The 53195-nt window shown below is 67.0% G+C and carries 66 protein-coding genes (1 of these 66 running past the window's edge); 50 read left to right on the forward strand and 16 right to left on the reverse strand.

The annotated features are described in order from the left end of the window. From TSH20_RS19715 to TSH20_RS19830, 24 genes are all read left to right on the forward strand, one after another. Nucleotides 1–86: hypothetical protein (locus TSH20_RS19715; protein WP_198677727.1), on the forward strand; the 86-nt coding region annotated here is incomplete at its 5' end. Nucleotides 87–623: 537 nt separating this feature from the next. After that, on the forward strand, nt 624–932 hold the full coding sequence (gene rpsJ / locus TSH20_RS19720) for a 30S ribosomal protein S10 (protein ID WP_012973204.1): 309 nt from the start codon (nt 624–626) through the stop codon (nt 930–932). Between the two features lie 60 nt (nt 933–992). Next, the gene (gene rplC / locus TSH20_RS19725) at nt 993–1703 is read left to right on the forward strand and encodes a 50S ribosomal protein L3 (protein ID WP_044549480.1); all 711 of its coding nucleotides are present in this window, start codon (nt 993–995) and stop codon (nt 1701–1703) included. 5 nt (nt 1704–1708) lie between these two features. Beyond that, nucleotides 1709–2329 (forward strand): 50S ribosomal protein L4, encoded by a 621-nt coding sequence (rplD, locus tag TSH20_RS19730; protein ID WP_109076312.1) that lies wholly within the window; start codon nt 1709–1711, stop codon nt 2327–2329. Further along, nucleotides 2326–2643 carry a 50S ribosomal protein L23 gene (locus TSH20_RS19735; RefSeq protein ID WP_012973207.1) on the forward strand — a complete coding sequence of 106 codons (318 nt, stop codon included), beginning with the start codon at nt 2326–2328 and terminating at the stop codon, nt 2641–2643. The genes rplD and TSH20_RS19735 overlap by 4 nt, the downstream gene beginning before the upstream one ends. Before the next feature lie 16 nt (nt 2644–2659). After that, complete coding sequence (gene rplB, locus TSH20_RS19740; protein WP_012973208.1) at nt 2660–3487, forward strand: 50S ribosomal protein L2; 828 nt, start codon at nt 2660–2662, stop codon at nt 3485–3487. A 12-nt stretch (nt 3488–3499) separates the two neighbouring features. After that, entirely contained in the window at nt 3500–3778 is a 279-nt protein-coding gene (rpsS, locus tag TSH20_RS19745; RefSeq protein ID WP_012973209.1) for a 30S ribosomal protein S19, read from the forward strand. A 3-nt stretch (nt 3779–3781) separates the two neighbouring features. Then, nucleotides 3782–4177 carry a 50S ribosomal protein L22 gene (gene rplV, locus TSH20_RS19750; RefSeq protein ID WP_012973210.1) on the forward strand — a complete coding sequence of 132 codons (396 nt, stop codon included), beginning with the start codon at nt 3782–3784 and terminating at the stop codon, nt 4175–4177. After that, entirely contained in the window at nt 4177–4926 is a 750-nt protein-coding gene (gene rpsC / locus TSH20_RS19755; protein WP_085088119.1) for a 30S ribosomal protein S3, read from the forward strand. Before rplV ends, rpsC begins: the two co-directional genes overlap by 1 nt. 12 nt (nt 4927–4938) lie before the next feature. Then, nucleotides 4939–5370, forward strand: a complete 432-nt coding sequence (rplP, locus tag TSH20_RS19760; RefSeq protein ID WP_014246894.1) for a 50S ribosomal protein L16 — start codon at nt 4939–4941, stop codon at nt 5368–5370. Next, nucleotides 5367–5573 (forward strand): 50S ribosomal protein L29, encoded by a 207-nt coding sequence (gene rpmC, locus TSH20_RS19765; protein ID WP_012973213.1) that lies wholly within the window; start codon nt 5367–5369, stop codon nt 5571–5573. Before rplP ends, rpmC begins: the two co-directional genes overlap by 4 nt. Before the next feature lie 12 nt (nt 5574–5585). Continuing rightward, entirely contained in the window at nt 5586–5840 is a 255-nt protein-coding gene (gene rpsQ, locus TSH20_RS19770) for a 30S ribosomal protein S17 (protein ID WP_042694099.1), read from the forward strand. Nucleotides 5841–5859: 19 nt separating this feature from the next. Next, nucleotides 5860–6228 carry a 50S ribosomal protein L14 gene (gene rplN / locus TSH20_RS19775; RefSeq protein WP_012973215.1) on the forward strand — a complete coding sequence of 123 codons (369 nt, stop codon included), beginning with the start codon at nt 5860–5862 and terminating at the stop codon, nt 6226–6228. After that, entirely contained in the window at nt 6228–6545 is a 318-nt protein-coding gene (gene rplX / locus TSH20_RS19780; RefSeq protein ID WP_014246896.1) for a 50S ribosomal protein L24, read from the forward strand. Before rplN ends, rplX begins: the two co-directional genes overlap by 1 nt. A 10-nt stretch (nt 6546–6555) precedes the next feature. Beyond that, nucleotides 6556–7098: a 50S ribosomal protein L5 gene (rplE, locus tag TSH20_RS19785; RefSeq protein WP_012973217.1), complete on the forward strand. Its 543-nt coding sequence runs from the start codon at nt 6556–6558 to the stop codon at nt 7096–7098. 15 nt (nt 7099–7113) lie between these two features. Next, nucleotides 7114–7419, forward strand: coding sequence for a 30S ribosomal protein S14 (gene rpsN, locus TSH20_RS19790; protein ID WP_012973218.1), 306 nt, complete (start codon nt 7114–7116; stop codon nt 7417–7419). A 13-nt stretch (nt 7420–7432) separates the two neighbouring features. Continuing rightward, nucleotides 7433–7831, forward strand: coding sequence for a 30S ribosomal protein S8 (rpsH, locus tag TSH20_RS19795; protein WP_085088120.1), 399 nt, complete (start codon nt 7433–7435; stop codon nt 7829–7831). 13 nt (nt 7832–7844) lie between these two features. Next, the gene (rplF, locus tag TSH20_RS19800; RefSeq protein ID WP_109076313.1) at nt 7845–8378 is read left to right on the forward strand and encodes a 50S ribosomal protein L6; all 534 of its coding nucleotides are present in this window, start codon (nt 7845–7847) and stop codon (nt 8376–8378) included. Between the two features lie 5 nt (nt 8379–8383). Beyond that, a complete protein-coding gene (rplR, locus tag TSH20_RS19805) occupies nt 8384–8746 on the forward strand; it encodes a 50S ribosomal protein L18 (protein WP_014246901.1) in 363 nt (120 codons plus the stop codon). Nucleotides 8747–8758: 12 nt separating this feature from the next. Further along, a complete protein-coding gene (gene rpsE / locus TSH20_RS19810; RefSeq protein WP_014246902.1) occupies nt 8759–9328 on the forward strand; it encodes a 30S ribosomal protein S5 in 570 nt (189 codons plus the stop codon). Between the two features lie 2 nt (nt 9329–9330). After that, a complete protein-coding gene (rpmD, locus tag TSH20_RS19815) occupies nt 9331–9522 on the forward strand; it encodes a 50S ribosomal protein L30 (protein ID WP_014246903.1) in 192 nt (63 codons plus the stop codon). A 4-nt stretch (nt 9523–9526) separates the two neighbouring features. Continuing rightward, nucleotides 9527–10012 carry a 50S ribosomal protein L15 gene (rplO, locus tag TSH20_RS19820; RefSeq protein ID WP_109051337.1) on the forward strand — a complete coding sequence of 162 codons (486 nt, stop codon included), beginning with the start codon at nt 9527–9529 and terminating at the stop codon, nt 10010–10012. Between the two features lie 123 nt (nt 10013–10135). Continuing rightward, entirely contained in the window at nt 10136–11476 is a 1341-nt protein-coding gene (gene secY / locus TSH20_RS19825; protein ID WP_109076314.1) for a preprotein translocase subunit SecY, read from the forward strand. Then, nucleotides 11476–12123 (forward strand): adenylate kinase, encoded by a 648-nt coding sequence (locus TSH20_RS19830; RefSeq protein ID WP_109076315.1) that lies wholly within the window; start codon nt 11476–11478, stop codon nt 12121–12123. The genes secY and TSH20_RS19830 overlap by 1 nt, the downstream gene beginning before the upstream one ends. Nucleotides 12124–12208: 85 nt before the next feature. Here the strand turns inward: TSH20_RS19830 and TSH20_RS19835 are convergent, their stop codons facing one another. From TSH20_RS19835 to TSH20_RS19845, 3 genes are all read right to left on the reverse strand, one after another. Continuing rightward, complete coding sequence (locus TSH20_RS19835; protein WP_109076369.1) at nt 12209–12976, reverse strand: FadR/GntR family transcriptional regulator; 768 nt, start codon at nt 12974–12976, stop codon at nt 12209–12211. A gap of 151 nt (nt 12977–13127) precedes the next feature. Continuing rightward, nucleotides 13128–14045 carry a DMT family transporter gene (locus TSH20_RS19840; RefSeq protein ID WP_109076316.1) on the reverse strand — a complete coding sequence of 306 codons (918 nt, stop codon included), beginning with the start codon at nt 14043–14045 and terminating at the stop codon, nt 13128–13130. A gap of 103 nt (nt 14046–14148) precedes the next feature. Continuing rightward, entirely contained in the window at nt 14149–14838 is a 690-nt protein-coding gene (locus TSH20_RS19845; protein ID WP_109076317.1) for a hypothetical protein, read from the reverse strand. A gap of 119 nt (nt 14839–14957) precedes the next feature. On the opposite strand from TSH20_RS19845, the gene TSH20_RS19850 reads away from it, so the two are divergent. The 7 genes from TSH20_RS19850 (at nt 14958) to TSH20_RS19880 (ending at nt 22561) form a co-directional block, all read left to right on the forward strand. Continuing rightward, entirely contained in the window at nt 14958–15815 is an 858-nt protein-coding gene (locus TSH20_RS19850) for an N-formylglutamate amidohydrolase (RefSeq protein ID WP_247871409.1), read from the forward strand. Between the two features lie 37 nt (nt 15816–15852). Further along, the gene (locus tag TSH20_RS19855) at nt 15853–16989 is read left to right on the forward strand and encodes a carboxylate-amine ligase (RefSeq protein WP_199232023.1); all 1137 of its coding nucleotides are present in this window, start codon (nt 15853–15855) and stop codon (nt 16987–16989) included. 185 nt (nt 16990–17174) lie between these two features. Further along, complete coding sequence (locus TSH20_RS19860) at nt 17175–18497, forward strand: O-acetylhomoserine aminocarboxypropyltransferase (protein WP_109076320.1); 1323 nt, start codon at nt 17175–17177, stop codon at nt 18495–18497. A 10-nt stretch (nt 18498–18507) separates the two neighbouring features. Beyond that, nucleotides 18508–19335, forward strand: coding sequence for an alpha/beta hydrolase (locus tag TSH20_RS19865; RefSeq protein ID WP_109076321.1), 828 nt, complete (start codon nt 18508–18510; stop codon nt 19333–19335). A gap of 145 nt (nt 19336–19480) precedes the next feature. Beyond that, nucleotides 19481–21403 (forward strand): PAS domain S-box protein, encoded by a 1923-nt coding sequence (locus TSH20_RS19870; protein WP_247871408.1) that lies wholly within the window; start codon nt 19481–19483, stop codon nt 21401–21403. Nucleotides 21404–21488: 85 nt separating this feature from the next. After that, nucleotides 21489–22217: a 7-cyano-7-deazaguanine synthase QueC gene (gene queC, locus TSH20_RS19875; protein WP_109076322.1), complete on the forward strand. Its 729-nt coding sequence runs from the start codon at nt 21489–21491 to the stop codon at nt 22215–22217. 110 nt (nt 22218–22327) lie between these two features. After that, nucleotides 22328–22561 (forward strand): hypothetical protein, encoded by a 234-nt coding sequence (locus TSH20_RS19880; RefSeq protein WP_109076323.1) that lies wholly within the window; start codon nt 22328–22330, stop codon nt 22559–22561. A 9-nt stretch (nt 22562–22570) separates the two neighbouring features. On the opposite strand, the gene TSH20_RS19885 is transcribed toward TSH20_RS19880, so the two are convergent. Beyond that, nucleotides 22571–22921, reverse strand: coding sequence for a cupin domain-containing protein (locus TSH20_RS19885; protein WP_109076324.1), 351 nt, complete (start codon nt 22919–22921; stop codon nt 22571–22573). 12 nt (nt 22922–22933) lie between these two features. Further along, nucleotides 22934–23647, reverse strand: a complete 714-nt coding sequence (locus TSH20_RS19890; RefSeq protein ID WP_109076325.1) for an HAD family hydrolase — start codon at nt 23645–23647, stop codon at nt 22934–22936. A 313-nt stretch (nt 23648–23960) separates the two neighbouring features. On the opposite strand from TSH20_RS19890, the gene TSH20_RS19895 reads away from it, so the two are divergent. Beyond that, complete coding sequence (locus TSH20_RS19895; RefSeq protein ID WP_109076326.1) at nt 23961–24173, forward strand: DUF1127 domain-containing protein; 213 nt, start codon at nt 23961–23963, stop codon at nt 24171–24173. 213 nt (nt 24174–24386) lie between these two features. Here TSH20_RS19895 and TSH20_RS19900 read toward each other — a convergent pair whose 3' ends face one another. Then, the gene (locus TSH20_RS19900) at nt 24387–25523 is read right to left on the reverse strand and encodes a type III PLP-dependent enzyme (protein WP_109076327.1); all 1137 of its coding nucleotides are present in this window, start codon (nt 25521–25523) and stop codon (nt 24387–24389) included. Between the two features lie 438 nt (nt 25524–25961). Here TSH20_RS19900 and TSH20_RS19905 point away from each other — a divergent pair, with 438 nt between their 5' ends. Further along, complete coding sequence (locus TSH20_RS19905; RefSeq protein ID WP_109076328.1) at nt 25962–26534, forward strand: MgtC/SapB family protein; 573 nt, start codon at nt 25962–25964, stop codon at nt 26532–26534. Here the strand turns inward: TSH20_RS19905 and TSH20_RS19910 are convergent. The 5 genes from TSH20_RS19910 to TSH20_RS19925 all read right to left on the reverse strand — a co-directional run bounded on the left by TSH20_RS19910 (nt 26500) and on the right by TSH20_RS19925 (nt 30580). Further along, the gene (locus TSH20_RS19910) at nt 26500–27702 is read right to left on the reverse strand and encodes a multidrug effflux MFS transporter (protein ID WP_109076329.1); all 1203 of its coding nucleotides are present in this window, start codon (nt 27700–27702) and stop codon (nt 26500–26502) included. The two genes, TSH20_RS19905 and TSH20_RS19910, sit on opposite strands and share 35 nt — an antisense overlap. A 112-nt stretch (nt 27703–27814) precedes the next feature. Then, entirely contained in the window at nt 27815–27991 is a 177-nt protein-coding gene (locus tag TSH20_RS35325) for a hypothetical protein (RefSeq protein ID WP_167393315.1), read from the reverse strand. 16 nt (nt 27992–28007) lie between these two features. Beyond that, complete coding sequence (locus TSH20_RS19915; protein WP_109076330.1) at nt 28008–28949, reverse strand: bifunctional riboflavin kinase/FAD synthetase; 942 nt, start codon at nt 28947–28949, stop codon at nt 28008–28010. A gap of 142 nt (nt 28950–29091) precedes the next feature. Next, nucleotides 29092–29541 carry a MaoC family dehydratase gene (locus TSH20_RS19920; protein ID WP_109076331.1) on the reverse strand — a complete coding sequence of 150 codons (450 nt, stop codon included), beginning with the start codon at nt 29539–29541 and terminating at the stop codon, nt 29092–29094. A 463-nt stretch (nt 29542–30004) separates the two neighbouring features. Next, nucleotides 30005–30580, reverse strand: coding sequence for a septal ring lytic transglycosylase RlpA family protein (locus tag TSH20_RS19925; protein ID WP_109076332.1), 576 nt, complete (start codon nt 30578–30580; stop codon nt 30005–30007). Between the two features lie 169 nt (nt 30581–30749). On the opposite strand from TSH20_RS19925, the gene TSH20_RS19930 reads away from it, so the two are divergent. Together TSH20_RS19930 and TSH20_RS19935 are read left to right on the forward strand one after the other, a co-directional pair. Then, nucleotides 30750–31757, forward strand: coding sequence for an alpha/beta hydrolase (locus tag TSH20_RS19930; RefSeq protein ID WP_247871407.1), 1008 nt, complete (start codon nt 30750–30752; stop codon nt 31755–31757). A 72-nt stretch (nt 31758–31829) separates the two neighbouring features. After that, nucleotides 31830–32843 (forward strand): DUF6352 family protein, encoded by a 1014-nt coding sequence (locus TSH20_RS19935; RefSeq protein WP_109076333.1) that lies wholly within the window; start codon nt 31830–31832, stop codon nt 32841–32843. A gap of 16 nt (nt 32844–32859) precedes the next feature. Here TSH20_RS19935 and TSH20_RS19940 read toward each other — a convergent pair whose 3' ends face one another. Then, the gene (locus tag TSH20_RS19940; RefSeq protein ID WP_109076334.1) at nt 32860–34005 is read right to left on the reverse strand and encodes an AI-2E family transporter; all 1146 of its coding nucleotides are present in this window, start codon (nt 34003–34005) and stop codon (nt 32860–32862) included. Between the two features lie 125 nt (nt 34006–34130). Between TSH20_RS19940 and TSH20_RS19945 the strand changes: the two genes are divergently transcribed. Further along, entirely contained in the window at nt 34131–34652 is a 522-nt protein-coding gene (locus tag TSH20_RS19945; protein ID WP_109076335.1) for a CreA family protein, read from the forward strand. Between the two features lie 222 nt (nt 34653–34874). Here TSH20_RS19945 and TSH20_RS19950 read toward each other — a convergent pair whose 3' ends face one another. Then, nucleotides 34875–35828, reverse strand: coding sequence for a succinylglutamate desuccinylase/aspartoacylase family protein (locus TSH20_RS19950; protein ID WP_109076336.1), 954 nt, complete (start codon nt 35826–35828; stop codon nt 34875–34877). 267 nt (nt 35829–36095) lie between these two features. Between TSH20_RS19950 and TSH20_RS19955 the strand changes: the two genes are divergently transcribed. Beyond that, nucleotides 36096–36962, forward strand: coding sequence for an N-formylglutamate amidohydrolase (locus TSH20_RS19955; protein WP_109076337.1), 867 nt, complete (start codon nt 36096–36098; stop codon nt 36960–36962). A 62-nt stretch (nt 36963–37024) separates the two neighbouring features. Here the strand turns inward: TSH20_RS19955 and TSH20_RS19960 are convergent, their stop codons facing one another. Further along, nucleotides 37025–37345 carry a DUF1476 domain-containing protein gene (locus TSH20_RS19960; RefSeq protein ID WP_109076338.1) on the reverse strand — a complete coding sequence of 107 codons (321 nt, stop codon included), beginning with the start codon at nt 37343–37345 and terminating at the stop codon, nt 37025–37027. A 161-nt stretch (nt 37346–37506) separates the two neighbouring features. Here TSH20_RS19960 and TSH20_RS19965 point away from each other — a divergent pair, with 161 nt between their 5' ends. The 4 genes from TSH20_RS19965 (at nt 37507) to TSH20_RS19980 (ending at nt 40350) form a co-directional block, all read left to right on the forward strand. Further along, nucleotides 37507–38280, forward strand: coding sequence for an NRDE family protein (locus tag TSH20_RS19965; RefSeq protein WP_109076339.1), 774 nt, complete (start codon nt 37507–37509; stop codon nt 38278–38280). 344 nt (nt 38281–38624) lie between these two features. Continuing rightward, nucleotides 38625–39389, forward strand: coding sequence for a phosphoribosylaminoimidazolesuccinocarboxamide synthase (purC, locus tag TSH20_RS19970; RefSeq protein ID WP_042697247.1), 765 nt, complete (start codon nt 38625–38627; stop codon nt 39387–39389). 54 nt (nt 39390–39443) lie between these two features. Next, a complete protein-coding gene (purS, locus tag TSH20_RS19975) occupies nt 39444–39686 on the forward strand; it encodes a phosphoribosylformylglycinamidine synthase subunit PurS (protein ID WP_014246942.1) in 243 nt (80 codons plus the stop codon). A gap of 31 nt (nt 39687–39717) precedes the next feature. Continuing rightward, nucleotides 39718–40350: a DNA-3-methyladenine glycosylase gene (locus TSH20_RS19980; RefSeq protein ID WP_109076340.1), complete on the forward strand. Its 633-nt coding sequence runs from the start codon at nt 39718–39720 to the stop codon at nt 40348–40350. A 7-nt stretch (nt 40351–40357) separates the two neighbouring features. Here TSH20_RS19980 and TSH20_RS19985 read toward each other — a convergent pair whose 3' ends face one another. Next, nucleotides 40358–41323, reverse strand: a complete 966-nt coding sequence (locus TSH20_RS19985) for a YegS/Rv2252/BmrU family lipid kinase (RefSeq protein WP_109076341.1) — start codon at nt 41321–41323, stop codon at nt 40358–40360. Nucleotides 41324–41543: 220 nt separating this feature from the next. Here TSH20_RS19985 and TSH20_RS19990 point away from each other — a divergent pair, with 220 nt between their 5' ends. The 7 genes from TSH20_RS19990 to TSH20_RS20020 all read left to right on the forward strand — a co-directional run bounded on the left by TSH20_RS19990 (nt 41544) and on the right by TSH20_RS20020 (nt 48070). Then, a complete protein-coding gene (locus TSH20_RS19990; protein ID WP_109076371.1) occupies nt 41544–42365 on the forward strand; it encodes a UDP-2,3-diacylglucosamine diphosphatase in 822 nt (273 codons plus the stop codon). Continuing rightward, entirely contained in the window at nt 42362–43360 is a 999-nt protein-coding gene (locus TSH20_RS19995) for a glycosyltransferase family 1 protein (protein WP_109076342.1), read from the forward strand. Before TSH20_RS19990 ends, TSH20_RS19995 begins: the two co-directional genes overlap by 4 nt. Before the next feature lie 85 nt (nt 43361–43445). Beyond that, nucleotides 43446–44057 carry a LysE family translocator gene (locus tag TSH20_RS20000; RefSeq protein ID WP_109076343.1) on the forward strand — a complete coding sequence of 204 codons (612 nt, stop codon included), beginning with the start codon at nt 43446–43448 and terminating at the stop codon, nt 44055–44057. Between the two features lie 135 nt (nt 44058–44192). Then, nucleotides 44193–45479 carry a 3-deoxy-D-manno-octulosonic acid transferase gene (locus TSH20_RS20005; protein WP_109076372.1) on the forward strand — a complete coding sequence of 429 codons (1287 nt, stop codon included), beginning with the start codon at nt 44193–44195 and terminating at the stop codon, nt 45477–45479. Between the two features lie 14 nt (nt 45480–45493). After that, nucleotides 45494–46492 carry a tetraacyldisaccharide 4'-kinase gene (gene lpxK, locus TSH20_RS20010; protein WP_109076344.1) on the forward strand — a complete coding sequence of 333 codons (999 nt, stop codon included), beginning with the start codon at nt 45494–45496 and terminating at the stop codon, nt 46490–46492. Further along, nucleotides 46476–47372 (forward strand): lauroyl acyltransferase, encoded by an 897-nt coding sequence (locus tag TSH20_RS20015; protein WP_109076345.1) that lies wholly within the window; start codon nt 46476–46478, stop codon nt 47370–47372. The genes lpxK and TSH20_RS20015 overlap by 17 nt, the downstream gene beginning before the upstream one ends. Beyond that, entirely contained in the window at nt 47339–48070 is a 732-nt protein-coding gene (locus TSH20_RS20020; RefSeq protein ID WP_247871406.1) for a LysE family translocator, read from the forward strand. The genes TSH20_RS20015 and TSH20_RS20020 overlap by 34 nt, the downstream gene beginning before the upstream one ends. Before the next feature lie 31 nt (nt 48071–48101). Here TSH20_RS20020 and TSH20_RS20025 read toward each other — a convergent pair whose 3' ends face one another. Beyond that, entirely contained in the window at nt 48102–48947 is an 846-nt protein-coding gene (locus tag TSH20_RS20025) for a BglII/BstYI family type II restriction endonuclease (protein WP_109076373.1), read from the reverse strand. 189 nt (nt 48948–49136) lie between these two features. Between TSH20_RS20025 and TSH20_RS20030 the strand changes: the two genes are divergently transcribed. After that, nucleotides 49137–52220, forward strand: a complete 3084-nt coding sequence (locus TSH20_RS20030; RefSeq protein WP_109076347.1) for a DUF3369 domain-containing protein — start codon at nt 49137–49139, stop codon at nt 52218–52220. Between the two features lie 238 nt (nt 52221–52458). Next, nucleotides 52459–53195: the 5' portion of an electron transfer flavoprotein subunit beta/FixA family protein gene (locus TSH20_RS20035; RefSeq protein WP_109076348.1), read on the forward strand. The gene runs 115 nt beyond the window's last position; the window shows 737 of its 852 coding nt (coding positions 1–737); it begins with the start codon at nt 52459–52461; its stop codon lies off the right edge, out of view.

Genomic DNA, 53195 nt, shown 5'->3' on the forward strand with positions numbered 1-53195 from the left:
TCGCCATGGACGAGGGCCTGCGCTTCGCCATCCGCGAAGGCGGCCGTACCGTCGGCGCCGGCGTCGTTGCCAAGATCGTCGAGTGATGACCATCCGACGGTCGCCGCAGGGTGACCGTCGGAGGGAAGGGTAGGGCGGCGGGAAACTATCCCGCCGCCGGTTGTCAGAGACGGGCCGTCTTCTCCGCGCAAGCAGGGTGGGCGGTCCGCCCGGTTCTAGCCATCGGGCGTCGGCATTCGGGTCCGTCAGCCTGTCGATCCAGCTTCCTCCGACCGGGGGGAGATTCAGGATTGACACGCGAGCGCTGAACGCCTAGAGATTACGCCCTCTGGATTTTGGGTTGGTGGTAGGCAGCTTCGGCCTAGACGCAGCCCGAGACGAACGGCACGGCGCGCCTCCCAGTGAGGCGCGCCGTCTGCTGAACGGAACATCCCCTTCGGGCATCCGCCGCGGGGGATGTTCTTTTTCGTATCGGCCCGTCGCATCGGTCACAGTGTCGCCCGTCGGCCCCGCTTCGGTGGTTCGGCGCGCGGCCTTGCGCTGTCGGCGAAGCCCCAAAGCAGCTCGTGGAGTTCCGGTGACGCGTCCGCGTCATCGCTAGAAGGTGCAAGGGACGTTTGGACATGGACAGCCAGAACATCCGCATCCGTCTGAAGGCGTTCGATCATCGCGTGCTCGACCAGTCGACCAGCGAGATCGTCAACACCGCCAAGCGGACCGGCGCGCGCGTGCGGGGCCCGATTCCCCTGCCGACGCACATCGAAAAGTTCACCGTGAACCGTTCGCCGCACATCGACAAGAAGTCGCGCGAGCAGTTCGAGATCCGCACCCACAAGCGCCTGCTCGACATCGTCGATCCGACGCCGCAGACCGTGGATGCTCTGATGAAGCTCGACCTCGCCGCCGGCGTCGACGTCGAGATCAAGCTCTGATTTTGGTTGGTAAGGGACCTCTCCGGTAAGCGGATGTCCCTGGTCAGGAGATAAAGAACAATGCGATCCGGTTTGATCGCGCAGAAGGTCGGCATGACCCGCGTCTTCACGGACGACGGCCAGCATGTTCCGGTCACTGTGCTGAAAGTCGACAGCTGCCAGGTCGTCGCCGTTCGCACCGAGGAAAAGGATGGCTACACCGCCGTCCAGCTCGGCGCGGGCGCCATCAAGGTCAAGAACGTCAACAAGCCTGAGCGTGGGCATTTCGCCAAGGCGCGCGTGGAACCGAAGCGCAAGCTGGTCGAGTTCCGCGTCGATGCCGATGCCCTGATCGAGGTCGGTGCCGAGCTGTCGGCCGCCCACTTCGTCGCCGGCCAGTACGTCGACGTTACCGGCACCTCCATCGGCAAGGGCTTTGCCGGTGCGATGAAGCGCTGGAACTTCGGTGGTCTGCGCGCCACGCACGGCGTGTCGGTGTCGCACCGTTCGCACGGTTCGACGGGTAACCGTCAGGACCCCGGCAAGGTCTTCAAGAACAAGAAGATGGCCGGTCATCTCGGTGACGAGCGGGTCACGGTCCTGAACCTGCAGGTCGTCGCCGTCGACGAAGCCCGTGGTCTGATCATGCTCAAGGGTGCCGTCCCCGGCGCCGAGGGCGGTTGGCTGCGCATCCGTGACGCCGTCAAGAAGAAGGCTCCGGAAGGCCTGCCCTTCCCGGCCGGCATCAAGTCTGCTCCGGCGGCGGAAGCCCCGGCCGAGACGCAGGAGTGAGCGCCATGAAGGCCACGATCAAGAACCTGAACAACGAAGCCGTCGGCGAGATCGAGCTGTCGGACGCCGTGTTCGGCCTGCCGACCCGCACCGACCTGCTGGCCCGCATGGTGAACTGGCAGTTGGCCAAGCGCCGCTCCGGTAACCACAAGACCAAGGGCATCAGCGAGATCAGCGGCACGACCAAGAAGCCCTATGGGCAGAAGGGCACCGGCCGCGCTCGTCAGGGCTCCATCCGTTCGCCGCAGTTCCGCGGCGGTGCGACCATCTTCGGGCCGGTGGTGCGTTCGCACGCCCATGACCTGACCAAGAAGGTCCGCAAGCTGGCGCTCAAGACCGCCCTGTCGGCCAAGGCCGCCGAGGGCAAGCTGATCGTCCTGGAGGCTGCGGCCGCCGAGACGCACAAGACCAAGGAACTGGCGGCCCGTCTCGCCACCCTCGGCCTGACTTCGGCGCTGATCATCGATGGCTCGAACCTGGACGAGAACTTCGCCAAGGCTTCGCGCAACATCCCGCTGATCGACGTGCTGCCGGAGCAGGGTGCGAACGTCTACGACATTCTCCGCCGCGATACGCTGGTCCTGACCCGCAACGCGGTCGAGCAACTGGAGGCTCGCCTGAAATGAGCAAGCAGTCGAAACCTGCGGTGAGCCAGGAGCGGATGTACGACCTGATCCTCGCTCCCGTCATCACCGAGAAGTCGACGTTGGTGTCGGAGCACAACCAGGTCACGTTCCGCGTGCCGCTCACGGCCTCCAAGCCGGAGATCAAGGCCGCCGTTGAAGGTCTCTTCAACGTCAAGGTGACTGCGGTCAACACCCTGGTTTCCAAGGGCAAGACCAAGCGGTTCCGCGGCACCATCGGCCGTCGCTCGGACTTCAAGAAGGCCGTCGTCACCCTCGCCGAGGGTAACAAGATCGACGTGACCACGGGCATCTGAGCGGGAGTGTGATCCGATGGCTCTGAAGCAATACCGCCCGATTACTCCCTCGCTCCGCCAGCTGGTCATCGTCGACCGCTCGGAGCTGTGGAAGGGCAAGCCGGTCAAGACCCTCACCGAGGGCCTGACCAAGTCTGGTGGACGCAACAACACCGGCCGCATCACTGCGCGCCGGATGGGTGGCGGTCACAAGCGTACCTACCGTCTGGTGGACTTCAAGCGTCGCAAGTTCGACGTTCCGGCCACCGTCGAGCGGCTGGAATATGATCCGAACCGCACGGCTTTCATCGCGCTGATCAAGTACCAGGATGGGACCCTGTCCTACATCCTGGCGCCGCAGCGCCTGAAGGTCGGCGACACCGTGATCTCCGGCGAGCGCGTCGACGTGAAGCCCGGCAACGCGATGCCGCTGAAGAACATCCCGGTCGGTTCGATCGTGCACAACGTCGAGCTGAAGGCCGGCAAGGGTGGTCAGGTGGCTCGTTCCGCCGGCACCTACCTGCAGCTGGTCGGCCGCGACGGCGGCTACGCCCAGCTGAAGCTGCCCTCGGGTGAGCTGCGCATGGTTCGTGGCGAGTGCATGGCCACCCTGGGTGCCGTGTCCAACCCGGACCAGATGAACACCAACCTTGGCAAGGCCGGTCGCAACCGCTGGCTGGGCAAGCGTCCGTCGGTCCGTGGCGTCGCCATGAACCCGATCGACCACCCGCACGGTGGTGGTGAGGGTCGTACCTCGGGCGGCCGTCATCCGGTCACGCCGTGGGGCAAGCCGACCAAGGGCAAGAAGACTCGTCACAACAAGAAGACGGATGGCCTGATCCTGCGCCGCCGTCATTCGAAGTAAGGAGGTCGAACGATGGCACGCTCCGTTTGGAAGGGCCCGTTCGTCGACGGCTATCTGCTGAAGAAGGCGGACAAGAGCCGGGCTTCGGGCCGCAACGAGATCATCAAGATCTGGTCGCGTCGTTCGACCATCCTGCCGCAGTTCGTCGGTCTGACGTTCGGCGTCTACAACGGCCACAAGTTCCTGCCGGTTCTGGTTACCGAGCACATGATCGGTCACAAGTTCGGCGAGTTCGCTCCGACGCGGACCTTCTATGGCCACGCGGCGGACAAGAAGGCGAAGAGGAAGTAAGCCATGGGCAAGTCTGCCAACCCCAGCCGGGTCGCGGAGAACGAGGCTCTGGCCCGCAATCCGATGATCCGCACCAGCCCGCGGAAGCTCAACCTCGTCGCCCAGCTCATCCGGAACATGGATGCCAGCCGTGCCGTGGCCGAGCTGACCTTCTCCAAGCGCCGCATCGCCGGCGAGGTGAAGAAGGTCCTGCAGGCCGCAATCGCGAACGCCGAGAACAACCACCAGCTCGACGTCGACCGTCTGTACGTGTCGTCGGCGACGGTCGGTCGCGCTCTGGTGATGAAGCGCTTCCACGCCCGTGCCCGCGGTCGCGGCGCCCGGGTCGAGAAGCTGTTCAGCAACCTGACGATCATCGTCCGCGAGCGTGACGCCGCCGTTGCCGAGGGGGCCGAGTAATGGGTCAGAAAATCAATCCGATCGGGCTGCGCCTCGGCATCAACCGGACCTGGGACAGCCGTTGGTTCGCCAAGCGCGACTACGCCAATCTGCTGCACCAGGACCTGAAGCTGCGTGGCTATCTGCAGGGTCGCCTGCAGCAGGCCGGTTGCTCGCGCGTCGTCATCGAACGTCCGGCCAAGAAGGCCCGCATCACCATTCACTCGGCTCGTCCGGGCGTGGTGATCGGCAAGAAGGGCGCGGACATCGAGAAGCTGCGTCTTGAGCTGTCGAAGATGACCGGCAGCGAGGTGAGCCTGAACATCGTCGAAATCCGCAAGCCGGAAATCGACGCTCGCCTCATCGCCGAGAACATCGCCAGCCAGCTCGAGCGCCGTGTGGCATTTCGTCGCGCCATGAAGCGCGCCGTGCAGTCCGCCATGCGTCTGGGCGCCCAGGGCATCCGGATCAACTGCTCGGGCCGTCTCGGCGGTGCGGAAATCGCCCGCATGGAGTGGTATCGCGAGGGCCGCGTTCCGCTGCACACCCTGCGCGCCGACATCGATTACGGTGTGGGCACCGCCAAGACCACCTACGGCACCTGCGGTGTCAAGGTGTGGGTGTTCAAGGGCGAGGTCATGGCTCACGACCCGATGGCGCAGGACAAGCGCATGGGTTCCGAGCCGGTGTCGACCGATGGCGAGCCGCGCCGCGATCGGCATGATCGTCGCGACCGTCGCGAGCGCTCCGAGCGCTCCGAACGCGAGTAAAGGGGCCGAGCGATGCTTTCTCCCAAGCGCACGAAATTCCGTAAGGCCCACAAGGGCCGCATCCACGGCAACGCCAAGGGCGGCACCGCCCTGAACTTCGGCTCCTTCGGCCTCAAGGCCCTGGAGCCGGAGCGCATCACCGCCCGGCAGATCGAGGCGGCCCGCCGCGCGATCACCCGCGCGATGAAGCGTCAGGGTCGTGTCTGGATCCGCATTTTCCCGGACCTCCCCGTCTCCACCAAGCCCGCCGAAGTCCGCATGGGTTCCGGTAAGGGTTCGCCGGAGTACTGGGCGGCTCGCGTGAAGCCGGGTCGCATCCTGTTTGAACTGGACGGCGTGCCGGCAGATGTGGCAAAAACCGCCTTCGCTCTGGCGGCCGCGAAGCTGCCGATCAAGGTGAAGCTGGTGACCCGCCTGGGCGGTGTCGAGGAGACCGCGGCATGAAAGCCGTAGACATTCGTACGAAGAGCGCGGATGAGCTGAACGATCAGCTCCTCCAGCTCAAGAAGGAGCAGTTCAACCTGCGTTTCCAGAAGGCCTCCGGCCAGCTGGAAAACACCGCGCGGGTGAACACGGTGCGCCGCGACATCGCCCGCATCAAGACCATCCTCGGCGAGCGTGCCCGCTCCGCCGACGCCGGCAAGTAAGGGGGATCATCCATGCCTCGCCGCGTTCTGCAGGGCACGGTGGTCAGCGACAAGTGCGACAAGACCGTTACGGTTCTTGTCGAGCGCCGTGTCATGCACCCCGTGTACAAGAAGTTCATTCGTCAGTCGAAGAAGTACGCCGCCCACGACGAGGGCAACCAGTTCAAGGTCGGCGATACTGTTTCGATCATCGAATGCCGCCCGATCTCGAAGTCCAAGCGTTGGACGGTCGTGACGGAGTCCGCCGCCGACAGCGGCGCCGCGTGATAACGAAAGGTCGTAAACAATGATCCAGATGCAAACCAACCTGGAAGTCGCCGATAACAGCGGGGCGCGCCGGGTGCAGTGCATCAAGGTGCTTGGCGGGTCCAAGCGGAAGGTCGCGACCGTGGGCGACGTCATCGTCGTCTCGGTCAAGGAGGCCATTCCGAAGGGCCGCGTCAAGAAGGGCGACGTGCATCGCGCCGTCATCGTCCGCACCGCGAAGGAACTGCGTCGGGAGGACGGGTCGGCGATCCGTTTCGACCGGAACGCCGCCGTGCTCATCAACAAGCAGGGCGAGCCGATCGGCACCCGTATTTTCGGGCCGGTCACTCGTGAACTGCGCGGCAAGAAGTTCATGAAGATCATCTCGCTGGCGCCGGAGGTGCTGTAATGGCCGCCAAGATCAAGACCAAGGACAAGGTCGTTGTCCTGACCGGCCGTGACAAGGGCAAGACCGGCGAGGTGTTGAAGGTTTTCCCGAAGGAGAACCGTGCCGTTGTGCAGGGCGTGAACGTGGTGAAGAAGCACCAGCGTGCCAGCGCCCGCTCGCAGGGTGGCATCATCGAGATGGAGGCGCCGATCAACGTCTCCAACCTCGCTCACGTCGATCCCAAGGATGGCAAGCCGACCCGCGTCGGTTTCAAGATCCTTGAGGATGGCCGCAAGGTGCGTGTCGCCAAGCGGTCCGGCGAAGTCATTGACCTGTGAGGACCCGGGCATGACCGCACGTCTGAAAGAAGTTTACGATTCCAAGATCCGCGCCGCTCTGAAGTCGGAATTCGGCTACAAGAACGACCTGGAAGTTCCGCGGATCGAGAAGATCGTGGTCAACATGGGTGTCGGCGAGGCTGTCGCCGACTCCAAGAAGATCCAGCTCGCCGTGGCCGAGATGGCCGCCATCACCGGTCAGAAGCCGGTGGTGACCAAGTCGCGCAAGTCGATCGCCCAGTTCAAGCTGCGCGAAGGCATGGCGATCGGCTGCAAGGTCACGCTCCGTCGCGACCGCATGTACGAGTTCCTGGATCGCCTGGTGACGATTGCGTTGCCGCGCGTCCGTGACTTCCGCGGTATCCCGGGTGACAGCTTTGACGGCCGTGGCAACTACGCCATGGGTGTCAAGGAGCAGATCATTTTCCCGGAGATCGATTACGACAAGATCGATCAGATCCGCGGCATGGACATCATCATCGTCACTTCGGCGAAGACCGACCAGGAAGCCAAGGCTCTCCTGAAGGGCTTCGACATGCCGTTCGTGAGCTGAGGCTGGAGCACGACCATGGCTAAGACCAGTGCCATCGAAAAGAACAAGCGTCGCGCCAAGCTGGCCAAGCAGTACGCGAACAAGCGTGCGCGCCTGAAGGCAATCGCGAACGACAAGACCCTCCCGCCGGAAGAGCAATTCGCTGCCCGCCTCAAGCTGGCCGAACTGCCGCGCAACTCCTCGAAGGTGCGCATCCGGAACCGCTGCGAAATGACCGGGCGTCCGCGCGCGTTCTATCGCAAGTTCAAGCTGTCCCGCGTCACGCTCCGCGAACTGGCCTCGACCGGCCAGATCCCGGGCATGACGAAGTCGAGCTGGTAAGGAGGGTCCGAGAATGTCTTTGAGCGATCCGCTCGGCGATATGCTGACCCGCATCCGCAACGGTCAGCACGCCCGCATGTCCGTTGTGGTTTCCCCGGCGTCTAAGCTGCGCGTCAACGTCCTGGAAGTTCTGAAGCGTGAAGGCTTCATCCGCGGCTGGTCCGAGGAAGAACTGCGTCCGGGCGTCAAGAACCTGAAGATCGAGCTGAAGTACCACGAAGGCGAGCCTGTCATTAAGCAGATCGCCCGTGTGTCCAAGCCCGGCCGTCGCGTGTATTCGAAGATCGCTGACCTGCCCCGTGTCTACAACGGGCTGGGTCTGTCGATCCTGTCGACCCCGCGCGGCGTGATGTCGGACAATGAGGCCCGCTCCGCCAACGTCGGCGGCGAAGTCCTCTGCCGCGTGTTCTAAGGGGGATTGGCAGATGTCGCGCATTGGCAAGCATCCCGTGCCGGTCCCGGCTGGCGTCGACGTGAAGGTCGACGGTCAGCAGGTCACGGCCAAGGGCAAGCTGGGGCAACTCAGCATGACCCTGATCGACGACATCACCGCCTCGCTGGAAGACGGCAAGGTGGTGGTGAAGCCGGCAAACGACAGCAAGCGCGCCCGCGTCATGTGGGCGACCTCGCGCACCCTGATCAACAACATGGTCACCGGTGTCAGCCAGGGCTTCACGATCAACCTGGAAATCAACGGCGTCGGTTACCGCGCGGCTGTGCAGGGCAAGGAGCTGGTTCTCCAGCTTGGCTTCTCGCACGACGTGAAGTACCCGATCCCGGAAGGCATCACGATCAAGTGCGACAAGCCGACGGCCATCTCGGTCAGCGGCTATGACAAGCACAAGGTCGGCCAGGTTGCCGCCGAGATCCGCGGTTGGAAGAAGCCGGAGCCCTATAAGGGCAAGGGCATCAAGTACGAGACCGAAACCGTCCTGCGCAAGGAAGGTAAGAAGAAGTAACCGCCATGCTGAAGCCAAAGCAACTCCACGAGCGCCGCAAGCAGCGCGTGCGCGCGCAGATTGCCAAGAAGGCCGGCGGGCGCGTTCGCCTCTCGGTCTTCCGGTCCAATCTGCACATCTACGCCCAGATCATCGACGACGAAAACGGCAAGACGCTCGCGTCCGCCTCGTCGCTCGAGAAGGAGCTGCGCGAGCAGCTCAAGCACGGCGGCAACGTCGATGCTGCCAAGCGCATCGGCGAGCTGATCGCCGAACGCGCCAAGGCCGCTGGGATTACCGAGGTCGTGTTCGATCGCGGTGGTTACATTTACCATGGCCGGGTCAAGGCCCTGGCCGACGCCGCCCGTGAGGGCGGGCTGTCGTTCTAAGGAGGCCCGGATATGGCACGTGAACGTGGGGAGCGGGACAACCGCGACCGGCAGCCGCGCGAGCGGGAAGAAAGCGAGCTGATTGAAAAGCTCGTCGGCATCAACCGCGTCGCCAAGGTCGTCAAGGGTGGTCGTCGCTTCGGCTTCGCCGCTCTGGTCGTCGTTGGCGACGGCAAGGGTCGCGTCGGCGTCGGCTCGGGCAAGGCCCGTGAAGTCCCGGAAGCCATTCGCAAGGCGACCGATCAGGCCAAGCGCGGCATGATCCGTGTTCCGCTGCGCGAAGGCCGTACGCTGCATCACGACACCAACGGCCACTTCGGTGCCGGCAAGGTCGTGCTGCGGGCCGCTCCGGCCGGTACCGGCATCATCGCCGGTGGTCCGATGCGCGCGATCTTCGAGGCTCTCGGCGTCGCTGACGTCGTGACCAAGTCGATCGGCACGTCGAACCCGCACAACATGATCAAGGCGACGTTCGACGCCCTGACCCAGGTCACCAGCCCGCGGTCCGTCGCGGCGCGTCGCGGTCGTCGCGTGAGCGACATCCTCGGCCGTCGTGAGGCCGGCGCCGGACAGGAGGCCTGATCATGGCGGAGAAGAAGACCGTCGTCGTGACCCAGATCGGCAGCCCGATCGGCCGCAAGCACGACCAGCGCGAGACGCTGGTCGGTCTGGGTCTCAACAAGCTGCACCGGACCCGCGAGCTGGAGGACACTCCGGCCGTGCGGGGCATGATCGCCAAGGTCGCGCACCTGGTCCGCGTCGAGAACGAGGGCTGAGATCATGACCAAGCTTAATGACCTGCGTGACAACGCCGGTGCCCGCAAGGCGCGCATGCGCGTCGGTCGCGGTATCGGTTCGGGCAAGGGCAAGACCGCTGGCCGCGGCGTGAAGGGTCAGACCTCGCGCACCGGCGTGGCGATCAACGGCTTCGAAGGCGGGCAGATGCCTCTGCACCGCCGCCTGCCGAAGCGCGGTTTCCGGAACATCTTTGCCAAGGAATACTCGGTGGTTAACCTGGGCATGGTCCAGAAGGCCATCGACCTGGGCAAGCTGAACGCCGCCGAGACCATCGATGCCGCTGCGCTCAACGCCGCCGGTGTCACCGGCAAGGTGAAGAAGGACGGTGTCCGTCTGCTGGGCAAGGGCGAGCTGACCGCGAAGGTTTCCTTCACGGTCGCCGGCGCGTCCAAGTCGGCGATCGAGGCCGTTGAGAAGGCGGGTGGCAGCGTCACGCTGACCGCTCCCGCCGCCGAAGCCGCCGAGTAAAGTTCCACGACAAGCCCGTGCTTGCGCGCGGGCTTTCGGGGCACTACAAAAAGCGAAGTCGCGAGGGGCGGCCTGCGTCATGCAGTGCCGCCCCGTTCGCGCTTACGGGACAGGGATTGGACCATGGCATCAGCGGCCGAGCAGCTTGCCGCCAACATCAATTTCGGGGCTTTCTCTAAGGCGACCGAGCTGAAAAAGCGGATTTGGTTCACCTTGGCGGCCCTGATCGTCTACCGGTTGGGCACTTACATCCCGATTCCGGGCATCGATCCGCACATCCTGCAGGACGTGTTCAAGCAGCAGGGCAGCGGCATCCTGGGCATGTTCGACATGCTGGCCGGCGGCGCGCTGCACCGCATGACCATCTTCGCGCTCAACATCATGCCGTACATCTCGGCGTCGATCATCGTGCAGCTGCTGACTGCCGTGTCGCCGCAGATGGAGGCGATGAAGAAGGAAGGCGAGGCCGGTCGCAAGAAGCTGAACCAGTACACCCGATTCGGCACGGTGGCGCTCGCCACGGTGCAGGCCTACGGCCTTGCGGTCGGTCTCGAGTCGATGCGCGGCTCCACCGGAGCGGCGGTGCTCGACCCCGGCCTGTTCTTCCGCATCGCCACGGTCATCACGTTGGTCGGCGGCACCATGTTCCTGATGTGGCTGGGCGAGCAGATCACCGCCCGCGGCATCGGCAACGGCACCTCGCTGATCATCTTCGCCGGCATCGTCGCGGAACTTCCGCGCGCGCTGGTCAACACACTGGAACTCGGCCGTCAGGGCGCTCTGTCCACCGTCTTCATCATCCTGATGCTGCTGATGGCCGTGGGCGTGGTGTTCTTCATCGTCTTCATGGAACGCGCCCAGCGCCGTCTGCTGGTGCAGTATCCGAAGCGACAGGTCGGCAACCGGGTGTTCGGCGGCGAAGCGTCGCACCTGCCGCTGAAGATGAACACCGCCGGCGTCATCCCCCCGATCTTCGCATCGTCGCTGCTGCTGCTGCCGCTGACCGCGGTGGGCTTCGCCGGCGGCGAGGGGCCGGAATGGTTGCAGGCGGTGTCGCGCTACGTCGCGCACGGTACGCCGCTCTATATGCTGCTGTACGCCTCGCTGATCGTGTTCTTCTGCTTCTTCTACACCGCCATCGTCTTCAATCCGACGGAGACGGCCGACAACCTGCGCAAGTATGGTGGCTTCATCCCGGGCATCCGTCCCGGCAAGAACACCGCCGACCACATCGACTATGTGCTGACCCGGTTGACGGTCATCGGCTCCGCCTACCTTGTGGCGGTTTGTCTCCTCCCCGAAATCCTGATATCCCAGCACTCGGTTCCGTTTTATTTTGGCGGCACCAGCCTGCTGATCGTGGTCACCGTCACGATGGACACGGTTGCGCAGATTCATTCCCACCTGCTGGCTCACCAGTATGAGGGATTGATCAAGAAATCTAAGCTTCGGGGGAGAAAGTAATGAACCTCATACTGCTCGGTCCGCCGGGCGCCGGGAAGGGGACCCAGGCGCGCCGTCTTGAAGACACTCGTGGTCTGGTGCAGTTGTCGACCGGCGACATGCTCCGCGCCATGGTGGCGGAAGGCGGGCCGCTTGGGCAGCAGGCGAAGGAGATCATGGCCGCCGGCAAGCTGATGCCGGACGAGCTGATGGTCAGCATGATCGCCGAGCGCATTTCGAAGCCGGACGTGAAGAACGGCTTCATCCTCGACGGCTTCCCGCGCACCGTGGCCCAGGCCGAGGCGCTCGATAAGATGCTGGACGAGAAGGGCCTGAAGCTCGACCATGTGATCGAGATGCGGGTGGTCGACGACGTGCTGGTGGAACGCATCACCGGCCGCTACACCTGCGCCAAGTGCGGCAAGGGCTATCACGACAGCTTCGAGAAGCCGAAGGTCGAGGGCGTCTGCGACGTCTGCGGCAGCACCGAGTTCAAGCGGCGCGCCGACGACAATGCGGAGACGGTGACCACTCGTCTGGCCCAGTACCATCAGCAGACGGCGCCGATCCTGCCCTATTACCAGGGTCGTGGCGTGCTGAAGGTGGTGGACGGCATGGCCGACATCGATGAGGTGACCAAGCAGATCGAGACGATCCTCGCCAGCTGAGGATCGCCGCCGGTCGAATGTGAAAAGGCCGCAGTCTCCTTCGGGAGGCTGCGGCCTTTTTCATCGTCGGGGCAGAATGCAGAGATCAGGCGCCGGCGTCGTCGGTGGTGGGCGAGGTGCCCGCCTGGACCGCCGGCTCATCGGTCATGGTGCGGTAGCGCGCCAGAATCCAGCCGAGATGCGCGGTGACGGCATTGGCCGCGGCGTCGGGGTCGCGCCGGGCGATGGCCTGATGGATGGCGCGGTGGTGCTCGATCATCAGCGCCTCATGGTTTTCCATGAAGGGCTCGGTGTGCTTCATCTCCACCATGTTGCCGAGGATGTCGCGGATGGTCGACAGCAGGTGGAGATAGACCGGGCTGCCCGACGCCTGGGCGACGGCGACGTGGAAATCCATGTCGTCGGCAGCGCGTCCGCCGTCGCGGTTGGTTTCGCTCATCGCCGCCAGGATGCGGCCGATGGTGTCCATCTGCTCCTGCGTTGCGCGTTCGGCGGCACGGCGGGCGGCCCAGCTTTCCAGGGCCATACGGATCTCGACGAGGTCGCACAGGTTCTGGTGGGTGCTGCGCACCATGGTGGTGAGCGCGCCGTCCATCACGCCGGCCGATGAGACCACGCGGGTACCGCCGCCCTGGACCGCGGTGAGGAATCCCTGGGTCTTCAGCTTCTGCAGGGCGGCGCGGACGGACACCCGGCTGACATGCAGCTGTTCGGCCAGCTGGCGTTCGCCCGGCAGGCGCTCCCCCGGCACCAGCTCGCCACGCGCGATGCGGTCGAGAAGCTGTTGGGCCACCCACTCCGAAATGCGCTGCGAGGAGGAGGGGACGTGAGCGCTGTCGTCGGTGCCGGACACGGGTTGTTCCCCTTTGGTCGGAAGGCGGTTCATCGATGATCGGTCCTACCGGTAACGGTCCCCGCGGGTGCGGTCAATGGGGCACAGGCACGCTGCGGCGCCTTGCCCGCGGGGCGGAAAAACATGGCGGCGATGGTCCGGCGCCGACGGCTCAACGGCCGCCGGGGCGAGCCATCAGGATGCCCACCAGGATCACCGCGGCACCGATCGCCTGCAAGGGCCCCAGGGGTTCGTTCAGCAGGATCCAGGCGAGGATTGCCGCCGCCGCCGGCTGCAGCAGGAGGCTGACCGACGAGAAGGAGGCCGGCAGGTGGGCCAGCGCGTAGGCGATCAGGCTCTGGCCGCAGGCATGGCTGAACAGGGCGAGGCCGGCCAGCACCGCCCATCCATTTGCGCTCGCCGGAAGCATGGCTTCGCCGTCATACAGGCCGATCGGCAGCAGAACGGCGGCGGATATGGCGCCGCTCCAGGTCATGATGGTTGCGGTGGAGAACTCGGCGCGCAGCCGCCCGACCGACAGGATATAGCCGGCATAGAATCCCGCGGTCAGCAGACCGAGCGCATCGCCGAACAGGTGGTCGGCGTTGAGCTGGAAACTTTGGCCCATCAGCACGATGGCACCGGCCAGCGCCAGCAGCATGCCGAGGACGAACCGGCCGGTGATCCGTTCCTTGAACAGGAACCATGCGGCCGGCGCCACGTAGAGCGGGGCAAAGTTGGCCAGCAGCGTGGAATTGGCGACCGACGTGTAGCGGATCGACGTGTGCCAGATCGCAAGGTCGCCGGCGAAGAACAGCCCGGCGAGCGACAGGCGCGCATAGTCTGAAAGCGAGGAGGGGCGCCGGCTGGCCCGTCCGCCCCGCTGCCGCGATTCGCTGCCCATCCACAGCGCCAGGACCGGGGTGGCCAGTGCCGTGCGCCAGAAGCCGGTGGCGACCGGACCGACCTCCGACAGCCGCACGAAGATGGGCGCGAAGGCGATGCCCAGGGCGCCGATCAGCAGCGCGATCAGGGCGATGCGCTGCGTCCGGTACAGATGGTCGGCGGTGAAGGCACTGGCGTCTGGCATGGACCGCTTATATCCGCCGTCCCATCGCCGGGCCAGCGGGACGCAAGTCATGGCTGCCGTGCGTCTCCGCAATTCCCCTGGAGGCTGCCGGCCGGGGTGCCGATCAGCGCGGCCGGATGCGGCGAAGCGAAACCGCCTCGTCGTCTTCGGCACTGTACTCGTCGTAATGAACCGGGCAGCGGCCGTCCTTGCGCGGCTTGTCCTTCACCGTCGCCGGATACCAGTCGCCCTTCCACTGGACCTCCACCCGCATGCCGGGCTGGCACAGCGACGCACCGGCCTGATAGGCGGCGTTTGGAGCCGACGCCATCGGGGCCTGGGCGGCGCCCGGCGGGATGGGGCTCAGCATCGGCGCCGCGGCGATTGCGGGGGCAGGCTTCTCCTGGTCGCAGAAGGCGGTGCAGACGCGCTTGGCGATCACCTGTCCGCCACAGCTTCCGCCGAAGCAGTCGCGATAGTCGGCCTCGCACCGCGCTTCGCAGCTGCTGTTGCCGCAGGAGTAGGAGCGGTCGAAATCGCTCACTGACTTCTTGATCGGCTTCTTCTCCGCCTGCTGGCGGTTGACATAGGACTGATATTCATAGAGCGCACGCGACCGTGCCTCGTTCACGCAGGCCTGCTGCGACATGCCGCAATTCTGACGGCAGTAATTGCGGTTCTGCTGGCACTGGTTGACGCAGAGCCGGCCTTCGGCCGAGCTTGGCGGGACGAGGCTGTATTGCGTCTCGTAAACGGGTCCGCAAGCGCTGAGCAGCGCCATCACGGCAAAGCAGAGGGTGAGCAGGCGAAGCATACGGGGCGTCTTCCGGGTGGGTTCGCGCGGAGAGGGAGCCGGAGCGTATCAGCTTACCGTTCGGGCTACCACCATCGGCCGCGCTTCCGCCCGGCGCGGCGGTTGCGCTAGTGTGGCATATGGCCTCATCACCCTCCGAACATCGCCAGCCCGTCACCGCTCCCGCACCGGCGCCCCGTGCGGCAGCGCCTCTGCTGGGTCCGAACGATCCGCCGCCGGCGACCACGCTGAACCCGGATGCCGGCGGGCCGCTGCTGCTGGTGTGCGATCATGCCTCGCGTGCGATCCCCGCCCTTCTCGGCGACCTCGGTTTGCCGGAGGAACAGCTCTGCCGCCACATCGCCTACGACATCGGCGCGGCGGAGGTGACGCGGCGGCTGGCCGACCGCTTCGGCGCCACCGCGGTGCTGTCCGGTTTCTCCCGTCTGGTGATCGACCCTAATCGTGCGATCGAGGATCCCACGGCGATTCCGGTGGTCAGCGACGACGTGGTGATTCCCGGCAACCGCGCGCTCGATGCCGAGGCCCAAGCCCAGCGGGTGGAGGCGCTGTTCAAGCCCTACCATGCCGCGGTGGCGGCGGCCGTTTCGGCGATCCGCGCCCGCGGACAGGTGCCGGTTCTGGTGTCGGTCCACAGCTTCACCCCGGCAATGCGCGGTGTGGCGCGGCCCTGGCACATCGGCGTGCTGTGGGACAACGATCCGCGCCTGCCGGTGCCGCTGATCGAGGCGCTGAAGGCCGATGGCCGCTGGTGTGTCGGCGACAACCAGCCCTATTCCGGCCGTGGCACGCTGGGCGGGACCGTGGAGACCCACGCGACGCCCGCCGGCTATCCCAATGTCCTGCTGGAGGTTCGGCAGGACCTGATCGCCACGCCGGAGGGTGCCGAGCTGTGGGCGCAGGTGATCGGCGATGCGCTGGAGCCGTTGCTGTCCCTGCCGTCGCTGACGACCATCCACCATTATCCGCGGGCCTGAACACCGAATGGAAAGCGCCGTGCCAATGGAAAGCGCCGTGAGCGAACCGTCCTTCACCCTCGGTCTGGAAGAGGAGTATCTGCTGGTCGACCGCGGCACGCGCGACATCGTGCCCAGCCCGCCCGACGAGATGCTGGAAGCCTGTCAGGAACAGGCGCCCGGCCGCATCCACCCGGAATTCCTGCGCTGCCAGATCGAGGTGGGGACGCCGGTCTGCAGGACGCTGGACGAGGCGCGAACCGAGCTGGCGGCACTGCGCGCCACGGTGGCCGGGGTGGCCGACCGCTATGGGTTGGCGCCGATCGCCGCCTCCACCCATCCCTTCGCCGCGTGGGAGCCGCAGAAGCACACCAATCGCGACCGCTACAACATGCTGGCCCGCGATCTGGGGGCGCCGGCCCGCCGGCTGATGATCTGCGGCATGCATGTCCATGTCGGGATCGAGGACGACGACCTGCGCATCGACCTGATGAATCAGGTCCGCTATTTCCTACCGCATCTGCTGGCGCTGTCGACCTCCTCGCCCTTCTGGCGCGGGCGCGACATGGAGCGCCGGTCCTACCGGCTCAGCGTCTGGCACGAGTTGCCGCGCACCGGCATGCCCGCCGGTTTCCAGAGCTTCGGCGAGTATCAGAGCCATGTCGCGGTGCTGGTGAATGCCGGGGTGATCGAGGACGCCAGCAAGCTGTGGTGGGACATCCGCCCGTCCTCGCGATTCCCGACATTGGAGATGCGCATCACCGACATCTGCACCCGTCTGGACGATGCGGTGACGGTGGCGGCGCTCTATCGCTGCCTGCTGCGCATGCTGTGGCGGCTGAAGCTGCGCAACGTCACCTGGCGGCCCTACAAGAACCTGCTGATCGAGGAAAACCGCTGGCGTGCCCAGCGCTATGGCCTGGACAGCGGGCTGGTCGATTTCGGGCAGGGCCGCATCGTGCCCTATGCCGATCTGCTGGACGAGATCATCGACCTGACTCGCGAGGATGCGGAGCATTTCGGCTGCACGGCAGAGGTCGAACGGGCGCGCGAGATCATCAAGCGCGGCACCAGCGCCCATCGGCAGATCGAGATCTTCCAGGCGGCGCTCGCCGACGGCGCCGACGAGGACGAGGCGCTGCGCCGGGTGGTCGACTGGCTGGCGGAGGAGACGATGGTGGGGGTGGCGACCTGAGGGATACGGCTTAGGCGCCGCCCCCTCCCAACCGCCTTGACGCGCGCGTCATGTCTCCATACGCTTCCGCACCGTCGATGCCGCTGGAATGCGGGTTGAACAGGGCTGGCAAATAAAAAGCTGAAAAGCGAAGAGGGCCGCTCGTCGTTGGCGGCCCTCTTCCAACATCAAGGGGAGGGAGGAGCATGGCCGGCGCCAAGTTCCTGAAGTTCGATACGCAGAGCCTGCATGCAGGGCAAAGGCCCGATCCGGCGACCGGGGCGCGGGCGGTTCCGATCCACCTCACCTCCTCCTACGTCTTCAGCGACGTCGATCAGGCGGCGGCCCTGTTCAATTTGGAACGGCCCGGCCACATCTATTCGCGCATCTCCAACCCCACCGTCGCGGTGCTGGAGGAGCGGCTGGCGACGCTGGAAGGAGGGGTGGGCGCCGTCTGCACCGCCAGCGGACAGGCGGCTCTGACGCTCGCCATCATGACGCTGATGGGGGCGGGCGGGCACATCGTCGCCTCCTCCTCAATCTATGGCGGCAGCCGCAACCTGCTGGCCTACACGCTGCCGCGTTTCGGCATCACCACCACCTTCGTCCATCCGCGCGACCTCGACGGCATCCGCGCGGCGATCCGTCCGGAAACCCGCCTTGTCTTCGGCGAGGTGCTGGGCAATCCGGGACTGGAGGTTCTGGACGTGCCGAAGGTCGCGGCCATCGCCCATGAGGCTGGGATTCCGCTGCTGATCGACTCGACCTTCACCACCCCCTATCTCTGCCGCCCGTTCGAGCATGGCGCCGATCTGGTCATGCATTCCTGCACCAAGTGGCTGGGCGGGCACGGCACCGCCATCGGCGGCGTGGTGATCGACGGCGGCCGCTTCGACTGGGAGGCGTCGGGCAGGTTTCCGACCCTGACCGAGCCCTATGCCGGCTATCACGGCATCGACTTCGCCGAGGAATACGGTCCGGCCGCCTTCATCGCCCGCGCCCGTGCCGAAGGCTTGCGCGATTTCGGCGCCTGCATGAGCCCGATGAACGCCTTCCAGATCCTGCAGGGCGTGGAAACGCTGCCGCTGCGGATGAAGGCGCACATCCACAACACCCGCAAGATCATCTGCTTCCTGGAAGGGGAGTTGAATGCGGAGAAGGGGGCGGTGGCCTGGGTCTCCTATCCGGAGCTGGTGGACCATCCCGACCACGCCCTGGCCGCCCGGCTGCTGCCATATGGCGCGGGCTCCATCATCTCCTTCGGCATCCGGGCCGGTGCGCATGGAGGCCGTGAGGCCGGGCGCCGTTTCATCGAGTCGCTCAGCCTGTTCTCGCATCTCGCCAATGTCGGCGACGCCAAGTCGCTGGTGATCCATCCGGCCAGCACCACCCATGCCCAGTTGGATGCGGAGGCGCTCGCCGCCGCCGGGGTGGGGGAGGACATGATCCGCCTGTCCATCGGGCTGGAGGATTGCGAAGACCTGATCGACGACCTGAAGCAGGCGCTGCGCGCCGCCACGAAGGGCTGAGGGCCGCACCATGCAACTGACCGTCAACGGAACCCCCGTCTTCGTCCACACCGGCGGCCGGGACATCGATTCCGCACGCCCCGCAATCGTGCTGATCCACGGCGCCGGCATGGACCACAGCGTGTGGAGCCTGCAAAGCCGCTATCTCGCCCACCACGGCCGCTCGGTGCTGGCGGTCGACCTCCCGGGCCATGGCCGCTCCGGTGGCGAGCCGCTGGGCAGCATCGCCGCCCTCGCCGATTGGTTGATTGCCCTGCTGGATGCCGCGGGGCTGGAGCGGGCTGCGCTGGTCGGTCATTCCATGGGCGCGCTGGTGGCGCTGGACGCCGCCGCCCGCCATGGCGCCCATCATGGTGGGCGGGTGGAGGCTATCGCTTTGCTGGGCATCGCGGAGCAGATGCCGGTCCACCCGGACCTGCTGGCCGCCGCCCATGCCGGCGAACAGTCCGCCATCGATATGGTGATCGGCTGGGGCTTTGGCCCGCGTGGCCATGGCGGCGCCCAGGGTGGCGGTTGCCCGACGCCGGGGCTGGCGCTGATCCCCGGTGGGCGCCGGCTGATGGCGTCGGTTCGTCCGGGCGTGCTGGGCGTCGATCTGGCCGCCTGCAACGACTATGGACAAGGGGCCGATGCCGCCGCGGCGGTCGATTGCCCGGCGCTGTTCCTGCTGGGGGCGCTCGACAAGATGACTCCGGCAAAGGCCGGCCGGTCGCTGGCGGCCCGCGTCAAGACTTCGCAGGTCGTCGTCCTGCCGCAGACCGGACACATGGTGATGACCGAAGCCCCCGATGCAGTGCTGGAGGCACTGACATCCTTCCTGTCCTTGCGCCGGGGATAAAGACGACGGGATAAGTGTTTCAGTGCCGAAATCAATGGCTTGGAGTGGGGTTAATCCTGACATGAACCATTGATGCCCCCTGATTACTCTGCATGGCGGGATCGAAGCCATCCCGCCATTCGCAGCAGGCTCGGGGGGTATCATCTTGCAGGATGGCGAGCATCGCGCGACCGCACTGGCTGTCGGCGCCCTGTTCCGCGATTGCCGGGAAGTCGTCGCACTGCTGTCGGCAGACGGGTGCGTGCTCCGCATCAGTGACGGCGTCGCGGAACTGCTGGGCCACCCTTCGGACATGCTGACCGGCGCGTCGTTCGACGGCCATATCCATCCCGACGATGTGGAGGAGGCGCGGCGCCGGTTCCAGCTGCGCGCGGTGGCCCCGGCCGGCAGCAGTGGCCGCGCCGTTTTCCGTTTTCGCCATGCCGATGGCGGCTGGCGCTGGCTGGAAGTCACCACCCGCAACGAGTTGGCCGATCCGGCCATCGGCGGGCTGGTGCTGACCGTCCGCGACATCAGCCACCACATCGCCCTGTCGGAACGCCTGCGGGCCAGCGAAGCGCGCTACCGCACATTGGCGGAGGCGGTCCCGGTCGGCATCCTGCAGGCCGATGCCGACGGTCAGGTGCTGTTCGCCAATGCCCGGCTTGCCGGCATCACCGGGCTGGAGCCCGACCGGCTGCTCGGCGATGGCTGGTTCGATGCCGTCCATCCCGACGACCGGGCTCGGGTGGCGGCGGACTGGCGGCTGGACGCGACCGGCGATCCGGCGCCGACCGATTTCCGCTTCCACGACTCCGAGGGGGCCGGCGTCGACCGGCGGGTGCTGTGCCAGCGCATGGCCCTGGAGGATGGCGGCACCATCGCCACCATCACCGACGTCAGCGAATATGTGCACACCGCCAACGCCCTGCGCCTGTCGGAGGCGCGCAACGAGGCGATTCTCGACACCGCGGCCGAGGCGATCCTGACCATCGACGAGGCCGGCGTGCTGCACAGCTTCAACCGGGCGGCGGAGGCGATGTTCGGTGTTGCGGCGGGGGATCTGCTGTGGCGCCCTCTCGACCGCCTGATCCCGCTGACGGACCTACGGGAGGAGGGCGGCGTCCGGCTGGAGTTCGCGCCCGGCCAGACCACCGCGCTGATCGCCCGTGACCGTGCGGTGGAGGCGGAGCGCGCCGACGGCACCCGCTTTCCCGTGGAGTTGTCGGTCAGCGCCAGCGAGGTGGAGGGTCGAAGGCTCTACACCGCCATTCTCCGCGACGTCACCGAACGCCGTCGGACGGAGGCGGAGTTGCTGGCGGCCAAGGACGCGGCGGAGGCCGCCGACCGCGCCAAATCCACCTTCATCGCGGCGATGAGCCACGAGTTGCGCACCCCGTTGAACGCGGTGATCGGATTTTCCCAGCTTTTGGAGGCGCAGGCCGGGCGACCGGTTGGCGACGCGGGGCGGAACGATCAGATGCGCGATTGTGTCGGCGCGATCCGTCAGGCCGGCGAACAGCTGTTGGCGATCATCGACGACATCCTCGACATGGCCCGCGTCGATGCCGGCGGGCTGTCCTTGACCGAAGCGCCCGTCGATTTGTCGGCGGTCGCCGACCGGGCCGTGGCAGACCTGCGCTTTCACGCCGCCCGTCAGAGTGTGACGGTCGAGGTGGTGGCCGATGGCGGGCTGCCGCCGATTCGTGGCGACCAACGGCGCCTGATCCAGGCGCTGGGCAATTTGCTGTCCAACGCCATCAAATTCAGCCATCCGGGGGGTACCGTTACCCTGACGGTGGCATTGGCTGCCGACGGCTGGATCGAGCTTTCGGTGCGGGACCGGGGCGTCGGCATGCGGCCGGAGGACATCGCGAAAGCCCTGACGCCATTCGCCCAGCTTGACCAAGGTCCCACACGCCGTCATGAGGGCGTCGGACTCGGACTGCCGCTGGCGTCGCGTCTGGTGGAGGCCCATGGTGGGACACTCACGCTGGACAGCGCGCTGGGGCAGGGCTGTACCGCCACAATCCGGCTGCCGCCGTCGCGCATCATGACCGTCGCCGAGGTGCTGGCGGCGATGTCCTGATCTGGTCCGCGCTGCCCGGATGTGTCAGAAGCTGCTGCTTAGGATCCACCCGGCGGACGGATGGCGAAGGAAAGGCAGGTGTGCGATGGCGGATCAGGACAGGTCAAAGCCGGCGGTGGTGCTAGTCAGCGGCGGACTCGACTCGACGACGGTGCTCGCCATCGCCAAGGCCGGGGGCTACCGGGTCAATGCCTTGAGCTTCCGCTATGGCCAGCGCCATTCGGTGGAGCTGGAGGCGGCGCAGCGGGTGGTCGCGGCAATGGGGGTGGAGCGGCATGTGATCGCGGACATCGACCTGCGCGCTTTCGGCGGCTCCGCGCTGACCGATGCCATCGACGTGCCGAAGCACGACAGTGCCGCCGATCTGGCGGCCGGGCTGGGGGAGGGCATCCCGGTCACCTATGTGCCGGCGCGCAACACCGTCTTCCTGTCCTTCGCGCTGGCCTGGGCGGAAACGCTGGGGGCGTCCGACCTGTTCATCGGCGTCAACGCCCTGGATTACTCCGGCTATCCTGACTGCCGCCCCGAATACGTCGCGGCCTTCGAAACGCTGGCGAACCTCGCCACCAAGGCGGGGGTGGAGGGCACCAGCCGGTTCAAGATCCATGCGCCGCTGATGCAGATGGACAAGGCCGCCATCGTCCGCCGCGGGCTGGAACTGGGGGTCGACTACAGCCTCACCCACTCCTGCTACGATCCGACGTCGGAGGGGCTGTCCTGCGGCGCCTGCGACAGCTGTCTGTTGCGCCTGAAGGGCTTTTCCGAAGCCGGAACGACCGATCCAATCCGTTATGCCAGCGGAACGAATAAGTAAATCCTTCCGGCTGCCTCTGGTCCTCCGCGGCGAAAATCCCGTCTTGCCGGACAAGATAAAATTTTATACAAAAGCATATCGATTTGTTCGGGACGGCGAGGGAGCGCAAGATGACTGCCACCTCCTGGATGGGACCGCGCCTGAGCGGCCGGGCAGCACGGGCGGTGCTGCGCGAGCATCGCCGCGCCAACGCCCGCAAGCGCGGCTGGTCGCGTGACATCGCCCGATTGATGCTGGTCGCCTCTGTCCTGGTGCTGGGCGTTCTGGCGGTGGAGATCGGACGCAAGGCGGTCACCATCCTCAGCCACGGCGCCGCCCAGCATTCAATCGAGATCGTCGGCTGACGATCTGCCTCAGGGCAGGACCACCACATAGCGCTTGGTGGTGGCCGCGACCACCGTCCAGCTTCCCGTGAAGCCCGGTTCGATAACGAAACGGTCCCCGGCTTTCAAGGTCCAGGAGCGCCCGTCGTCATGGGCGACGACGCTCTGGCCCTCCAGAATTTCGCAATATTCCCACTCGTCATAGACGATGCGCCATGATCCGGGCGTCGACCGCCAAGTGCCGGCGAACCGCTTGCCGTCATTCGACTCGTAGCCGTTCCAGGTGGTGAAGACCGGTGACCCGGCCAGGATGCGGTCGGCGGCAGGCGCGCCGGTTTCCGGCGTTATTCCGTCGGGAGTGGGCAGCATGGACAGGGTCATCGATGGTCCTTCTCACCAGTCGGCCAGCAGCGCCGGCAGGTCGCGGATCGAGTCCAGCCGGCGGTAGTGATCGTCCGGCACCTCCGCCTCCTCATGCGCCCAGGTAATGGCATAGGGGATGTGGACGGCGTGGGCACCGGTGGCCAGCACCGGCAGGATGTCCGAGCGTACCGAATTGCCGACCATCAGGAAACGGGCCGGATCGATGCCGTGGCGGTCCATCACGCGCCGGTAGGTGGCCGGGTCCTTCTCGCTGACGATCTCCACCGCGTGGAACAGCTCCGACAGGCCGGAGCGCGCGATCTTGCTTTCCTGGTCGAACAGGTCGCCCTTGGTGATCAGAACCAGCCGGTGGCGGCCGGCCAGCGTCTCCACCACCTCCGCCACGCCGGGCAGCAGTTCCACCGGATGCTCCAGCATCGCCTTGCCGAAGTCGATCAGGCTCTGCAGGTCGCGGGCAGGGACATGGCCGTCGGTGACGGCAATCGCCGTCTCGATCATCGACAGCACGAAGCCCTTGATGCCGTAGCCATAGACGCGGAGGTTCGCCCGCTCCGCTTCCAGCAGGCGGCGGTCGAGGTCGGTAGGGTCCGCAGCATGAGCCAGCAGGCTGCGGAAGCGGTCCTGCGTCATCGAAAACAGCGATTCATTGTGCCAGAGCGTGTCGTCGCCATCGAAGCCGATGGTGTCGAAGGTCTGGCCGGCGGGGGTAATGGGGCTGTTCATGAACCTATCCACTGGTCCGCTGAATTGATTCGTAAGTAAAACAATACATCGCCCAAGTAGGTCGGCCTTGTCCAGGGGCTGTCGATGCAGGGGGTCATTATTGTCAGGGTAGCGAACCGTAAGTATCCGCAATGACGCTTTTGCCACAGATCGGTGACATTCCATGGCGAGTTCTTCGCTGCCTGCAAAGCGGGCATGTTGCCGTCGGGGGTGGCAACATGGCTCGAAGAAGCGTAATTATATTTCCACACAAGGAGGACGTGATCGCCGACCGGCGGACCCTCCATAACAAGACATCTCAGGAATCTCCATCATGGCAACCCTTCTGCATTCGGCCGAGACCGGCCGCAGCACCTCCACCTTTGCCCATGTCGTCGAAGTGGCGTCGAACATGCTGGGCCTGTGGCGCCAGCGCATCGTGACCCGCCGCGAGCTGGGCTATCTGGACGACCGTATGCTCCAGGACATCGGTTTCAGCCGTCTGGATGCCGAGCGCGAGATGTCGAAGCCGTTCTGGCGCGAATGAGCGCTTGCACGCCGGCCGGCGAACGCACCGGAAAAGGCCGTTTCCGTTGATCGGAAACGGCCTTTTTCTTTGTCCGGTGCTTGGCGTGTCCAAAAGTCAGGCTGCATAGAAAAGCGGCTGCCGGAAAAGAAAAACCCGCCGCCGGTGAAACCGGCAGGCGGGCTTTTTCTTGGACCGAATCCGGGACGGGCAGGGTGTCGCCCTGCCGTCTCCTCAGATGCAGTAGTGGTGCAGCGGCGCGAAGCCGTTGAAGCAGACGGCCGAGTAGGTCGTGGTGTAGGCGCCGGTGGCATGGATGCGCACGCGGTCGCCGGCCTTCAGCCCCATCGGCATCTTGTAGTCGGCACGCTCGTACAGCACGTCGGCGCTGTCGCAAGTCGGGCCGGCCAGGATGACCGCCTCGCGGTCGTCTTCCTGCTCATCGCCCAGCACCTCGATCGGGTACTGGATCGCCTCGTCCATCGTCTCGGCCAGACCACCGAACTTGCCGATGTCCAGATAGACCCAGCGCTTGGGATCCTCGGCCGACTTGCGCGACACCAGGACCACTTCGCTCTCGATGATGCCAGCGCTGCCGACCATGCCGCGACCCGGCTCCACGATGGTCTCCGGCAGGTGGTTGCCGAAGTGGGTGCGCAGCGAGTCGAAGATCGCCTGGCCATAGGCGGTGCATTCCGGCACGTCGGTGCGGTAGCGGGTGGGGAAGCCGCCGCCCAGGTTGATCATGCCCAGGTCGACGCCCAGCACCTCAAGCTCGCGGAACAGCTGCGCCACCTGGAAGATGGCGTGGTCCCACTGCATCAGGTCCTTCTGCTGCGAGCCGACATGGAAGGACACGCCATAGGGCTGCACGTCCATGTCGCGGGCCTTCAGCAGCAGGTCGCGGGCCATCGGCAGGTCGCAGCCGAACTTGCGCGACAGCGGCCATTCGGCGCCCTCGCCCGAGGTCAGGATGCGGCAGAACACGCGGGCGCCGGGGGCGGCGCGCTCGATCTTCTCCAGTTCCGGCTCGCTGTCGAAGGCGAACAGGCGCACGCCCAGTTCATAGGCGCGGCGGATGTCGCTTTCCTTCTTGATGGTGTTGCCGAAGGAAATGCGCTCCGGGGTGGCGCCAGCGGCCAGCGCCATCTGGATCTCCGGGACCGAGGCGCAGTCGAAGGCGGAGCCGAGACGGGCCAGCAGGCTGAGGATCTCCGCGGCCGGGTTCGCCTTCACCGCATAGAAGATGCGGGCGTCGGGCAGGGCGTCGTGCAGATCGTTGTAGTTCTGCTCGACCACGTCCAGATCGATGACGAGGCAAGGGGTCTGCGGGCGCTGCTCTTCGAAAAAGCGCGCAATCTTCTGGGTCATCTCAGTCTCCTGGGACGCAAGATGATGGAACGGAAAGGGCGAAGTCGGGGGGACGGAGCGGCCGGGCGGGCCGATCAGCAACTGAAAAAGCTGATCAGGCGCTCAGGCCGCCAATACTGGATTGCCCCGTACAGAACCCTGTTCTGTCCGTATGGTCCAGGAGCGGCAGATTTCGGAGACGGGTGAGCACGCGCCCACCCACAACAACATCAACCATCGTAACCTCCAAGTCGCCGCCTTGTTTAAGGGACGGTCGGGGATCACGCGTTACGTCGTTGCATAACCACATCTCGGAGACGCCGAGGGGCGGGCCAGCGGCACGTGCGCTTGCGAGTTCGCGTTACATAGATCCAACGCGATCGAATGCAAAGTGAAAAATGCCGTGTGCCCCAAAAAAGTGGCAGACCGTTTGGCAGGCGGAAAAACCGGAGTGATTTCATGGGCTTGACCGAGGTTCTGACAACGGAGGAGATGGGGTTGCGGCTGCTGGCGGCGGCCTTTTGCGGTGCGTTGCTTGGACTCGACCGCGAAATGCGGGGCAAAGCGGCAGGGCTACGCACGCATACGCTGATCTCCATCAGCTGCGCCCTGACCACCATGGTTGCGTTGGAGCTGTTCGCCGGCCTGCAGACCAGCGGCGACGAGCGGCCGAGCGACCCGGTGCGTGTCATCCAGGGCGTGGCGCAGGCGGTCGGCTTCATCAGTGCCGGCGTGATGTTCCGATCCGGTGACAGCGTGCGGGGGGCGACGACCGCCGCGGTCATCTGGGTGGCGGGTGGACTGGGCATCGCCTGCGGCGCCGGCTATTACACGCTTGCCGGCATGACGCTGGCCCTGTGCCTGATGGTGACCATCCTGTTCACCATCCTGATGGACCGCTTCCCGCAGTTGGGAGCGTCGGAGGCCGGGGCGAATTCGGAGGATGGCGACGGCAGGGCGCGGGAGCGGCGTCGCTCCACCTCCCGCCAGGGCCGGATCAGGCGGATCGCCCGCCACGCGCCGCGGGGATGACCAGCAGCCGGTGCGCCAGCAGCGCGCCCAGCCCGACCAGCCCGATGGCCCCCATCATCGGCAGGGCGGAGCCGTCGTTCAGGTGGCCGACGACGATGCCGACGACCGCGGCGATGGCCATCTGCGCGAAGCCCAGCAGCGAAGACGCCAGTCCGGCCATGGTGGGGTAGGGGCCGACCGCATTGGCGGTGGCGTTGGGCAGGGTCAGCCCGGCGCCCAGGATGAACAGGAAGACCGGCACCACGATGGCCAGCAGGTGCAGCACCCCGGCCAGCGCCAGCACCCCGCCCACCAGCCCGCCGCCCAGCGACAGCAGCGTCCCGATGCGGATCATCCGCGCGCCGCCCAGCCGCGGCGTCAGCCGCCCGGCCAGGAAGGTGCCCAGCATGTAGCCCAGAACCACCGCGCCGAAGCTGGCGCCATACTGCGCCGGGGTCAGGTGCAACTGCTCGATCAGCACGAAGGACGAGCCGGAGATGAAGGAGAAGATGCCGCTGTAGGAAAAGGCCACCACCAGCACATAGCCGACGAAGCCGCGGTTGCGCAGCAGGAGCAGGTAGTTGGCGGCGAGCCGGCCCGGCCGCAGCGCCTCCTCGTCGCGGTGGGCGTTGGTTTCGCCCAGCATCGACCACACTGCGGCCAGGATGCCGCAGGCGAAGACGGTCAACAGCATGAAGTTGGCGCGCCAGCCGAACCACTCCGTCAGGACGCCGCCCAGCATCGGCCCCACCGCCGGGGCGAGCGCCATCGCCATCGACATATAGGCCAGCACCGTCGCCGCCCGGTCGCGCCCGAACACGTCGCGCACCACCGCGCGCGCCACCACCGGGCCGCAGCAGGCGCCCAGAGCCTGGAAGAAGCGGGCGGCGATCAGCGCGTCGATGCTGCTGGTCATGGCGCAGACGGCGCTGGCCGCCAGATAGATCGCCACCCCCACCATCAGGGTCGGGCGCCGGCCGAAGCGGTCGGACATCGGGCCATAGACCAGCTGCGACACCGCGAAGCCGACCAGGAAGATCGACAGCGTCAGCTGCACCGTGGCGACATCGGTGTCGAACACCCGCACCAGAGTCGGCAGCGACGGCAGGTACAGGTCGGTGGACAGCGGGCCGAAGGCGACCAATGCCGTCAGCAGGACGCGGATGGACAGGGAATCGGGACGGGGCATGGAACGGCTTTGAAGCGAAGCGGAAACGGGGCGGCACTGTATCAGATGAAACCACCGCCGCCAGCGTGGATCGCTTGCCATCTCGTCGCTTGGTCCAATCGCTTGGGCCCGGTCACTTGGCCGGCAGCACCATGCGGATGCAGCGCGCCAGCACGGTGTTGCCGGTCATCTCGCGGTAATTCTGGATGATGATCGGCTCGGCCGCCTTGCATTGCTCCATGCTGGCGAAATCCAGCGTGGTCGGGCCGCCCTGGTTCAGCATGAACAGCAGCATCAACACGCGCTCCATCCTGCACGCCCTCCGGTCAGCCGGCCGCCAGCACGGCGCGGGCGGCGACGGCGTCCTTCACGATCTGGTCCTTCAGCACGTCGAAGCTGGGGAACTTCATCTCCGGCCGCAGGAAGTCGATCATCTGGACCCGCAGATGCAGATCGTACAGGTCAAGGTCGACGTCGAACAGGTGGGCCTCCAGCCGGGCGACCGTGCCGTCGACGGTGGGGCGGGCGCCGAGGTTGGCGACGCCCGGCAGCCAGACGGTCTCGCCGGCGCGGTCGATGCCGGCGCGCACCGCATAGACGCCGAAGGCCGGGCGCAGATACTCGCCCAGCTCGATGTTGGCTGTGGGGAAACCGATGGTGCGGCCGCGCTGGTCGCCATGGACGACGCGCCCCTCGATTTCCCAGGAATGGCCCAGAACGAAGGCGGCCTCGCGCGGCCGGCCGGCGGTCAGCGCATCGCGCACGCGGGTGGAGGAATAGACGCCGCCCTGCTCGTCGGACACCGGCCCGACCTCCGTCACGCCAAATCCCTGGGCGCGCCCGGCCTTCAGCAGAAAGGCGGGATCGCCCGACCGTTTATGCCCGAACAGGAAGTCATAGCCGCAGACGACGTGCCGCACGCCCAGCCCGCCGATCAGAACCTCGTCGACGAAGGCCTGCGCGGTCTTGTGGCGGAAGCTGTCATCGAAATGGCAGACGATCAACTGGTCGACGCCCAGCGCTTCGATGTGGCGGGTCTTGACGCGGAAGGGCGTCAGGCGGAAGGGCGGGTCGTCGGGGCGGAAGACGCTGCGCGGATGCGGTTCGAAGGTGACGACGGCCGAAGGCACGCCCATTTCCGCCGCAAGGCGCTGGGCGGTGCCGATGACCGTCTGATGCCCGCGGTGCACGCCGTCGAAATTGCCGAGCGCAACGACGGCGCCCCGCTCTTCGGCCGGCAGGTCGGCGGTGTGTCTGTACAGTCGCATGCGCGCCCCGGTGCTGTGGGCGGACCCCGGCGGGTCCGCTTGCTCGGGCGTCTATATAGACCGACGCCGGCGCGGGGTAAACGCGCCGGCGTGTTTTACGCTCCCAAGCAGGCCGATTGGCCGGAGTGCTGGCCGCGGCCAATCAACCGCGAGAGGGGACCATCAGCAGCGCCTCGCCCTCGACCACCACGGTCTCGCCGACGGTGCAGACGGTCTTGATGACGCAACGGCGCTTTTCCGGGATCAGTTCGGTGATGGTGGCGCGGGCGGTGACGGTGTCGCCGGCGCGGACCGGCGCCTTGAACTTCAGCGTCTGGCTCATGTAGATGCAGCCCGGCCCCGGCAGCTTGGTGCCCAGCACGGCCGAAATGAAGCCGACCGTCAGCATGCCGTGGGCGATACGGCCCTGGAACATGGTGGTGGCGGCGTATTCCTGGTTGATGTGGACCGGGTTGGTGTCACCGGAAATGCCCGCGAACAGGACGATGTCGGCCTCCGTCACCGTCTTGGCGAAGCTGGCCGTCATGCCGACGGACAGGTCTTCGATGCAGTAGCCTTCGATATCCTTGCGGACCTGACGCACGTCGTCCATCGCAGCAATTCCTCTTTCTCTCGGTGCCTGTTCCGGCGTCTGACGCTGGGCGCCGCGCCGTTCGCTGCAATGCGTGGTGTGCGCCGCAGCGAGGGGAATGGCACCACGTCTCCTCCAAAAATGCAAAAAAATCTCTAACGTTCCGCACAAGTCCGCAGGAAAGGCGGCTGCCCCGTTCGGCAGGCTTCGACGCAATGGAAGCCGTCGAGGTGCCGGCGGATTACTTCGGATCAAAGGTATAGCAAGGGGAATGGTGCCGGATCAGTGGCTTAACGGTAAAATTTACCGCCTTGGGCCGGCTGCGGACCGCTGGTGCGACTTTGCCGTCGCCAGATGGTGCCCTGCCGGTGAAGCCCGTTTCTTTTCAGAGGCCTGACCATCCGGTGACTGTTGGTTCGGGGATTGAACGGAAATCCGGCAGCGGGCGCGGCGAATCGGAAGCCGTCTTCGCCGCGCCGCAGCATTACTTGCCGGACCCGGAGTGCGACACTGTGTCGCTTTTGCTTCCCCCGCTGCTGCCGTTTCGGCGGGTGTCCCCCTGGGCGACCTGGCTGTCGGGGGTGAGTTGGTCCACCTTGTCCTCCACCTTTTCGCGGGCGGCTTCGGTCGGCTGCTCCGACGGCTTGACCTCCACCGTCACCGGCGCGGTGCCGTCGTCGATCATGTCCAGCTTCTTGGCGGCAGACCGCGACAGGTCGATCACGCGACCATCGACATAAGGGCCGCGGTCGTTGACGATGACGTCGACGCTCTTGCCGTTCTCCTCATTCGTGACGGTCGCCTTGGCGCCCAGCGGCAGGGTGCGCGAGGCGGCTGTCGCCTTGTTCTGGTTCATCGTTTCGCCGCTCGCGGTGGTGCGGCCATGGAATTTCTGGCTGTAGAAGGACGCTTCCCCCTTGTGGACGAGGATCTCCTCGCCATCCTCATGCTCGACATGCACGGGCGGAACCTTGGCCTTTCCATTCGCCAGCGCAGGGACGGCAGTCCCACTCAGGGTCGCGGCGGCAATCGCCAGGACGATGATGCGTGTTGTCTTCATCGGTTCACCTCCAACGGCGGACCAACGGCATTCAAGGAAAAGAGTTCCCTCTCGCAGCCGACACAAGACATCGCTACTATTTCTGGTTTTCTATATCTTGACGAATTCGAAATGGGTGGCCCATCCGGGCGCTCTTCCGGTCTGCAACACAACGGTCAGGGGAGAAAGCATGGCCGATGATGCCGCTTGGACTGCATCCGAATTTGCGGCGAAGCCCGCCGGCGGAACCGCTGCCGACCCGGCCTCCGGTTCCGTGGAGATGCGCTTCGTCGCGATGCCCGATGGGGCCAAGCTGCGCGTCGCCGTCTGGCCGGTGCCGGAGCGGGTTCGCGGCACGGCGCTGGTGCTGACCGGCCGGGCGGAGTTCATCGAGAAATATGCCGAAACCGCGGAGGCGCTGGCCGCCCGCGGCTTCCGCGTCGTGGCGTTGGATTGGCGCAATCAGGGCCTGTCCGACCGGCCCTTGCCCAACCGGCAGATCCACCATCTGACCGACTTCGCGACGCTGGTGGACGATCTCGACGAGGTTCATCGGCAGGTGGTGGCACCGGTCGCCGCGAAGACGGGCGGGCCGCTGATCCTGCTGGCCCATTCCATGGGCGGGCTTGTGGCGACGCTGGCGCTGGCCCGCCATGCCGACGATGATCCCGACCGCTATGCCGCCGTCCTGCTGTCGGCGCCGATGTACGCCATCCACAGCGGGCCGCTGCCGCGCTGGCTGGTCCGGGTGCTGGCCGACGTCGGGCTCGCCTGCGGCCTGGGTGCCCGCTATGCGCTGGGGCAGGGCGACTACGACCCGGCGGAGGGGCGCTTCAGCCTGGACAACAAGATCACCGCCGATCCGCGGCGCTACGCCGCCTTCCACGGCCCCTATGCCGAGCGGCCGGAACTGCGCGTCGGCGGCGTCAGCTTCGCCTGGGTCGCCGCCGCCCTGGATGCGGAGGATGCGCTGCGCCATACCCTGCCGCTGGAGCGGGTGCGCACGCCGGTGCTGCTGTTGAGCGCGCCGGACGACCGGGTGGTGCGGGCGGCGGCGCACCGCGCGGTGGTCGCCCGCCTCGGCAACGCCCATCTTGCCGACTATCCCGGGGCGCGGCACGAACTGCTGATGGAATGCGACGCCATCCGCGACCGGGTGTGGGCGGACATCGACGCCTTTCTCGACAGGACCCTTTAGCACAAGACTCTTGCGCCGGCCGGCGGCTCTGTCGTCGGATAGGTGCCTTCAGGACCAAAGGTGCCCAGCAGCATGACCGATTTCTGGACGGCGTCCGGTTTCCACCTGTTGACCCGCGATGCCGACAACCATCTGGCGGTGACGCCCGATTTCCTGCGCGCCTACCTGCTCCGGCCGGAGATGCGGCCGCCGGAGGAAGCCTGCGATGCCGAGCGCACGCTGCACGCCGCCTTGCTGGACGATCCGGCGCGGATGGTGCCCGCGCCGCTGCTCGACGCCATCGCCGACCCGGATGCGCGGGAGAATTTCCAGGTCTGGTTGGCCTTCCGCGACCGGCTGCTCGCGGCCGGAACGCTGGAAGGCTGCTACATCCGCCTGTTCCGCGAGGGTGCCCGCGGGGTGCCCGCCCTGTTCATCGACCAGCTGGTCCACGCCATCCTGCGCGGCATCCTGGATGAAACGCCGTCCGGCCTGCGGGCGCGGGCGGGGGAGCTGTTCTTCCGCGAACAGACGGTGTCGGTGGAGGACGGCCGCGTCCGCGTCGCCGATGCCGAGACGGTGGAGACAATGGCGGCGTCCGGCGGCTTCGGTTCGCTCGGCCGTCTGGTGGTGGAGGCCGGCACCGCTCCCCGCAGCGTCGAACTGGACATCCTGGACGAGACCAACCATCCGCTCTATTGGGGCCGCGACGCCCGTCACGACACCGTGCTGGACATCACATTCGCCGCGGCCGGGCTGGACGCGCTGGCCCGCGTGCTGGAGGCCTGGGTCGGGCATTTCCTGGGCGTGACGGTCAGCATCCAGCCGGTGCAGAACATCCGCGACGACCGCTGGGTCTGGCATGTCGGGCTCGACAGTTCCGCCACCGCGATCCTCAACGACCTGTACAATGGCGTGGAGGTGGGGGAGGACCGGCTGGCCCGCATCCTCGCCCTGTTCCGCCTGGACTTTGCCGATCCCGCCGCCATGCGCCCCGATCTCGCCGGCCGGCCGGTCTATCTGGGGCTGGCGATGACGGAAGGACGGCGGCTGAAGCTCAAGCCGCAGAACCTGCTGGTCAATCTGCCGCTGGCTTCGGTGGCGTGAGGGGGCGGCGGCCTCCTCAATCCCCCAGCAGCGCACCCACCGGCTTCAGCGGTTCGTGCGCGTCGAACAGGATCTTCAGGATCGCCAGGATCGGTACGGCCAGCAGCGCGCCGGGAATGCCCCACAGCCAGCCCCAGAACAGGATCGACACGAACACCGCGATGGGGTTCAGCGACAGCCGGCGGCCGACGATCATCGGCGTCAGGAAATTGCCCTCCAGCGTGGTCAGCGCCACGAAGGACAGCGGCGGCAGGATGATGGTGCCGAGGCTGTCGAAGGTCAGGACCGATACCAGGAAGAACACGCCGGTCATCACCGCCGGGCCGATGAAGGGGATGTAGTTGGCCAGCGCCACCATCACTCCCCACAGCGCCGGGTTCGGCAGCCCCCACATCCACATCACCAGCCCGGTCGCCAGACCCAGCACCGCATTGATGACGGTGATGGTCAGCAGATAGGCGGCGATGTTCTGCTGCAGCGTCGCCGCGACCATCGCGTAATGCACGCGGTCATCGACGTTGCGCATGGTGCCGATCAGCGACTCCAACGAATGGCGGCCGCGGGCGAGGAAGAAATAGAGCAGCACCAGCAGGATCACGACATTGGCGAGAACCGATTCGACCTGGCTGACCGCCTGTTCCATCAGGGTCGGACCGCGCACCACCACTTCGCGCACCGGCCCTGCCTCGCCGGTTTCCTTGGTGATCTCCTCGATCTGGCGGGAGGCTTCGCGGGCGCGGTCGATGCCGGCGCGGATGTCGCCCAGCTTGAATTCCAACTCATGCAGGACCCGCGGCATGCGGTTCACCCACTCCGCCGCCGGGGTGGACAGGGTATAGACCGCCAGCAGCACACCGCCGAACAGCATGACGACCATGACGGCGGCGCCGAGCCCCTCGGGCACCCCGACGCGGTAGAGGGCGCGGACCAGCGGTCGCAGAAGGAAGCTGAGGATCAGCGCCAGCATGATCGGCAGCAGCACGTCGCGTCCGAAATAGAGCGCGAACAGAACGGCGATGACGAACAGGCCGACGACGGCGATGGTCATCGGATCGCGGCGGTGGCCGGGTGAGGGCAAGGGTTCGGTCGCCGGTTCCGGCGTGCCGGCAAGCGGAGCCTCGGGGGCGGGGGGAAGCGAGGCGAGCGGGCTGCGGTCTGTCATCGCGGTGGCCGGACCTCCGGAGGCAGGCGCTTGACGGCGGCGCCCGACCCTCCGATCTAGGGGAGTGTTTTTCCGGGCCGCCCACCCTGCGGTCCCCGCCCGTCCTTGCCGGAGACCCGATCGAGATGCGCAGTCCGTTTCCCCTGATGAACGCTTCCGCCGGCCTTTTGGTTCTGGGCCTGCTGACCGCCGCGCTCCCGCTGCGTACGGCGGCGGCCGACGAGGTGGTCGGCCGCTTCTCCAACGACTGGACCGGCAACGGGTTGGAGATCCAGGCGATCGAGGATCCCAAGGTGAAGGGAATCACCTGCCATCTGGTCGATTTCGACCGCAGCCTGATCGACCGGCTGAGCAAGGGCAACTGGTTCGAGGACCCGTCCAACGCCTCCATCGCCTGCCGTCAGACCGGGCCGGTGACCGTCGGTGACATCGAGTTGTCGCAGAAGGGGGAGGAGGTCTTCTCCGAACGGAAGAGCCTGATTTTCAAGTCGATCGCCATTCGCCGCATCTACGACCGGCCGAACGACACGATGGTTTATGTGGTGTACAGCCGACAGGTGAAGGACGCCTCGGCCAAGACCTCGATCTCCACCGTTCCGCTGTTCAGCGCGAATGCGACCTGGACGAAGGGCAAGCCGGCGAAATGAGGGCGCGGGCGACTTGCGAGGGCGTTGAGCTGGGGGCAAGATTTACACGGATGTCACGGATTTAGACACGGATTACACGGATTTTTCTTATCTTCCGGGCGCTCCGGTTGATCCCGAAAGCGCAGCTTCAGGGACGCCACATTCGTGAAATCTGTGTTTTAATCCGTGACATCCGTGGAGATCTTGTCCGCATACCAACGACACCGTAAGGATCGACCAACCTCACCCGACGATCCGCCCCAGCCGCACCGCCGTCTGGCCGGCTTTCACCCGGCGGGCGGGCATGATGAGGACGCAGTCGTCATGGGGCGTCAGGATCGCGCGCGTGTCGTCCCAGCCGATGACGGTGCCGGCGCGGCCGATCACCTCCATGCCGACGAAGGGGGCGGTGAAGCGGAACCGCTCGGTGGAGGCGGTGACGGCGTCGGTGACCTCGACCACCCGCTGCGGATCGCTGCGTGGGCGCAGGCGGGGACCGTTCATCGGTGGATCGATCATCTCCAGGCCGAGAAGCAGGCGCAGACAGCTTTCCAGCGCGACCGTCGCCGTCTCGGTCCGCCAATGCTGGCCGCATTCGACCAGGATCGCAGTGTGCGATCCCTCCGGCTCGGCGAAGCTGCCGTAATCGATCAGCCGCTTGCCCCCGGCATGGCCGCCGTCCGCCACCACCCAGGCCGGATAGCCGAGTCCGAGCGCCAAGTCGCGCCCGCGCGTGGTCCGGCCGCACAGGGTCAGCGGCGCGGTGTCCGCCGTCATCGAATGCAGGTCGAGCAGCAGGTCCGCCGACTCGTAGACCGGGCGCAGGACGCGGGCGCGGCGAAGCTCCACGCTGTCGCGCCGGCCGTCCAGATGTTCCGGCGACCACAGCCGGTTGAAATCCTCGTCCAGATAGCGCGAGGCATAAGGGTTCTGGCGGTCGAAGGTGGCATAGGCGGCGGTGTTGGCGAAGACGAAGGTCAGCCGTCCGCGCGTCGGCCGCAGACCCATCCGCAGCAGCGCATCCAGGGCGATGGCGCCGCACAGCTCGTTGCCGTGGACGAGCGCGTTCAGCACCACATGCGGCCCCGGCTCCGCCGCCGACAGGCTGGTGACGTGGTCGATGCCGGTGTTGCCACGCCGGTGGGGCGCGATGTCCGGCGGGGTGAGTTCGACGGGGGCGAAGAGCGGGTCGGTCAAGCGGCAGCTCGCCAGCGGTGGGCGCTCCGAACAGTATGGCGGACCAAGCGACTCCGCGCCAGTGTGGGCCGGTTGGGTAGGGCGGTTTTTTTGGCTGATGCGCGCTGTGCGATGTTGCGGCAGCATGGCAGGATCATGACGAATTGCCGTCGACTGAGGCTTGACGCTTGGGTTATAGGATCCGCCTGATCAATCAGGGCGGCGGTTGACCTTGCGGCAATTGAACTGGCGGTTGTTTTCATCCTGTCGTCTGGTTGGGGCCGGTCGATGAGCTTCGTGATCGATGACGTTCTTGTCCGCAACGACCCGGTGGGCGAGCGCCTTCCGGTGCTGTTCGATTCGCCGCACAGCGGCAGCGTCTATCCCGCCGATTTCCGGGTGATCTGTCCGCATCCCCTGCTGCGCCAGGGCGAGGACAGCCATGTGGAGGAGCTGTTCGCCACGGCGCCCGACCATGGCGCCACCCTGCTGTGCGCGCTGTTTCCCCGCACCTGCATCGACGTGAACCGCGCTGTCGACGACATCGACCCGGCGCTGATCGACGGCGAGTTGCCGATGCCGCTACGCCCGACTCCGCGCAGCACGCTGGGCATGGGGCTGATCCGCAGCATGCTGCGGCCGGGCGTGCCGCTCTATGACGGGAAGCTGCCGGCGGCGGCGGTGGCCGACCGAATCGACCGCTATTACCGTCCCTACCATGCCCAGATGCGGCTTGCGCTGGATGGCTTGGCGGCCCGGTTCGGCGCGGTGTGGCACGTCAACTGCCATTCCATGCCGTCGTCGCTGCGGCCGGACGGGCGCGACCCGCTGGCGGTGGATTTCGTCATCGGCGACCGTGACGGCACCACCAGCGAGCCCGGATTCGTCCGGCTGGTGGCGGAGACCCTGCGCGGCTTCGGCCATCGCGTGGCGATCAACGATCCGTACAAGGGGGTGGAATTGTTGGCGCGCTATGGCGATCCGGCGCGCGGCCGTCATTCGATCCAGCTTGAGATCAACCGCCGCCTCTACATGAACGAGGAGACGCTGGAACGCCACGACGGCTTCGTCCGGCTGAAGGGCGAGATCGACATGCTGATCCGCCGCATCGCCGACTATGCCGGGCAGCGCCTCCTGCACCGGGCCGCGGAGTAGGCGTCCCGCCGCACGGCCGTTGCGGCGGCGGTTCCGCGTGAGGCGGGCTCAGGCTCCCCGGATCAGCCCTGAGTCACATGCTCGCGCGCGATGTCCAGGAAATGCGCCATCTGCTTTTCCACCCGGTGTTCGGAGATGTCGACTCCGCGGGCGTTCAGGTCGGCGCACAGCTTGTCCCGGATGTCGTGCGGGCCGGCGGTGGCGATGTCGGTGTCCACGATCTGGCGCGCATAGGCCTCGGCCTCCGCCCCGGACAGCCCCATCAGGTCGGCGGCCCATTCGCCGGCCAGACGGTCGCGCCGGGCGCGGATGCGGAAGAGCAGGTCCGCGTCGTGCTGGAACTTGTTCTCAAAAGCCTTTTCGCGGTCGTCGAAGGTCGTCATGGGGACCCAGGCTCCTTATTGGTTTCGCTCCCGTTTCCAATGATTATATAGCCCGGAAGCGGTTGTCGTCACTGTCCCGCCGCGTCGCAGCCGCGGATATTCTGCAGAGTTTCCTCGGGGCGGCGGGATACCCTTGGGCACCACAAAAGACAAGGCATCGCATGTGCAGCGTGATCCTCCTGCGGCGACCCGACGCAACCTGGCCGCTGGTCGTCGCCGGAAACCGTGACGAGATGACAGGGCGCCCCTGGCTTCCCCCCGCCCGCCACTGGCCCGACCGCCCGAACGTGGTCGCCGGGCTGGACGAACTGGCCGGCGGCTCCTGGATGGGGCTGAACGACGAGGGGGTGGTGGCGGTCATCCTCAACCGCTTCGGCACGCTGGGGCCGGAGGCCGGCAAGCGGTCGCGCGGCGAACTGGTGCTGGACGCGCTGGACCATGCCGACGCCGCCGATGCCGCGCGCAGCTTCGCGGACCTCGACATCCGTGCCTATCGCCCCTTCAATCTGGTGATCGCCGACAACCGCGACGCCTATCTGGTCGTCCATCGCGGCGCCAACCCGCGCCACCGGCCGGAGGTGTCGTCGATCCCCGCCGGCGTCCACATGCTGACCGCCTTCGAGCTGGACGACCCGCAGGACCCGCGCACCGCCTTCTATCGCCCGCTGTTCGAGCATGCGGTGCCACCGGCCGTGGACGTCTCCGACGCGGAGTCCTTCGCCTGGGGCGGCTGGCCGGAGTTGATGGGCAGCCGCATCTGGGAAGGCACGCCGGACGAGCGCGGCGCCATGGACTTCCTGCTGCCGAACGGATTCGGCACCTCGTCCAGCTCCCTGCTGGCGGTGCCGCGGGTGGAGCGGCCCGACCTGAACCCGATCTGGCACTTCGCCCCCGGCCGCCCGCATGCCGTGCCCTATGCGCCGGTGGAACTGTGAGAGAGTGCGGCTAACCGGGTCAGGCACATACCGGCCGACAAGATTGACACGGATGTCACGGATTTAGACACGGATTACACGGATTTTTTTGATCTTGCGGACGGTCCGGCTTTTCAGGCAGTCCACAGCTTCGGAACGCCACATCCGTGAAATCCGTGTTCAAATCCGTGACATCCGTGGAGATCTTGCCTCCGACGCCGCGCCTTTCGGGATCAGCGACCGCACAATCCTGCCCTCCCGCCCCCGTCGTTGTGTTCGTGCACCCGGCTTGCTATATCACTCTGGCACATTCCTGGGCCGGCAAGCTCGCTTGACCGGTCCTTACGTATTTGGACGATCACGCGATGACACGACGCCGGCGCATCTACGAAGGCAAGGCCAAGGTACTCTTCGAAGGGCCGGAGCCGGGCACCCTGGTGCAATACTTCAAGGACGACGCCACCGCCTTCAACAACCAGAAGAAGGGCGTCATCACCGGCAAGGGGGTGCTGAACAACCGCATCTCCGAGTATCTGATGAGCCGTCTGTCCGAGATCGGCGTGCCCACGCACTTCATGCGCCGCCTGAACATGCGCGAGCAGCTGGTGCGCGAGGTCGAGATCATCCCGATCGAGGTCGTGGTGCGCAACGTCGCCGCCGGCAGCCTGTCGCGCCGCTTCGGCATTCCCGAAGGCACGCCGCTGCCGCGGTCGATCATCGAATACTACTACAAGTCGGACGAGCTGAACGATCCGATGGTTTCCGAGGAGCACATCACCGCCTTCGGCTGGGCGGCTCCGCAGGACCTCGACGACATGGTCGCGCTGTCGCTTCGCGTGAACGACTATCTGTCCGGCCTTTTCCTCGGCATCGGGCTCAAGCTGGTGGATTTCAAGCTGGAATTCGGCCGGCTGTGGGAGAACGAGGAGATGCGGATCGTCCTGGCGGACGAGATCAGCCCCGACAATTGCCGCCTGTGGGACGTCAAGACCAACGAGAAGCTGGACAAGGACCGGTTCCGTCAGGACCTGGGCCGCGTCGAGGAAGCCTATCAGGAGGTCGCGCGGCGCCTCGGCATCCTGCCGGAAGGCGGGCCGAGCGACGTCAAGGGCCCCAAGACGATCCAGTGACTGCCATCCAATAACCACCCCCTCCACCAACACCCCAAAGCGAGCGGACATCCGATGAAGGCCAAGGTTCACGTCACCCTCAAGCGCGGCGTTCTCGACCCCCAGGGCAAGGCCATCGCGCACGCGCTGCACACGCTGGGCTTCGACGGCGTCGAGGACGTCCGCGCCGGCAAGGTGATTGAGCTGCAGCTCAAGAGCACCGACGAGGCGACCGCCCGCAAAGAGGTCGAGGCGATGTGCAGCAAGCTGCTCGCCAACACCGTGATCGAGGACTACGCCATCGAGCTGGTGGCCTGATCTAACGGTTGTCTGGAGTGGAGCGCGGCCGATGAGCGTTGAACATCTGGCTGCGCTCGACCCCATTTTTGCCGAATGTTTGCGCGTCGGCGGCCCGGTGATCCGCGATTTCACCCGGCCGACCGGATTCGTCGGCCTGCTGCGCATGGTGATGGAGCAGCAGCTCTCCACCAAGGTGGCGCTGGCCTTGTGGGCCAAGCTGCAGGACCGGCTGGGCGGCGACGTTACGCCTGAAGCCATCCTGGCGCTGGACGACGAGAATTTGCGCGCCTGCGGCTTCTCCCGCCAGAAGATCGGCTATGCCCGCGGCCTTGCCGAGGCGGTGGCGAGCGGCCGGCTCGATTTCGACGTCATCCATGACCTGCCCGACGAAGAGGCGATCGCCCAGCTCGTCGCGCTGAAGGGCATCGGCCGCTGGAGCGCCGAGGTCTATCTGATGACCACGCTCGACCGGCCGGACATCTGGCCCATCGGCGATCTGGCGATCCAGCTCGGCGTCCAGCGGCTGAAGGGCTGGGCCGACAAGCCGACGGCGAAGCAGCTGATCGAGGTGGCGGAGCCCTGGCGGCCCTACCGCTCGCTGGCTGCGCGGCTGGTCTGGCACCATTACGTCGCGCTGCAGGAGCAGGCGAGGGCGGCGAGGGGCCTGCCACCCTCACGGTGATTGGCTCTCACCCCGCCAGCACCGGCAACCGCCACCCCGCCAGCGTGATCTCCACCGGCAGCCGCGCCAGCACGTCGCCGTCGCCCTGCACCGCGTCGGCGAACAGCCCGTCATCCGCCGGCCCGTCGATCCGCACCCGCTTCGCCGTCACCACGCGATACTCCGGAAAGCGCGCCAGCCGCCCGGCGGTGACGCCCCAGACATAGCGCAACGCATTCAGCCGCCCGCCGCGCGGGAACAGGCAGACATGCAGTTCCGGCGCGGTCAGCCGCGCATCCGGCGCGCAGATGAACCGGCCGCCGTAGAAATGCCCCTTGGCGACGATGACCGACGCCACCTCCTGCGGCGGGCCGTCGTCCAGCGTCACCCGATAGCGGTGGTCCGGCCGGGTCGCCAACTGCACCAGCGTTTCGGCCACATAGGCGCCCTTGCCGATCAGCCGCTTCACCCTGGGATCGACCCGCTCCACCACCCGCGCGTCCAGCCCGACCCCGGCCATCAGCGAAAACACGCGCCCGTTGGCCTGTGCCGGCCAGATCATCGTCCGCCGTCCGCCGGCAATCGCCGCGGCAATGCGCTCCGGGTCGGTCGTCAGGCCCAGTTCGGCCGCCAGCACATTGGCGGTGCCCATCGGCACGATGCCGAGCGGCAGCGGCCGGCCCGTTTCGGCATGAACGGCCAGTCCATTGATGACCTCGTTGATGGTGCCGTCGCCGCCGGCCGCAATCACCGCATCGACGTCGGCGGGATCGGCCTCGCGGGCGAAGGCCTCGGCATCGCCGCGCTTGCCCGTCGGCTTGACGGTGACCGACAGGCCGCGCGCCTCCAACCGGGAGACAACCGCGCGCAGCCGCCGCGCCCGCCGCCCGCCGGCCGTCGGGTTGTGGATCACCAGAAGCCGCCGCACATCGACCGCCGCATCCCCGCCGCCATCAATCGCCGGAACCTCGTTCATCAGCACCGTGTCGCGCACCGATTCGCTCTCCCTGACCGGCGCGTGGGGCGCCTTCTGTTGCAAAACCGTGAAGGGATCACGGCGGTTCCGTTGCAGTAAAGATGCAAGAAGATGACGATATAAGAAATATCCGTGGCGAATAGGTGCGGGTGTTCCAAATCATTGTCAAGGTATGCCGCTTTCCTTTATACGGCAGTTGTCTTGATGGCCACCGGCCATGGCGACGACGGAGCGGAAGATGGACGCCGTCCCAGCGGTCAAGCGCTACCGCAGCATTTGGATATCCGACGTTCATCTGGGAACGCGCGGCTGTCAGGCGGAGCTGCTTCTCGATTTCCTGAAACACACTGAATCGGATCACCTGTTCCTGGTCGGCGACATCGTCGATGGCTGGCGGCTGAAGAAAAGCTGGTACTGGCCGCAGGCCCACAATGACGTGGTGCAGAAGATCATGCGCCGCGCCCGCAAGGGTGTGGAGGTCTATTACATCCCCGGCAACCATGACGAGGCGGCGCGCGACTATGTCGGCCTGCAGTTCGGCGGGGTGCATGTGGTGGACGAATGGGTCCACACCACCGCCGACGGCCGGCGCCTGCTGATCACCCACGGCGACAAATTCGACGCGGTGGTGCGCTACGCCAAGTGGCTGGCCCTGCTGGGCGACCACGCCTATGTCACGCTGCTGCACGTCAACACCCTGTTCAACTGGATCCGGCGCAGGCTGGGCTTCAATTACTGGTCGCTGTCGGCCTACCTGAAGCATAAGGCCAAGACCGCGGTCGAGTTCATCGGAAAATACGAAGAAGCCCTGGGCGAGGAAGCCCGCCGTCGCAAGGTCGACGGCGTCGTCTGCGGCCACATCCACACCGCCGAGATGCGCGATATCGAAGGAATCCTCTATTGCAACGACGGCGATTGGGTCGAGTCCTGTACCGCCTTGGTCGAGCACGACAGCGGCGCGCTGGAGATCATCCACTGGACGGAGGTCATGGCGCAGCGGCTGCCGGCCCCTGGTCCCAGTGCGGGCAAGCTGACGGCGAAGGAACGGGAAGCGGCGTGAACATCCTGATCGTCAGCGACGCCTGGCACCCGCAGGTGAACGGCGTCGTGCGCACCATCGGCACCGTGCGCGATGAGCTGGAGGCGATGGGGCACAGTGTCGAGGTGATCGGTCCCGACCGCTTCCGCACCCTGCCGATGCCGACCTATCCGGAAATCCGGCTGGCGCTGGGGGCGAAACGGCGGCTGTGGGCGATGATCGAGGGCATGCGGCCCGACTGCATCCACATCGCCACCGAAGGGCCGCTGGGCTTCGCCGCGCGGTCCTATTGCCTGAAGCATGGCAAGCCCTTCACCACCGCCTATCACACGCGCTTTCCCGAATATGTGCGCGACCGCGCACCGATCCCGTTGGCCTTGTCCTATGCGGTGGTCCGCCGGTTTCACAAGCCGTCCTCGGCGGTGATGGTGGCGACCCAGACCATCGAGGACGCGCTGACGCACCGCGGTTTCGCCAACATCCGCCGCTGGACCCGCGGCGTCGATACCGAGCTGTTCCGGCCCCGCGACAAGGATTTCCTCGATCTGCCGCGCCCGGTGTCGATGTATGTCGGCCGCGTCGCGGTGGAAAAGAACCTGGAGGATTTCCTGCGCCTCGACCTGCCCGGCACCAAGGTGGTGGTCGGCGACGGCCCGGCGCGGGAGGAGTTGCAGCGCAAATACCCCGGCGTCCATTGGGTCGGCGCCAAGCATGGCGAGGAACTGGCCAAGCATTACGCCGCCGCCGACGTCTTCGTCTTCCCGTCGCGCACCGACACCTTCGGGCTGGTGTTGCTGGAGGCGTTGGCCTCCGGCGTGCCGGTGGCGGCCTACCCGGTGCCGGGCCCGCTGGACGTGGTCGACGGCTCCGGTGCCGGCTGCCTGGACGAAGATTTGAAGCGGGCGGTCGAAGGCGCGCTGGCGATCCCGGCGCAGACCTGCCGGGACTATGCGCTGGGCTATTCCTGGCGCCGCTCGGCCGAACAGTTCCTGTCGAACCTGCGGCCGTTTACGTAAGCGGGGGACCGCATTCCGCTTGGCGAAGATCGGGTGCCATGGTTCCATTTCGCCGGATCATCACTCCCGCGCGAGGTTCCCGGCCATGACCCCCGACTTCCTCATCACCTCCCTGATCGTCGTCGCCTCGCCCGGAACCGGGGTGCTGCTGACGCTGGCGGCAGGGTTGTCGCAGGGCGCGCGCGCCAGCGCGGTGACGGCCTTCGGCTGCACGTTGGGGATCGTGCCGCACATGGCGGCGGCGGTGCTGGGACTGGCCGCCCTGATGCACACCAGCGCGGTGGCGTTCCAGGGGCTGAAGATCCTGGGCGTGCTCTATCTGCTCTACATGGCGTGGGCGACGCTGAAGGAGCAAGGGTCGCTGAGCGTCGAGGCGGACGGGACGAAGCACTCCGCCGGGCGGATGATCCTGCGGGCGGTGCTGGTCAATGTGCTGAACCCGAAGCTGTCGATCTTCTTCCTGGCCTTCCTGCCGCAGTTCGTCAGCGACGCCGACCCGCAGCCGCTCGCCCGCATGCTGGAACTCAGCGGCGTGTTCATGGCGCTGACCTTCGCGGTCTTCGTCGTCTACGGCCTGTTCGCCGCCGCGGTGCGCGATCAAGTGGTCTCCCGCCCGCGGGTGATTGCCTGGATGCGCCGCAGCTTCGCTGCCGCCTTCGCGGCGCTGGGCGCCAAGCTGGCGCTGGCGGAGCGGTGAGGGAGCTCCATCGCACCGTCCCCTGTTACGGAATGGTTGCCGCGTGCTAAGGTGCCGCCGGGCGCGTCGCCGGTTGTCCGTATCAGGGGGACCGGCAACGCGCCCGTTGTCGTACGTTTCCAGTTCCGGGCCTTGATGCTGCAATCCCTCTACCGTGGCCTGACGACCGTCGCCGGGCCGGCGGTGCGCCTCTATCTCGACCGCCGCCGCGCCGCCGGCAAGGAAGACCCCGCCCGTCAGGCGGAGCGGTTCGGCATGGCCTCGCGCGCCCGGCCGGACGGTCCGCTGGCCTGGATCCACGCGGCCAGCGTGGGGGAGGCGAATTCGGTCCTGGTGCTGATCGGCCGGCTGCTGGACAGCGCACCCGACCTGACCGTGCTGATGACCACCGGCACCGTCACCTCGGCCGAGCTGATGGGGCGGCGGCTGCCGGAGCGCGCCATCCATCAATATGTGCCGGTCGATTTGCCGGACGCCGTCGATCGCTTCCTCGACCATTGGCGGCCCGACGCGGTGCTGTGGACGGAATCGGAGATCTGGCCGAACCTGCTGGCCGGCATCCGCGCCCGCTCGATCCCGGCCGCGCTGGTCAACGCCCGCATGTCCGAACGCAGCTTTTCCCGCTGGCGCAACGCGCCCGGTCTGATCGGCGGCTTGCTGTCCACCTTCCAGGTCACGCTGGCCCAGACCGAAGGCGATGCGGAGCGGCTGCGCCGGCTGGGCGCCTCCGGCGTCGCCAGCGTCGGCAACCTGAAATTTTCCGCCGAGCCGCCTCCCGCCGCATCCGACGCGATGGAGCCGCTGCGCGCTGCCCTGGCCGGCCGGCCTGTCTGGCTGCTCGCCAGCTCCCACCCGGGGGAGGACGAGATCGCCGCGGCGGTCCATGCCGCGCTGGCCCCGGCTCTGCCCGGCCTGCTGACGGTCATCGCACCGCGTCATGCCCATCGTGGCGACGCCATCGCCGAGTTGATGCGGGCGCGCGGTTTGGCGGTTCTGCAGCGCACGGCCGGGCACCTGCTGCCGGGGCCGGAGCATGCCGTCTACATCGCCGACACCATGGGCGAATTGGGGCTGTTCTACCGTGCCGCGCCGGTGGTGTGCATGGGCGGCTCCTTCATCCCCCATGGCGGCCAGAACCCGGTGGAGCCGGCGCAGTTGGGCTGCGCGGTGCTGTACGGCCCGCACATGTTCAATTTCGGCGAGATCACCCACATGCTGGAGGCCGCCGGCGGCGCCCTGCCGGTTGCGGACGGCGATGCGCTGACCCGCGAGGCCCGGCGGCTGCTGACCGACGACCGGGCGCGCGAACGCATCGTCGCGGGGGCGGCTCGGGTGATGGCGGACAACCGGCGGATCATTGACCGGGCGCTGGGGGCGCTGTCCCCGGTGCTGGGCGCCGCCGGCATCCGGACCGCTGCCTGAGGGGACGCGGAGCCGTGAAGACCCCCGCCTTCTGGTATCGGCCGCCCGGCCTTGCCTCGACCCTGCTGGCGCCGCTGGGGGCGCTCTATGGGCTGGCCGGACGGCGGCGCCTTGCCGGGACCGTTCCGCGCCGGGTCGGCGTTCCGGTTGCCTGTGTCGGCAATCTGGTGGCTGGCGGTGCCGGCAAGACACCGGTCGGGCTGGCGCTGATCGCGGCGCTGCAGGCTCGCGGGATCGCCGTCCATGCGCTGACCCGCGGCCATGGCGGGCGGGAGGCCGGTCCGCTGGCGGTCGATCCCGGCCGCCATGGCGCCGCCGATGTCGGTGACGAGGCGCTGCTGCTGGCCGGGGCCGCTCCCTGTTGGGTGGCGCGCGACCGGCTGGCGGGGGCGGAGTGCGCGGTCGCTGCCGGGGCAGGGGCCATCGTCATGGATGACGGGTTCCAGAACCCGGCCCTGCACAAGGATCTGGCGCTGATCGTCGCCGACGGCGCCGTCGGATTCGGCAACGGCCGGCTGGTGCCGGCGGGACCGCTGCGGGAACGGGTGGCCGACGGCCTTGCGCGCGCCGACGCGCTGGTGATCCTGGGCGAGGACCGCCACGGTCTGGCGGCGCTGGCCGGCGTGCGGCCGGTGCTGGCGGCGCGGCTGGAGCCCGAACCCGAGGCCGCCGCCCTGCTGGCCGGACGCGACGTCCTGGCCTTCGCCGGCATCGGCCGGCCGGAGAAGTTCTTCGCCACGCTGGAGGCGCTCGGCGCCCGCGTGGTCGGGCGGGTGCCCTTCGCCGACCACCACCCCTACCGAGCGGCCGAGGTCGCGGCCCTGGTCGATCGTGCCGCGGCGCTGGGCGCCGTGCCTGTCACCACCGCCAAGGATGCCGTGCGCCTGCCGCCGGACCTGCGGGCGCAGGTCGCCATCCTGCCGGTGTCGGTGCGCTGGGCCGACGAGCGGGCGCTCTCCATGCTTTTGACCTACGTGTTGCTGAAGGGAAGCCCCGATGGCCAAGCCGCGTAGTCCGCTGCAGAAATGGCTGACGCGCCGGATCGGCTATCCGGTGGAGGCGGCGCTTGTCCACACCGTCTGCTGGCTGTTCCGGGTGCTGCCCCTCGACCGGGCCTCGGCGCTCGGCGGCTGGATCGGACGGACGGTGGGGCCGTGGCTGCCCAACAGCGCCCGCGCGCGGCGCAACCTGACGCGGGCCTTTCCGGAGAAGGGCAGGGCGGAAATCGACGCGATCCTGCGCGGCATGTGGGACAATCTGGGCCGCACCATCGCCGAATACCCGCATCTGGAGCAGATCGGCCGCGAACGCACCGAAGTGGTCGGCGTCGAATATGTCAATGCGCTGCGCGAGGACGGCAAGGCCGGCATCCTGGTCTCCGGCCATCTGGCGAACTGGGAGGTTCAATCGGTCGCCGCCCGCATGCACGGGCTGGATTTGGGGGTGGTCTATCGCGCGCCCAACAACCCGATCGTCGGTGATTTGCTGGTGAAGCTGCGCGGAGCGGCGACCGGCACTCAGATCCCCAAGGGACCGGAGGGGGCCAGAATCCTGCTTCGTTACCTGACCAAGGGCGGCCATGTCGGCATGCTGATCGACCAGAAGATGAATGACGGCATTCCCGTCCCCTTCTTCGGCCGCGACGCCATGACCGCGCCGGCCGCCGCCGTGCTGGGCATGAAGATGCAATTGCCGCTGTGTCCAACGCGGACCGAGCGGCTGGAGGGCGCGCATTTCCGCATCACCGTCCTGCCGCCGGAGGAATACCCGACCAGCGGCGACCGCAATGCGGATGCGCGAATTCTGATGGAACGGCTGAACCGTCTGTTGGAGGATTGGATCCGCGACAGGCCGGCGCAATGGCTGTGGATTCACCGCCGCTGGCCGGATTGAACGCCCGCCCCACCGTCCTTCAAGGTTCGCCCGCGATGGCCCTGCCGCTCGACCTCCATCTGCTGCAACTCTATATGGTCGCCGTCTGCGTCCTGGTTCTGGCGCCGGGACCGGACTCGCTTCTGGTGCTGACCCGCAGCATCGCCGACGGCCGGCAGGCCGGGGTGGTGGCGACGGTGGGCATCTGTGTCGGCAACACCGTCCATTCCCTGCTGGCCGCCGCCGGGATCTCCGCCCTTATCGCGGCGTCGGCATCGCTGTTCGACCTGCTGCGTTATGCCGGCGGCGCCTATCTCGCCTGGATCGGCTTGCGGTCGCTGTGGAGCGTCTGGGCCAGCCGCGGCGCCGAGCCCGCGGTCGTGGTTGAGGCTCCGGCCCCGGCGCCTGCGGGCCGTGTCTTCGTCCAGGCGCTGCTGACCAACCTGCTGAACCCGAAGATCATCCTGTTCCAACTGGCCTTCGTGCCGCAGTTCATCGCCCCCGACCTGGGCCATGTGGCGCTGCAGACCTTCATTCTCGGCAACATCATCTCGGTGCTGGGCGGCATCTATCTGGTCGGCATCGCGGCACTCAGCGCCGGAGCCGCGCGGCGGGTGCTGTCCAGCCCGCGGGTGCGGACGGCGATGGACGGCATCGCCGGCGTTCTGTTCCTGGGCTTCGCGGTGCGCCTGCTGCTGACCGACCGCAAGTTTGCGTGAGAGTTGGTGGGGACACACCGCAGTCCCACCCTCACCACAGATCGTCCTCATCCTCCGCCCCGGTGTCGACGTCGAAGGTGGCCGTCTGGCGGACGATCGGGTGGCTGTCCTTCCATTCCTCGAAATCCGACACCACCGCCGGGCGGATGCCGAGCGCCAGCACCGGGCAGCCGCCGCCGCGGCCGGCGTCCAGGCGGTAGAGCAGTTTCTTCATCCAGGTGGTGCTGGCGCCGTATTTGTTCTGGAAGTTCTTCATCTCCACCCGCCGCGCCACCTCGGTGAACAGCGGGATCAGTTCGGCGCTGCGGGTCAGCAGCACGCCGGCATTGATGATGCCGCATTCATAGAAGGTGCGGGCGGCGTAGAGATCGCGGTCGAAGGTCTGGTCCTTGCTGTTCCATTCCAGGTCGAAGGACACGCGCTCCTTCACGAAGTCGATCTTGTGCCCGTCGATGAAGCCGTTGACCTTGTACAGCTCCTCGCGCTGGCGCTGCTCGGTCACGGTCTGGCCACGGTTCTTGCCGGCGACGCGGCGCTTTTCCTCGTGGGTCACGATCATCTTGGTGATGAACAGGTCGCCGCGGATGCGCGTCTCGTTCCAGCCCAGCGGGTTCAGCATCCGCTCCATCGTCTTGGCGATCTGCGACTTGTTGCCGCCCGACGCCACGATGTCCTCGGTGCGGATGCGGAACTCCATCAGCCGTTCGGTGATCTCGCGGAACTCGCCCGTGCAGGCATAGGCCAGGATGCGCGCGGCGTTGCGGTAGCTGTGCACCTCGTACAGGTCGAGGAAGCCCGGCGGGAACAGGTCGCCCAGGTCGGGATCCCGCGCTTCGATCAACGGGGCCTTGTCGTGGATGCAGGCAAGCAAATTCATGACGGCACATGCGCGATGGAAAACGGCGTCACCATGGCGGCTGCCGCCCGGCAAATCCACCCTTTCCGCCTGCCGGCACCACCTGACGGTGCCGGCCGGGGGCCGAACTGGCGGCCATTCCCCGACATATGATAAGGTCGCCCGCGCGCCGGGGTGGAAAAAGCGCGGTTGTTTCGCCGGGGGGCCGTGATGAGCGACGAATTCCTGTTCGCGGAGGAGGAACCCGCCGTCGAGGTGGCGGCCGAGGCTGTCGAACCGGTCGAACCCTGGCTGATCCTGATCGTCGACGACGACCCCGCCATCCACGCCACCACCAAGATGGTGCTGCGCGGCTTCGCCTTCGAAGGGCGCCCGGCGCAGTTCCTGTCGGCCGCCACCGCGGCGGAGGCGCGCGGGGTGCTGCGCGACAACCCGGCCATCGCGGTGATCCTGCTGGACGTCGTGATGGAGTCCGACGATGCCGGCCTGCGTCTGGTCCGCTACATCCGCAACGAACTGAGCAACCGCCGTGTGCGCATCATCCTGCGCACCGGCCAGCCGGGGCAGGCGCCGGAACGCGACGTCATCCTCAGCTACGACATCAACGACTACAAATCGAAGACGGAGCTGACGGCGCAGAAGCTGTTCACCTCCGTCGTCGCCGCGCTCCGCGGCTACCAGGACATCACCGCCATCGAGGACCACCGCGAGGGGCTGGAGCGCATCCTCGACTCCTCGTCCACCCTGCTGGGCAAGCGGACGATGGCGGAGTTCGTGCGCCATGCCGTGGCGCAGATCGTCGGCGTCTGCCCGCAGGGTGACGGGGTGGCGCTGGTCAGCCGCCTGTCCGACGGGCCGCGGCCGGCGGAGCCGCTGGTGCTTGGCGGCGCCGGCTGCCATGTCGGGATGGAAGGGACGCCGCTGTTCCTGGCCCTGCCGCCCGATGCGGTGCAGGCGGTGACGGCGGCGCTGGCCGACGGCCGCAACCGCTACGAACGCGGCCACAGTGTTCTGGTCTTCCGCTCCGCCACCCGGCACCACGACACCGCGGTCTATCTCGGCCATGGGCGGGCGCTGACGGCGGACGAGCGCAGGCTGCTGGAGGTGTTCTGCGCCAAGGTCGCCATCGGCTTCGACAACGTCCACCTGTACGAGGAACTGACCGAGCTGAACCGCAGCCTGGAGGGCCAAGTGGCGGAACGCACGCGCGACCTCGTGGCGGCGCGGGAGGCGGCGGAGGCGGCGCGGTCGGAGGCGGAGGCGGCCAATCAGGCGAAGTCGCTGTTCCTGGCGACGATGAGCCACGAGATCCGCACGCCGATGAACGGCATCCAGGGCATGCTGGAACTGCTGGAGCACACCAGCCTGACCGGCGACCAGCGCGAGCTGGTCAGCGTGGTGCGGGAGTCGGCCGGTGCGCTGCTGACCATCATCAACGACATCCTCGACTTCTCGAAGATCGAGGCCGGGCGGCTCGACCTGGAGCGGGTGCCGGTCTCCCTCGCCAATGTGGTGGAGGGGGTGGCCGAAACGCTGGCGCCGGGTGCACGGGGCAAGGGGCTGTCGCTGGTCACCTACATTGACCCCGATCTGCCGGCGGAGGTCGTCGGCGATCCGGTCCGCATCCGGCAGGTGCTGTTCAACATCGCCGGCAATGCGGTGAAGTTCACCCAGTCCGGTTCGGTGACCATGCGGGTGGAACTGGCGCAGTTCGACGGCGACCGCGTCACCATCCGCGTCGCCGTGACCGACACCGGCATCGGCATCTCCAAGGAGAATCAGGTTCGCCTGTTCCGCCCCTTCACCCAGGCGGAGGCATCGACCACCCGGCGTTTCGGCGGCACCGGGCTTGGACTGTCGATCTGCCGGCGTCTGGCCGAACTGATGGGCGGCGACATCGGCGTCATCAGCGAGGTCAATGTCGGCTCGACCTTCTGGTTCACCTTCGCCGCCGATCTGGTCCCGGCGGCGATCGAGCCCGCCCCGACGCAGCGGGCGCCGCTGCAGGGGGTGACCGTGCTTCTTCTGGCGGCGGATGCGCAGGAGCGCGGCTTCCTCGCCCGCTATCTGAATGCCGACGGCGCCCAACTGGTGGAGGCGGCCGACGCCGAGGCGGCCTTGCGCACCCTGCTGCCGACCGCCGCCTGTGACGTGCTGGTCTCCACGCTGGGCACCGACCTTGCTGCGCTGGACAATGACCCGCGCGGCCGGGTGCGCGGACGCGTGCTGATCGGCGGCGACGCGCTGACCGCGGGCGACGCGGCGGAACTGGGCGCGTCCGGCGCCGGGACCGTGGTTCTCGGCCGGCCGGTGCGGCGGGGCGGGCTGGTCCGCGCCATCCTGGCCGCCGCCGGGCGGATGGCGGTAGGGGAGGGGGGCCGTACCGATCGCCATCCCGAACCGGAACCCGCCACCCCGGCGGCCGGCCGACGCCGCCTGCCCACGGTGGAGGAGGCACGGGCGCAGGGCCGGCTGATCCTGGTGGCGGAGGATCATCCGACCAACCGTCAGGTCATCCAGCGCCAACTGACCCTACTCGGCCATGTGATGGAGACTGCGGAGGATGGCGCCCAGGCGCTGGCGATGTGGCGGGCCGGCGGCCATGGCCTGCTGCTGACCGACTGCCAGATGCCGGAGATGGACGGCATGGAACTGGCCCGCAGCATCCGCGCTGCCGAGGCGGCCGGTGGAGGCCCGCGCCTGCCCATCGTCGCCATCACCGCCAACGCGACGGAAAACGAAGCGCAGCTTTGCCTGGCGTCGGGCATGGACGACACGTTGGCCAAGCCGGTCAGCCTCGCCGATCTGCGCCAAGTGGTCGACCGTTTCCTGCCCCCTGCGGACGGCAAGGGCTGGGAGGGGGCGGAGCCGTGCGAAGCTTCGGAAGGCATGGAAGCGATGAACGACGAGTTGCAGCAACCCTCCCCTCAGTCGGCATCTCCGCCAACCCCCGCAATCGCCGACCTGCCGCCGCTCGACCTTGAAGCGCTGACCGCGCTGTTCGATGGCGACGGCGAGTTCGTCCGGCATCTGCTGGGCGAGTTCGTCACCTCCAACAGCGCCTCGCATCGCTGGCTGATGGATGCGCTGGCCGGCGAGATCTGGGACGAGGTGCGGCAGGCCGCGCATAAGCTGGCGGGGTCCTCGCGTACTGTCGGCGCCCGCGACCTCGCCGCCGCCGCCGATGCGGTGGAGCTGGCGGTGATCGACCACCGGCTGGAGGGCATCGCCGCCCTGGTCGCCCGCGTCGGCATCGAGCTGGACCGCGTCATCGCCCACATCGAGGCGGTCTGATCCCGCACCCGCAGCGGCTGTAGTAGAGGCTGTAGCGAAACCGACATGAGCGTCCCCTTGTCGCCTTTGCGACAAGTGTGAGGCGCGTCCCGCTCCTCAGAAAAATCCTGCATTTCCCGTGACTTGGCCGGCTTGCGCCGGCTGGCACGCCGCTTGCTGTTCTGGGTGTATCCCGGCCCGGTGCCGGCCCCAAACCCACATGCGCGTCACAGCGAGAGCGGAAGCCAAGGAGAACGGGATGCACATCGTCGTCTGTATCAAACAGGTGCCCGACAGCGCCCAGATCCGCATCCATCCCGTCACCAACACCATCATGCGGCAGGGCGTGCCCGCCATCATCAACCCCTTCGACCTGTTCTCGCTGGAAGAGGCGCTGCGGCTGAAGGACAAGGTGGGCGCCCGCGTCACCGTGCTGACCATGGGGCCGCCGATGGCGGAGACCTCGCTGCGCAAGGCGCTGTCGCTGGGGGCCGACGACGCGGTGCTGCTGACCGACCGCAAATTCGCCGGCTCCGACACGCTGGCGACCTCCTACGCCCTGACCTCGGCCATCCAGAAGCTGGCGGAGGAGGAACCAGTCGACATCGTCTTCTGCGGCAAGCAGACGGTCGACGGCGACACTGCCCAGGTCGGCCCCGGCATCGCCACCCGTCTCGGCTTCGAGCAGCTGACCTACATCACCAAGATCGAGGATCTGAACATCGCGTCCAAGGAGATCGTGGTGCAGCGCCGCTCCGAAGGCGGCGTGCAGGTGCTGAAGACCAAGCTGCCCTGCATGATCACCATGCTGGAGGGCACCAACACCATCCGCTTCGGCAAGATGGACGACCTGTTCCGCGCCGCCCGCTACGAGCTGAAGACCTGGAGCCGCGACTTCACCGGTGCCGAGGAGGGGCGCGTCGGGCTGAAGGGCTCGCCGACCGTGGTGTCGAAGGTGTTCGTGCCGAAGCCGCGCGCCGAGAAGGCCAAGATGAT

It is taken from the genome of Azospirillum sp. TSH20, assembly GCF_003115935.1.
Taxonomy (GTDB): Bacteria; Pseudomonadota; Alphaproteobacteria; order Azospirillales; family Azospirillaceae; genus Azospirillum.

Coding starts and splice junctions, on each gene's coding strand:
- purC (WP_042697247.1), top strand. CDS start 38,625: ATGACACGACGCCGGCGCATCTACGAAGGCAAGGCCAAGGTACTCTTC.
- TSH20_RS20015 (WP_109076345.1), top strand. CDS start 46,476: ATGGCCAAGCCGCGTAGTCCGCTGCAGAAATGGCTGACGCGCCGGATC.
- rplD (WP_109076312.1), top strand. CDS start 1,709: ATGAAGGCCACGATCAAGAACCTGAACAACGAAGCCGTCGGCGAGATC.
- TSH20_RS19840 (WP_109076316.1), bottom strand. CDS start 14,045: ATGCCAGACGCCAGTGCCTTCACCGCCGACCATCTGTACCGGACGCAG.
- rplX (WP_014246896.1), top strand. CDS start 6,228: ATGGCCGCCAAGATCAAGACCAAGGACAAGGTCGTTGTCCTGACCGGC.
- TSH20_RS19880 (WP_109076323.1), top strand. CDS start 22,328: ATGACTGCCACCTCCTGGATGGGACCGCGCCTGAGCGGCCGGGCAGCA.
- rpmC (WP_012973213.1), top strand. CDS start 5,367: ATGAAAGCCGTAGACATTCGTACGAAGAGCGCGGATGAGCTGAACGAT.
- rplV (WP_012973210.1), top strand. CDS start 3,782: ATGGGCAAGTCTGCCAACCCCAGCCGGGTCGCGGAGAACGAGGCTCTG.
- TSH20_RS19935 (WP_109076333.1), top strand. CDS start 31,830: ATGACCGATTTCTGGACGGCGTCCGGTTTCCACCTGTTGACCCGCGAT.
- rpsE (WP_014246902.1), top strand. CDS start 8,759: ATGGCACGTGAACGTGGGGAGCGGGACAACCGCGACCGGCAGCCGCGC.
- TSH20_RS19735 (WP_012973207.1), top strand. CDS start 2,326: ATGAGCAAGCAGTCGAAACCTGCGGTGAGCCAGGAGCGGATGTACGAC.
- TSH20_RS19885 (WP_109076324.1), bottom strand. CDS start 22,921: ATGACCCTGTCCATGCTGCCCACTCCCGACGGAATAACGCCGGAAACC.
- rpsJ (WP_012973204.1), top strand. CDS start 624: ATGGACAGCCAGAACATCCGCATCCGTCTGAAGGCGTTCGATCATCGC.
- TSH20_RS35325 (WP_167393315.1), bottom strand. CDS start 27,991: ATGGAGCGCGTGTTGATGCTGCTGTTCATGCTGAACCAGGGCGGCCCG.
- rpsN (WP_012973218.1), top strand. CDS start 7,114: ATGGCTAAGACCAGTGCCATCGAAAAGAACAAGCGTCGCGCCAAGCTG.
- TSH20_RS19845 (WP_109076317.1), bottom strand. CDS start 14,838: ATGCTTCGCCTGCTCACCCTCTGCTTTGCCGTGATGGCGCTGCTCAGC.
- rplO (WP_109051337.1), top strand. CDS start 9,527: ATGACCAAGCTTAATGACCTGCGTGACAACGCCGGTGCCCGCAAGGCG.
- rpsH (WP_085088120.1), top strand. CDS start 7,433: ATGTCTTTGAGCGATCCGCTCGGCGATATGCTGACCCGCATCCGCAAC.
- TSH20_RS19920 (WP_109076331.1), bottom strand. CDS start 29,541: ATGGACGACGTGCGTCAGGTCCGCAAGGATATCGAAGGCTACTGCATC.
- TSH20_RS19930 (WP_247871407.1), top strand. CDS start 30,750: ATGGCCGATGATGCCGCTTGGACTGCATCCGAATTTGCGGCGAAGCCC.
- rplE (WP_012973217.1), top strand. CDS start 6,556: ATGACCGCACGTCTGAAAGAAGTTTACGATTCCAAGATCCGCGCCGCT.
- secY (WP_109076314.1), top strand. CDS start 10,136: ATGGCATCAGCGGCCGAGCAGCTTGCCGCCAACATCAATTTCGGGGCT.
- TSH20_RS19905 (WP_109076328.1), top strand. CDS start 25,962: ATGGGCTTGACCGAGGTTCTGACAACGGAGGAGATGGGGTTGCGGCTG.
- TSH20_RS19990 (WP_109076371.1), top strand. CDS start 41,544: ATGGACGCCGTCCCAGCGGTCAAGCGCTACCGCAGCATTTGGATATCC.
- TSH20_RS20000 (WP_109076343.1), top strand. CDS start 43,446: ATGACCCCCGACTTCCTCATCACCTCCCTGATCGTCGTCGCCTCGCCC.
- rplP (WP_014246894.1), top strand. CDS start 4,939: ATGCTTTCTCCCAAGCGCACGAAATTCCGTAAGGCCCACAAGGGCCGC.
- TSH20_RS19955 (WP_109076337.1), top strand. CDS start 36,096: ATGAGCTTCGTGATCGATGACGTTCTTGTCCGCAACGACCCGGTGGGC.
- TSH20_RS19900 (WP_109076327.1), bottom strand. CDS start 25,523: ATGACCCAGAAGATTGCGCGCTTTTTCGAAGAGCAGCGCCCGCAGACC.
- TSH20_RS19860 (WP_109076320.1), top strand. CDS start 17,175: ATGGCCGGCGCCAAGTTCCTGAAGTTCGATACGCAGAGCCTGCATGCA.
- TSH20_RS19865 (WP_109076321.1), top strand. CDS start 18,508: ATGCAACTGACCGTCAACGGAACCCCCGTCTTCGTCCACACCGGCGGC.
- rplC (WP_044549480.1), top strand. CDS start 993: ATGCGATCCGGTTTGATCGCGCAGAAGGTCGGCATGACCCGCGTCTTC.
- rpsC (WP_085088119.1), top strand. CDS start 4,177: ATGGGTCAGAAAATCAATCCGATCGGGCTGCGCCTCGGCATCAACCGG.
- rplF (WP_109076313.1), top strand. CDS start 7,845: ATGTCGCGCATTGGCAAGCATCCCGTGCCGGTCCCGGCTGGCGTCGAC.
- rplR (WP_014246901.1), top strand. CDS start 8,384: ATGCTGAAGCCAAAGCAACTCCACGAGCGCCGCAAGCAGCGCGTGCGC.
- rplN (WP_012973215.1), top strand. CDS start 5,860: ATGATCCAGATGCAAACCAACCTGGAAGTCGCCGATAACAGCGGGGCG.
- purS (WP_014246942.1), top strand. CDS start 39,444: ATGAAGGCCAAGGTTCACGTCACCCTCAAGCGCGGCGTTCTCGACCCC.
- TSH20_RS19890 (WP_109076325.1), bottom strand. CDS start 23,647: ATGAACAGCCCCATTACCCCCGCCGGCCAGACCTTCGACACCATCGGC.
- TSH20_RS19945 (WP_109076335.1), top strand. CDS start 34,131: ATGCGCAGTCCGTTTCCCCTGATGAACGCTTCCGCCGGCCTTTTGGTT.
- rpsS (WP_012973209.1), top strand. CDS start 3,500: ATGGCACGCTCCGTTTGGAAGGGCCCGTTCGTCGACGGCTATCTGCTG.
- rplB (WP_012973208.1), top strand. CDS start 2,660: ATGGCTCTGAAGCAATACCGCCCGATTACTCCCTCGCTCCGCCAGCTG.
- TSH20_RS19895 (WP_109076326.1), top strand. CDS start 23,961: ATGGCAACCCTTCTGCATTCGGCCGAGACCGGCCGCAGCACCTCCACC.
- TSH20_RS19830 (WP_109076315.1), top strand. CDS start 11,476: ATGAACCTCATACTGCTCGGTCCGCCGGGCGCCGGGAAGGGGACCCAG.
- TSH20_RS19910 (WP_109076329.1), bottom strand. CDS start 27,702: ATGCCCCGTCCCGATTCCCTGTCCATCCGCGTCCTGCTGACGGCATTG.
- rpmD (WP_014246903.1), top strand. CDS start 9,331: ATGGCGGAGAAGAAGACCGTCGTCGTGACCCAGATCGGCAGCCCGATC.
- queC (WP_109076322.1), top strand. CDS start 21,489: ATGGCGGATCAGGACAGGTCAAAGCCGGCGGTGGTGCTAGTCAGCGGC.
- TSH20_RS19915 (WP_109076330.1), bottom strand. CDS start 28,949: ATGCGACTGTACAGACACACCGCCGACCTGCCGGCCGAAGAGCGGGGC.
- rpsQ (WP_042694099.1), top strand. CDS start 5,586: ATGCCTCGCCGCGTTCTGCAGGGCACGGTGGTCAGCGACAAGTGCGAC.
- TSH20_RS20020 (WP_247871406.1), top strand. CDS start 47,339: ATGGCTGTGGATTCACCGCCGCTGGCCGGATTGAACGCCCGCCCCACC.
- TSH20_RS20030 (WP_109076347.1), top strand. CDS start 49,137: ATGAGCGACGAATTCCTGTTCGCGGAGGAGGAACCCGCCGTCGAGGTG.
- TSH20_RS19980 (WP_109076340.1), top strand. CDS start 39,718: ATGAGCGTTGAACATCTGGCTGCGCTCGACCCCATTTTTGCCGAATGT.
- TSH20_RS20005 (WP_109076372.1), top strand. CDS start 44,193: ATGCTGCAATCCCTCTACCGTGGCCTGACGACCGTCGCCGGGCCGGCG.
- TSH20_RS19925 (WP_109076332.1), bottom strand. CDS start 30,580: ATGAAGACAACACGCATCATCGTCCTGGCGATTGCCGCCGCGACCCTG.
- TSH20_RS20025 (WP_109076373.1), bottom strand. CDS start 48,947: ATGAATTTGCTTGCCTGCATCCACGACAAGGCCCCGTTGATCGAAGCG.
- TSH20_RS19940 (WP_109076334.1), bottom strand. CDS start 34,005: ATGACAGACCGCAGCCCGCTCGCCTCGCTTCCCCCCGCCCCCGAGGCT.
- TSH20_RS19960 (WP_109076338.1), bottom strand. CDS start 37,345: ATGACGACCTTCGACGACCGCGAAAAGGCTTTTGAGAACAAGTTCCAG.
- TSH20_RS19965 (WP_109076339.1), top strand. CDS start 37,507: ATGTGCAGCGTGATCCTCCTGCGGCGACCCGACGCAACCTGGCCGCTG.
- TSH20_RS19850 (WP_247871409.1), top strand. CDS start 14,958: ATGGCCTCATCACCCTCCGAACATCGCCAGCCCGTCACCGCTCCCGCA.